The following is a 57,671-nucleotide window of genomic DNA, read 5'->3' as shown; positions in this document are numbered from 1 at the left end:
ATGCGGCGGGCCCGCGAATCACCGGGGGCAGGCGGGTTACTCGTCGTCCTCGTCGTCCAGCCGGGCCAGCCAGGTGGCCAGGCGTTCCACCGGTACCTCGAAATCGGGGTTCAGGTCGACGAACGTACGCAGCTGCTCGGCGAGCCACTCGAAGGTGACCTCTTGCTCGCCGCGCCGCTTCTCCAGTTCTTCGATGCCTCGGTCGGTGAAGTACATGGATGACGCTCCGTCGGTCGGTGCAGGGGTAGGGCCGGTCCTGGGCGGGAAGAACCCTCATTCGCGGACGTGACCGCGAGGGGAGAGGGCGCCGCCTGTTCCGGCTGGGGAGCCGGGGGAGGACAGGAAAATCATAGGCAGCCGCCGGGTGCGGCACGCGTCGGGGGACGAGCGGGGGAGAGGACGGGGGAGTCCGATGAACGGGGAGTCGAGGGAGTCGACGCGGGTAGCGCGGATCGAGCTGCCGGACGGTACGCCGGTGTGGGCCCGGATCTCGGGGGCGGAGGAGCTGTCGTACACCGACACCGGGTTCCACGACCGGGTGGAGGCGAGCGTGGAGAGCCTGCACTCGCTGATCACCGGGGTCGCGCGGTCGCTGTCCGGCCCGCTGAGCACGGTGCGGCCGGACGAGGTCAGTGTGGAGTTCGGCATCGAGCTGACCGCGAAGGCCGGAAAGGTGGTCGGCCTCCTCGCGGACGGCGAGGCCAAGGCGGCCCTCACGGTCACCCTGACCTGGAACGGAGGCCCACCGGAGCCGGGTCCCGTACCGGGGGCGGGTCCCGTGCCGGGGGCCGCGCCGGACACGGGTGGACCGGGAGCGGGGCCCTCGCCGGGCGGGCTTGGACCGGGCGGTTCCGGGCCAGGCGGGCCCGGACCGGGCGCACCGCTGCCGGGTCCGGCCGCCCCCGCTCTCCGGGCGGACCCGCACCCCGTACCGGCTACGGCGGACCCGAACCCCGTACCGGGCGCACTGGGCCTGGCCCCTGTACCGGGCGCACTGGGCCCGGCCCCCGTACCGGGCGCGCCGGGCGCGGGCCCCCAACCGGGCCCGGCAAACCCGAACCCTCGACCCGGCGCACCGGCCCCGCCCCCCACACCGGGTCAGCCCGACCCCACCCCCCGCCCGCCCGCCGGACGGCACCCCCTGCCCCGCCCCCGCCCCACCCCAACCCCCCGACCCGAAGCGTTGCTCGGCGTGTGGGGGCATCCGGGATGAGCGTGGGGTACGGCGGGGGCGCACCCGAGGGGGACGGTGCTGCGGGGCTTGCGCTGCGTGACCTCGTTCTGGCGGCGACCGTACGCATTCATCACCCGGGGGCCGGGTATGCCCACGACGAGCCCGACGGCTTCCTCGGCAGCGGCTTCTTCGTCGCGCCGAACTGGGTTCTGACCTGCGCACACGTGGTTCACGCCGGGGAGGGGGGCGAGGTCACCGTGGTGTACCGCACCAGCCCCTACGACGACCCGCGCGCCGTGCCCGGACGCGTGGCCGCGATGCTCCCGGAGCAGACCGGGCGCCCGGTGCCGGGCAGTTGGCCCGCGCCCGACCTCGCCCTCGTCCGGCTGCGCGAGCCCGTCGGCCACACCTGTGTGTACCTGTCCGAGCGGCCCAACCCGCACTTCGGCGGGACCCGGGTGTTCTACGCGGGCTGGACCGCGCCCCGCGGCAGGCTGCAGATCCTGGACGGCCAGCTCACCGTGCAGGGCACCATCAGCGCCTGGTCCCCCGAGGAACAGGTCCGGCTCGGCCAGAACGACCTGCCCTCCGGCGTCTCCGGCGGCCCGGTGGTCGATCCCGTACGCGGTGAGGTCGTCGGCGTGCTCAAGTCCCGCGCGGATCACGGGGGCGGCGGCACCTCCATCGGCGTCGAGCGGCTGCGCACGCTGCGGCTCCCCGCCGACGGCGACGACGTCTACCAGTCCGTCGTCCACGCCCACGACCGCTACCACCGGGACCGCCAGCGGGACGCCGACTCGCCCGACCCCACCTGGACCGACATCCAGGGCGAGCTGGGCGCCCGCCCCGGCCGCACCCTCAGCCCGCAGCAGCGGGGCGAACTGCTCGGGCTGCTCGCCGACCTGCCCCCGCCCGCCAGCACCCGCGCACTGCTCGACCTCCTCCGCTCGCTGCCCGACTTCCGTGTGCCGTCCCTCGTGCCCGCCCCGCGCGGCTGGCGGGACGGGCTCGGACTGCTCTACGAACACGCCCGCCAGGACGGCGCCCTGAAGCTGGTGCTCGAGTACGCGATGGGCGTGCTGTCCGCCGCACGCCCGCCCGCCCCCAGCGCGCTCGCCGCCGAACGCGCCCTGTGGGAGTGGGTGCGGCACGCGGCGGCCGGGCTGGACAGCGGCTACCGGCACACCCTCGCCCGGCGGCGCGCCGAGCTGCTCGGCCGTGCCCAAGTGACGCACCGGCAGGCGGGGTTCGACGCGGGCATCCCCGCGCCCGAGCACAAGCTGCCCGCCCCCCTCGCCCCCGCCGTGCTGCTGGTGGTGCTGCGCCGGGGCTGGGAGCCGGACCACTGCGACTGGTCGGTCTCCGTGGGCGGCGGCCCCGACCAGGAGCCGACCCGGCTGTACGAGGGCGAACGCGCCCCGCTGGACGGCCTCGCGGACCAGGTCGCCGCACCCCTGACCGAGGCGTTCCGGCACGCCGACGAACCCGGCCGCCCCGCCACCCTGTACGCGGCCCTGCCCCATCTGCACCTGGGCCTGCCCGTGGACGAATGGCGGCTCGGACCCGACGCCGTCCCCCTCGGCGCCGAACGGCCGGTCCTGGTCCGCTGCTCGGACCGCGACCAACTCCCCGAGGAGGAGCGGCACACCCGCTCCGCGCCCTGGGAGACGTACGACGAGGACCCGGACACCGAGCGCCGGGACCGCTGGCGCAGGCTGCGACTGCGGCAGGCGCAGGCCGAGGTGCTGGACTGCGACGACGGCGTGCGCAGACCCGTACCGGACGCGGCGGTGCTGCGTGGGCTCGCGCCGCACGCCGTGCCGGTGCTGTGCCGCTCCGGCGACCCGCGCCTCCCGGACGACCCCGCCGCGCTCGGCCGGGTGCTGCGGGCCGGGTTCGGGGTGGTGCTGTGGCGACGGCGGCCGGGCGCGGTGTGCGGGGAGTTCCACCGGGGCGTGAAGACCGTCGTGGACGACGGCGACGGCGCCCTGTTCCTGCCCGACGCGGTGCACGCGCTGCGCCGACGGCTCGGCGCCGGGGACACCGAGTCCTATTGGGCGCACGGGACGGCGCTGCTCTACGACGATCCGCACCTCCCCCTGCCCGGCACCGGAGACCTGCTGGAGGCCCCGTGATCCGGGGCCCCGGTTCCTCCCTGATCCCCTTACCAGCCGTCCGGCGGCTCGCTACCGTGAAGACGCCCCACGGCCGCCCCCGGCGACGAGCGACGAGCGACGACGAGGACCGGACATGACCGAATCCAGTGAGTGGCTCATCTACAGAGGTGCCGGGGAACCCCACGACGGGATGAGCCGGCTGCCCCCGCCGCCGCCCTGGCGGGACTTCTCCGGACGCGGCGCGGACACCGCCGACGACCCGGCCGAGGACGGCGACGGCTCCCGCGACCGCAGGCTGGGCGCGCACCGGCACCTGGCCGAGCTGCACCGGCCCGGCGCCGAGGAGCTGGAGATGATCAACGCGGCGCTCTATCTGCGCCGCCCGCTCCTCGTCACCGGCAGCCCCGGCGCGGGCAAGAGCACGCTCGCCCACTCGGTGGCGTACGAGCTGGGACTCGGCGAGGTGCTGCGCTGGTCCATCGTCAGCCGCTCGGCCCTCCAGGACGGGCTCTACCACTACGACGCCATCGCCCGGCTCCAGGACGTGCAGATCGCGGCGCAGGGCGGGTACGGCAGCGAGGCCGGAAGCCCCGGTTCCGTCGAGGCCATCGGCGGATACATCCGGCTCGGCCCGCTCGGCACCGCCCTGCTGCCCTCGGACACCCCGCGCGTGCTGCTCATCGACGAACTCGACAAGAGCGACATCGACCTGCCCAACGACCTGCTGAACGTGCTGGAGGAGGGTGAGTTCGAGATACCCGAGCTGCGCCGCCTCGCCGACCGGCTGCCCGACGGCGAGGCCGAGGTGCTCACCGCCGACGGCACCAAGGTGCGGGTGCGCGACGGCCGGGTGCGCTGCACCTCCTTCCCGTTCGTGGTCCTCACCAGCAACGGCGAACGGGACTTCCCGGCCCCGCTGATGCGCCGCTGCATCCACCTGGAGCTGGGCCGCCCCGACCACAACCGGCTCGCCACCTTCGTCCGCGCCCACCTCGGGGACGAGGCCGCGCGGGCCGGTGACGATCTGATCGCCCGCTTCCTGGAGCGCTCGGGCAGCGAACTCCTCGCCACCGACCAGCTGTTGAACGCGATCTATCTCACCGACGCGGCCGCCCCGCCGAGCCGTGAGCGCCTGGCCGACCTGCTCATCCAGCGACTAGACCGCCCGAGGTGAGGAGCCGATGCCCGACGCACCGGCACGACACGGCCCCGACACCCCCGACCCGCTCGCCGAACTCGTGCTCCACCTGCGCGGAGCCGGTCTCGAACCGGACACGGAGGGGCTGAGCGACGCCCTGTGGCTGGCCCGCTGGACGGGCGAACGGGAGCCGACCGGCGAGGTCGAGCGGGCCCGTGAGGTGCCACCGCCCCCGCCCGTCCCGCCACCCAAGCCTCAACTCCCGCCACCGCCAAGGGAGCCCGAGGTCCTGACCACCGGCCCCGACCGCAGCGTCCCCCTCTACCCGGCGCCCCGCGACGACCACCCCCGCGCCCGGACCACCACCCGGCTCACCGCACTCCCGGTCGGCGTCCCCGCCGCCCCCGCCCTGCCCTCCGCGCTCGAACTCCAGCGCGCCTTGAGGCCGTTGCAGGCGTACCGCAGTGCCGCGCCCCCGCTGCGCCGCGCGCTGGACGAGACGGCGACCGCCGAACTCAGCGCACAGGCGGGCGGATTGATCCTCCCCGTGTACCGCGAGGTGCGACGCGGGGACACCCGGCTCCAGCTGGTGCTGGACGCGGCGCCCTCGATGCGGGTGTGGGACCGGCTCTTCGCCGAACTCCAAGAGGTGTTCGCCCAGTTGGGTGCCTTCGGTGACATCCGGATCGCCCATCTGCACACCGGGCCGGACGGCGAGGCCACGGTCAGCGCGAGTGCCGATCCGCGCGGGGCGCCCCAGCACACCGTCGACCGGCTCAGCGACCCCACCGGACGCCGGATCACCCTCCTGGTCAGCGACTGCGCGGGCCCGCTGTGGCGCTCCGGCCGCGCGCACCGGCTGCTGCACCGGCTGGCCCGGCTCGCCCCCGTCGCGGTGCTCCAGCCGCTCCCGCAGCGCCTGTGGAGCCGCACCCGGCTGCCGGTCACCTACGGCGAACTGACCCGGGGCGACACCCCCGGCGGCACCGCGCTGCGCGTGCGCACCCCGGACGGCGCGCCCCTCGTACCCCCGCCGGGCGTGCTGCCCGTGCCGGTGCTGCCGCCCGAACCGGTGGCGCTCGGGGCGTGGGCGCGGCTGCTCGCCGGGGCCGGTGCCGGGCCGGTGCCCGGCGCGGTGGGCTGGGTGCGCGCCGACCAGCCGCCCGCGCCGCGGGCCCGCGCCGGGCGCGGACCGACCCCGGTGGAGCGGGTCAGCCGGTTCCGTTCCACCGCGTCACCGGCCGCCGGACGCCTCGCCGTCTATCTGGCCGCCGCCCCGCTCTGCCTGCCCGTGATGCGCCTCGTGCAGCGCACCATGCTGCCCGGCTCCGGCCCCGCCGAACTCGCCGAGGTGCTGCTCGGCGGCCTCGTCCGGCGCGCGGGGGAGGACCACGGGCCGGACGCGGGGCAGTGGTACGAGATGGAGCCGGAGGTACGGGAGGCGCTGCTGTCCACCCTGGGCCGGGACGAGGCCCTGCTCGTCCTCAAGCACTGCTCCGAGTACATCGAGCAGCGCTTCGGCAAGGGCGGCGCCAACTTCCCGGCCCTCGCCCTCGCCCAGCTCGGCGGCACCGGCCAACCGGGGCGCGGGGACGAAAGCCCGGTCGAAACCCGGCTGTTCGGCGCGTACCCCGGGGACGGCGGCGACGCCACCCTCGTCCCCCAGCCCTTCGCCGAGGTCGCCGCGCGGGTGCTGGAGCGCTTCATGCCGCTGCCGGAACAGTTCCGGCTCTACGGCACCCGCCCCGGCACCGCCGCCGGACCCCGGCCCGCGCACCCGGCCGTGGTCCGCGCCCGCACCCTGCTCGCCCGGTTCGACGCCGACGGCATGGTGCAGGACGTGATCGACGCCGTACAACTGCTGCGCGGGGCCACCGAGAACGAGCGGCCCGCCGGGGACGACCCCGCGCTGTGGGCCGAGTACGCGCACGCCGTGCTGCGGCTGTGGGAGGTGCAGGGCGGCTCGGCGCTGCTGGCCGAGGCGGAGGCCGCAGCCGAGCGGGCCGTGGCCCACCCGCACGCCCAGCGGGAGCGGGCCGCGCTGGCCCGGGTGCTGCGTGCGGCCGCCACCGACCGCAGACGGCGCGGCGACCGGCCCGCCGCGCTGGACCTGCTGCGCCGCGCCGACCGGGAGTACGCCGTGGCCTGCGCCGCCCCCGATCTGGAGCCCGCGCAGGCGCTGCGGCTGACCCTGGAGCGGGTCGGCGCGCTGGAGACGCAGTGGCGGCTCGGCGGGGACAGCGCGCTGCTCCAGGGCGCGGTCGGCATGCTGGAGGCGTTCGCCGACATCTGGCCCGACCGCGGACACCGCCCGCCCGAACTGCCCCTCGCCCACGGCAGACTCCTGCTCCGCCTGGCCGACGCCACCAACGACCCCGTACAGGCGCGGGGTTACGCGGCCCAGGCAGCGGGCTCGCTGCGCGACGCGCTGGCGGCCGGGGAGGACGGGGGGCGTGAACCCGTCCTCGTCCGGCTGGACCTGGTCGACGCCCTGCTCCGCTCCGGCGGCGACCTCACCGAGGCCCAGGAACGCGTCGACGCCGCGCTCGCCGTCACCACCGGACGAGCCCTGCGCGCCCAACTCCACGTCCGAGCGGGCCGGATCGGGGTCGCCCGGTACGCCGAGACGGGCGACCCGCGCGAACTCCGCGACGCCGCGGAGGCGTTCGCCCGTGCCGCCGCCGACACCTCCAGGGAGGCCGCCGGTTACCCCGGTGTGCTCGCCGAGTGGGGCGAGGTGCTGCTGCGCCGGGCCGACGCCGAGAGCGGGGAGCGGGCCTGGGAGGCCCTCGCGCACGCGATCCGGGTCCTGCGGGACTGCCGCCGCGAGACCCACACCGGCAGCCCGCACACCGCGCACCGCCTGCTGATGCTGGGCCGCGCCCTGATCCGGCGCTACCGGCTGCGCGGCGACCGGGTGGACCTGCGCGAGGCGGAGCATCTCTTCGGGCTCGCGGCCGCCGAGGCGGACGAACCCCTGCCCGCCGCGCGCTGCTTCCTGGAGCTGGGACAGGCACAGTACGAGGCGTACCGGAGCCTGGCCCGGCCGACCCGGCTGGACGACGCCGTGGACGCCTTCCGGGCGGCGGCCGAGTCGGCGCGGGAGGCCGAGACGGCGGCCGAGTCCGACCGCGACCGCCGGATCGCCGTCGAACTGTGCGCGCAGGCGCACCACTGGCGGGGTATGTCCTATGAGGCGGCGTCCCGGCCGCGCGCGGCCCGCGAGGCGTACCGCGCGGCCCGCGCCGAGTGGGCGCGCCTGCCCGAGGACAGCCTCGGCACCGGCGCCCCGACGGCCGAGGACACCACCGACCGGCTGGCCGGACTCGGCTGACCGGCACCGCACGGACGAGCACCACACGGACGACCACCACGGGAGGCAGCGATGACGAGCGCGGGCGACGAGACGGCCGTACCGGAGCACGGCGAGCCGCTGCCGGACCTGCTCACCCTGGACCTGGAGGAACTGCGCACCATGGACCACCCCGTCCTGCGCGAGGTCCTGGACACCCTCACCGAACGCGCCACCCGCCCCACCGAGATGCTCTGGGGCTTCAACAACTGCCTCTGAGCCGTTCGCTACTGGTCACCCGACGGCGGAAACCGGCAAGTTCCGCCGCCTTGCGTTTGGGTCCGGGCCGCGGCCGGGCATCGCCCGCACACACGGGCGAACGAGCCGCGCCCGCATCACGGGTACGGGGGTGCTGGATGTCCGGGACGACCGCCGCCCCGACGCGGGCGACACCGCGCCCCTTCCGCCAGTTCATCGTCAAGGCGCACGGCCGCTGCAACCTCGCCTGCCGCTACTGCTACCTCTACGAGGGCCCCGACCACACCTGGCGCGCCCGCCCCGCCGCCGCCCCCGCCGAGGTGCTGGACCGCACCGCCGACCGCATCGGACGGCACGCCCGCGACCACGCCCTGACCGCGCTCTCCCTCGTCCTGCACGGCGGCGAACCCCTGCTGGCCGGGGCCGACACCCTGGCCGCGTTCACCGACACCGTGCGCGCCCGGGTGCCGGAGGGCTGCGCCGTCCACGCCACCGTGCAGACCAACGCCACCCTGCTCACCCACGACCGGGTGGCCGTCCTCGCCCGGCACGGCATCCGGGTCGGCATCAGCCTCGACGGCGGCAGCGCCGCGCTCAACCACCGCCGCGTCGACCACGCCGGACGCCCCTCCTGGCCCGCCGCCGCGCGCGGCGCCCGCCTGGTCGCCGACCGCTTCCCCGAGGCGTACGCGGGCGTCCTCACCGTCGTCGACCCCACCACCGACCCCGTCGGGACCTACGAGTCCCTGCTCACGCTCGGCCCGCCCGCGCTCGACCTGCTGCTGCCGCACGGCAACTGGTCGGCCCCGCCCCCGCACGAGGGCGCGTACGGCGACTGGCTGTGCCGCGTCTTCGACCGCTGGTGGTCGGCCGGGCGGCGCGAGACCCGGGTCCGGCTCTTCGAGGAGTGCCTCGCCCTGCTGCTCGGCCTGCCCGCCGCCACCGAGTCGTTGGGGCTCGCCCCCTTCGACGCCGTCGTCATCGAGACCGACGGTTCCATCGAACAGGTCGACTCGCTGAAATCGGCGTACGACGGCGCCGCCGAGACCGGGCTCGACGTGTTCCGGCACGACTTCGACCAGGCCCTCGCCCACCCCGGTGTCGCCGCCCGGCAGGCCGGGCTCGCGGGGCTCGCCGGGCGGTGCCGGGCCTGCCCGCTGGTCAGGGTGTGCGGGGGCGGCCACTACGCCCACCGCTACCGCGCCGGACACGGCTTCCAGAACCCGTCGGTGTACTGCGCCGACCTCCAGCGCTTCATCCGGCACGTGGCCGCGCGGCTCGCCGAGGAAGGAGGCACCCCGTGACGGTTCCCGAGCCCCTGGACCGCGCCCTCGCCGAACTCAGCCGCACCGAGGGCGGCCCCGAGACCCTCGCCCTCCTCGTCCGCGACCAGGACACTCGGCGCATGCTGCTGCTGCGCGCCGTCCTCGACGCCGCCGAGGCGGCCGACCCCGCCCACTGCCCGCCCGCCGTCAAGCGGCGGCTGCGCGAGGACTGGGCCCTGCTGACGGCGGCCGACCGCACCACCGACGGCCCCCACTCGCCCGCCCGGACCCGGCTCACCTACCCCTTCACCGGCCCCTGGGCCCGCCGCTGCCTGACCGCGCTCACCACACCCGACGGCACCCGCGAACTCCCACTGGAACTCGCCTACTTCAGCGCCCTCGCCGCAGCCGCCGCCGCCCGCGCGGGCCTGCCCTTCAGCACCGGACTCACCGCCCGCGACGGCCTGCTCTGCCTGCCCTCCCTCGGCGTGCTCCGCACCGGCCGGACCGGCTCCGCCGAGATCGAGGTACGGCACAAGAACGGCCGCCTGACCCTGCGCAGACGCGGCGCCTCCGACGTCCACATCCGCCTCGAGCAGGGCATCGGCGCCTGGTCCGGCGCCCCCGCCTGGACCCCCGCCCACGCCCTGCCCGGCCTACTGCCCGGCGCCGCGCCCGTCCCGCTGGACGACCTCGACCCGTACCGCACCCCGCCCCGCGACCCCGGACGGTTCGCGTTCAGCGGGCCCAGCGGACCCGACCACGCCGAACGCAAACGCTGGCTGCAGGCATGGTCCGGCACCGCGCAGGCGCTGCGCACCGGCGGCGAACAGCGGCTCACCGAGACCACCGCCCTGCTGCGCTGCCTCGTACCCCTCGCGCCCCCGCCCGGCTCCGACGGCCGGGGCAGCTCCAGCGGCACCCGGCGCGAGGCGTTCGGCGCGCTGCTCAGCACCACCCCCGCCACCCCGACCGCGCTCGCCGCGACCCTCGTCCACGAGATGCAGCACACCAAACTCGCCGCCCTCGGCGAGCTGGTGGAACTCCACCGGGCCGGACCCGAGGCCCGCTACTTCGCCCCCTGGCGCCCCGACCCCCGCCCCTACGACGGACTGCTGCACGGCACCTACGCGCACCTCGCGCTGGCCGGCCACTTCCAGCGCACCGCCCTCGCCGAACCCGCCCGCCGCGAGGCCGCCTGGGCCGAACACGCCCGCTACCACGCCCAGGTCGCCGCCGCCCTGCCCGCGCTCGTCGCCTCACCCGATCTCACCCCGGCCGGACGCCGGTTCGTCGACGGCATGGCCGCCGCCCACGAACGGCTCTCCGCCCGCCCCGCACCCCGGGGGCACACGGCGCGCGCGCAGGCGTACGTCAAGGCGGTGCGCACCCTGTGGACGCAGCGACAGCCCCCCACGCCGCCGATCCCGAACAGGTGAAATGCCGACTTCGCACCCCCGGCTGCGCGAAGATCGGCGCAGCGCGCCGCTCGTTCCGGCGGTCGCCGGGCTCTCCCCAGAGCCGCGCCGAGGTTCTAGGATTTCCTGTCTACGTGCTGGAGGCCGCCGCATGTCTGAAGCTCGTACGCCGGTCGGGTCGACGGCGCCGAACGGGAACGGCGCCGCGAGGCAGACCGTCACGATCAGCTTCGCCGGGTTCAACCGGGCCTGGGCCGCCTGGATCGGGGACCGGCTGGAGCGGCGCGGCCTCAGAGTGGTCTATCTGCGCTGGGACGCACCCCCGGACCAGTCGCTCACCGACCTGCTGCGCGACCTCACCCTCGCCGAGGGCCGCACCCTGATCGTGGTCAGCGAGTGGTACTTCCAGCTCGGCCCGCGCACCCACGACGAGTGGAACGCGGCCCTGCGCGAGGTGGTCGGCGCCGATCCGGGCCGGTTCGCCGCCGTCTCCGTCACCAACGCCTCCGTGCCCTCCGCCGTCGCCGCCCTCGCCCCCGTGGACCTCACCAACATGGGCGCCGACGAGGCCGAACGCCGCCTGATGGACCGCCTCGACCTGCCCCCCGGCACCCGCCCGGACGACGACCCGGCCCGCCCCGCACCCCGCTTCCCGGCCGCCATGCCCGACGTGTGGGGCGGTGTGCCGCGCCGCAACACCCGCTTCACCGGCCGCGAACCGCTGCTCAACGACGCCTACCACCTGCTCCAGGGCAGCGAGCCCGGCGCGGGCGTCCTCACCCTGCACGGCATGTCCGGCGTCGGCAAGACCCAGCTGGCCGCCGAGTACGTCTACCGCTTCGGCTCCGAATACGACGTGGTGTGGTGGGTCAACGCCGAGAAACGCGTCAGCTACCGCCGCCTCCTCGCCGAACTCGCCCCCAAACTCGGCCTGTCCACCGGCGCCGAGTACGGCGAGCGGCTGCGCGCGGTCCGGGACGCGCTGCGCCGGGGCACCCCGTACTCCCGCTGGCTGCTCGTGCTGGACGGCGCCGACGAACCCGACCAGATCTGGGACCTCGTCCCCACCGGCCCCGGCCACGTCCTCATCACCTCCCGCAACCCCGAGTGGAGCGAGCACAACAGCAAGCTCCTCGAAGTCCCCGTCTACGGCCGCGACGAGTCGGTCGCCTTCATCCGGCGCCGCGCGCCCCGGCTCACCGAACCCGACGCCGACCAGCTCGCCCAGGCCCTGGAGGACCTGCCGCTGCTGCTCGACCAGACCGCGGGCTGGCTCAACGACTCCGACCTGTCGGTGGATGAGTACATCGCCCTGCTGGACGGCGGTATCGACCAGGACGTGGTCAAGGTGTCCGCGGACTTCCCGCTCGCCTTCCAGACCGCCTGGTCGATACTGCTGAACAAGCTCCGCGAGACCGTCCCCGAATCCGTCGACCTGCTCCGGCTGTGCACCTTCTTCGCCCCCGGCTTCATCCCGGTCCGGCTGCTGAAGGACATGAGCCACGACGACCTGCCCGAACAGCTCGCCGGACTGCTGGACGACCCGCTGCTGTGGAACAAGGCCGTCAACCAGCTCCGCCAGTACTCCGTGGTCCGGCTGGAGTCGCACGAGGCCATGCTGGACGAGGTCGTGGCCTCCGGCGAGTCGGTGTACCTGCACCGGATGGTCCACCAGATCGTGCACAAGGACATGCCCGAGGCCGACCGGAAAGAGTTCATCGAGGTGGTCCGCCGCGCCCTGGCCGAAGCCGACCCCGGCCGTCCCACCGACACCCGTAACTGGGACGCCTACGCCGAGATCGTCCCGCATCTCAAGTACGCCGACGTGCTGCGCAGCAGGGACCGCAAGGTGCAGGGGCTGGTGCTCAACTGCCTGCGGTACATGCTGTTCGCGGGGGAGTACACCGCGGGCGTCAACCTCGGCGGCCGCGCCCTGCGCTCCTGGCGCGCCCTGCTCGGCGAGTCCCACCCCCGGGTGTGGGAGGTCACCTACCACTACGCCAACCTGCTCCGCTCGGCCGGCCGCTTCCAGGAGACCGAGGCCATCGACCGGGCCGCCCGCGAACAACTCCGCGCCGAACGCGGCGAACACGACCTCGACCATCTGCGGATGGCCGGCGGACTCGCCGCCGACCTGCGCGAACTCGGCCAGTACGACGACGCCCTCGAACTCGACCAGTGGCTCTACCCCACCTACCGCGAGCTGTTCGGCGAGCACGACTCCCGCACCCTCAACGCCCAGAACAACCTCGGCTTCACCTTGCGCCTCCTCGGCCGCTACGACCAGGCCCGCGGCTTCGACACCCGCACCCTGGAGGCCCGCCGCCAACTGCTCAAGGGCCGCCACCCCTGGACCCTGTTCTCCGAGGTCTCCTACGCCGTCGACCTGCGCCTGCTGGGCCGGTACGCCGAGGCCGAGTCCATCCAGGCGAAGAACGTCCGCGAGTACCGCATCGTCATGGGCCCGGACAACCAGAACACCCTGCGCGCCGAGCACAACCTCGCCCTGTGCAAGCTGCGCGGCGGCGACCGGACGGCGGCGGGCGAGCTGCTCACCCGCGTCCTGGAAGGGCTGGAGCGCAAGCTCGGCGACACCCACACGCACACCCTGGCCGCCGCCGTCAGCCAGAGCTGCTTCGCCCGCGAGCACGGCGACATCGACCAGGCCCGCGAGGCCAGCGAATCCGTCCTCGCCCGCTACGAACTGCTGCTGCCCGAGGGCCACCCCTTCATCATCGGCGCCCGCGCCAACCACGCGCTGGTGCTGCGCAGCGTCGGCGAACGCGACCATGCCCATGTGCTGATCGAGCAGAGCCTCGCCGACATGTCCGCCGCGCTCGGCGAGACCCACCCCTACGCCCTGGGCTGCGCCGTCAACGCGGCCGCGCTGCGCAACCTCGTCGGGGACACCGAGTCTGCCGCGGACCTCAGCCAGATCACCATCCTGCGCGCCACCGACACCCTGGGCCGCACCCACCCCCTCACCCTGACCGCCCGCGTCGCCTACGCGGCCGACCTGCGCGCCCTGCGCGACCGCCAGCAGGCGGAGAAGGTCGAACAGGAGGCCCTGGCCGACCTCGCCGCCACCCTCGGCCCCCAGCACGTCCACACCATCTCCGCCCGCTCCCGCAACCGCCCGTACTGGGACTTCGAGCCCCAGGCCAGCTGACGGCACGGAAAAGGCCCGGCCCCCGGATCAGCTCCGGGGGCCGGGCCCTTCAGCGTCGCTCAGTGAGCGGAGGTCAGGCTTCGAAGACCTCGTTCACCAGCTGCTCCTGCTCCGCCTGGTGGCGCTTCGCGGAGCCCACCGCCGGGGAGGAGCCGTGCGCGCGCGAGATGCGGCGCAGGCGCTCGCCCGCCGGGACGTCGGCACCGACGGCCAGGTCCAGGTGGTCGATCAGGTTGAGCGCGATGAACGGCCACGCACCCTGGTTCGCCGGCTCCTCCTGCACCCACAGGTATTTCTCGGCGTTCGGGTACTTGTTGACCTCGGCCTGGACCTCGGCGCCGGGCAGCGGGTACAGCCGCTCGATGCGGATGATCGCCGTGTCCGTGGCGCCGCGCTTCTGCCGCCCGGCCTCCAGGTCGTAGTACACCTTGCCCGAGCAGAACACGACCTTGCGGACGGCCGCCGGGTCCACCGTGCTGTCGCCGATGACCGGACGGAACTCGCCGGAGGTGAACTCCTCCGCCGACGACGCCGCGGCCTTCAGACGCAGCATCGACTTCGGGGTGAAGACGACCAGCGGCTTGTGGTCCGGGTTGTGGACCTGCCAGCGCAGCAGGTGGAAGTAGTTCGCAGGCGAGGTCGGCATGGCGACCGTCATGTTGTTCTGCGCGCAGAGCTGCAGGAACCGCTCCGGGCGGGCCGAGGAGTGGTCCGGGCCCTGGCCCTCGTAACCGTGCGGCAGCAGCAGGACCACACCGGAGGTCTGGTTCCACTTCTGCTCGGCCGAGGAGATGAACTCGTCCACGACCGTCTGCGCGCCGTTGACGAAGTCGCCGAACTGCGCCTCCCACATCACCAGCGCGTCCGGGCGGGCCAGCGAGTAGCCGTACTCGAAGCCCATCGCCGCGTACTCGGAGAGCAGGGAGTTGTAGACGTTCAGCCGCGCCTGGTCCTCGGAGAGGTACTGCAGCGGGGTGTACTCCTCGCCGGTCTCCCGGTCGATGAGCACCGCGTGGCGCTGGCCGAAGGTGCCGCGCTGGGAGTCCTGGCCCGCGAGACGGACCGGGGTGCCCTCCAGCAGCAGCGAACCGATGGCCAGGGTCTCGCCCATGCCCCAGTCGATCGTGCCGTCCTCCACCATCGCCGCCCGGCGCTGGAGCTGCGGCTGCAGCCGCGGGTGGACGGTGATGTTGTCCGGGACGTTGACCTGGGACTCGGCGATCCGCTTGACGACCTCCGCGGAGATCGCGGTCGGGACCGCCGTCGGGAAGCCGTCCTTCGGCGCCGGGGACTCGCCCTGCGCGGGCTGCGAGGTGACCTCGCGGACCTCGGTGAAGACCTTCTCCAGCTGGCCCTGGTAGTCCTGGAGCGCCTGCTCGGCCTCCTCCAGCGTGATGTCGCCCCGGCCGATCAGGGACTCGGTGTACAGCTTGCGCACCGAGCGCTTCTTGTCGATCAGGTCGTACATCAGCGGCTGGGTGAAGGCCGGGTTGTCCGACTCGTTGTGACCGCGGCGGCGGTAGCAGATGAGGTCGATCACCACGTCCTTGTTGAACGCCTGACGGAACTCGAAGGCGAGCCGCGCGACGCGGACCACGGCCTCCGGGTCGTCGCCGTTCACGTGGAAGATCGGGGCCTCGATCATGCGGGCCACGTCGGTGGCGTACATCGAGGAGCGCGAGGACTCCGGGGCGGCGGTGAAGCCGACCTGGTTGTTGATGACGATGTGGACCGTGCCGCCGGTGCGGTAGCCGCGCAGCTGCGACATGTTCAGGGTCTCGGCCACCACGCCCTGGCCCGCGAAGGCCGCGTCGCCGTGGATCGCCACCGGCAGCACGGTGAAGTCCGTGCCGCCCTTGTTGATGATGTCCTGCTTGGCGCGGGCGACGCCCTCCAGGACCGGGTCGACCGCCTCCAGGTGCGAGGGGTTCGCGACCAGCGAGACCGCGATCTGCTCGCCGTCCAGGCCGGTGAAGGTGCCCTTGGCGCCCAGGTGGTACTTCACGTCGCCGGAGCCGTGCATCGACTTCGGGTCGAGGTTGCCCTCGAACTCCCGGAAGATCTGCGCGTACGACTTGCCGACGATGTTGGCGAGGATGTTCAGGCGGCCGCGGTGGGCCATGCCGATGACGACCTCGTCCAGGCGCGACTCGGCGGCGGAGTCGATGACCGCGTCGAGCAGCGGGATGACGGACTCGCCGCCCTCCAGGGAGAACCGCTTCTGGCCGACGTACTTCGTCTGCAGGAACGTCTCGAACGCCTCGGCGGCGTTCAGGCGGCGCAGGATGCGCAGCTGCTCCTCACGCTCCGGCTTGGAGTGCGGGCGCTCGACGCGGTCCTGGATCCACTTGCGCTGCTTGGGGTCCTGGATGTGCATGAACTCGATGCCGATGGTGCGGCAGTACGAGTCGCGCAGCACGCCCAGGATGTCGCGCAGCTTCATCAGGGACTTGCCCGCGAAGCCGCCGACGGCGAACTCGCGCTCCAGGTCCCACAGGGTGAGCCCGTGCTCGGTGATGTCGAGGTCGGGGTGCTTGCGCTGCTGGTACTCCAGCGGGTCGGTGTCGGCCATGACGTGGCCGCGGACCCGGTAGGAGTGGATCAGCTCGAAGACGCGGGCGGCCTTGGTGACGTCGTCGTCGTGGGACGCGTCGATGTCCTTGAGCCAGCGGACCGGCTCGTAGGGGATGCGCAGCGCCTCGAAGATGTCGTCGTAGAAGCCGTTCTCGCCGAGGAGAAGGTTGGCGACCTGGCGCAGGAACTCGCCGGAGGCGGCGCCCTGGATGACCCGGTGGTCGTAGGTCGACGTGAGCGTCATGACCTTGGAGACGCCGAGCTTGTTCAGGGTGTCCTGGCTGGTGCCCTGGAACTCCGCCGGGTAGTCCATGGAGCCGACGCCCATGATCACCGACTGGCCGGGCATCAGGCGCGGCACGGAGTGCACGGTGCCGAGGCCGCCGGGGTTGGTCAGGGAGACCGTGACACCGGTGAAGTCGTCCATCGTGAGCTTGCCCTCGCGGGCACGGCGGACGATGTCCTCGTAGGCCTGCCAGAACTCGAAGAAGTTCAGCGTCTCGGCCTTCTTGATGGCCGCGACGACCAGCTGGCGGTCGCCGTTGGGCTTCACCAGGTCGATGGCCAGACCGAGGTTGACGTGCGGCGGCTTGACCAGGGTCGGCTTGCCGTCCTTCTCGCCGAACGAGTAGTTCATCGGCGGCATGGCCTTGATGGCCTGCACCATGGCGAACCCGATGAGGTGCGTGAAGGAGATCTTCCCGCCGCGGGCCCGCTTGAGGTGGTTGTTGATGACGATGCGGTTGTCGAACAGCAGCTTCACCGGGACCGCGCGGACCGAGGTGGCGGTCGGCAGTTCCAGCGAGGCGTTCATGTTCTTGACCACGGCCGCGGACGGACCGCGCAGCGTCACGTACTCGGGGCCCTCGGGGGCCTCGGTGGCGGGCGCGGCGGCGGCCTTCGGCTTCGCGGCGGGCTGGGCCGCCTTCGCCGGGGCCTGGGCGGCCGGGGCCTGGGCGGCCGGAGCCGCCTTCGCCGCGGGCGCCTGGGCCGGAGCCTGGGCGGGCGTGGGCGTGGCGGCGGGCTTGGCAGCCGGGGCCTGGGCCTGGGCGGGCGCGGCCGGAGCCTGCGCGGCCTGGGCCGGGGGAGCGGTGGGGGTGGTGCCCGCGGCCCCCGCGGCCGCGGTACCCGCCGGAGCCGGGGCGGCGGGCGCTCCCGGCTTGTAATCGGCGAAGAAGTCCCACCAGGCACGGTCTACCGAATTCGGGTCCTGGAGGTACTGCTGATAGATCTCATCGACGAGCCACTCGTTCGGGCCGAACGCCGCGGCGGCGTTCTTCCCGGCTTGGTCGTCGGTGGAGACGTTCGAGTTACTGGGGGACTGTGGCGACACGGCGGCAACCGCCCTCTTCCGCTTCACAAGGTGATGGACAGCGGGAATAAAGGCTACGCCTCCCTGAGCGGGTAGGTCAGGTCGGGCCCGTTCATCGTCGTGTAAGTCACATCGGGAACCGCGTTTCGGGCTGTGAAATGGCGGGAAACAAGCGGGGTTCCGGATGCGGGAGAGGATGCGCGGGCACGCCACGTCGGGGCCCTGAGCGTCCTCGCTCGGCGCATCGCGCTGGCCCGTGCCTGATCACAGGTGCCCGGCTGGGCGGACGTTTGTGATCTTGATCATCCGACTGAACCCCATGGGGGCGCGGAGCGTCAACTCGACGCCGGAACGGCTCCCGGAAGGGTGACGATGATCCGGCATCCGCGCTCGGATTCGGCCACACCGATCCGGCCGCCGTGCAGATCCACCGCCCAGCGGGCGATGGCCAGCCCCAGACCGGTGCCGCCGTCGCTGCCCGGACCGTGCGGGCGGGTCACCTGGCCCCGGTTGAACCGCTCGAACACGCGGTGCCACTCGGACCGGGGGATGCCCGGACCCTCGTCCAGCACCTCCAGCTCCAGCGACTCCGGACGCGGCCCGCGCCGGGCCCGTACCGTCACCCGGCCGTGCGGCGGGCTGTGCTTGACCGCGTTGTCTATGAGGTTCGCCACGACCTGGTGGATGCGCTCGGGATCGGCGTGCGCGGTCAGCTCCGGCGGGGACACGTCCAGGTGCAGATGCACATCGGTACGGGTGTGGCTGCCGGAGCCGGAGGCGAGTCCGGCGCGCGCCGAGGCGACCATGTTGGCCTCCTTGAGCACCCCGGACAGATACGGCCACACCTCGAAGCGGCGGGCCTTCAGCGGGACCACGCCGTTGTCGAGGCGGGAGAGGTCGAGCAGGGTCTCCACCAGCCGCCCCAGCCGGTCGGTCTGGCGCAGCGCGGTGCGCATGGTCTCCGGGTCGGCCTCGGTGACGCCGTCGACGATGTTCTCCAGCACCGCGCGCAGCCCCGCGATGGGGGTGCGCAGCTCGTGCGAGACGTTCGCCACCAGCTCCTTGCGCTGGAGGTCCTGGGCCTCCAGCTCGTCCGCCATGACGTTGATCGTGACGGCCAGGTCGCCGAGTTCGTCGCGGCGGCCCTCGCTCACCCGGCGGGTGTAGTCGCCGTGCGAGATGGAGCGGGCCACCGCGTTCATCTCGTCCAGCGGCGCGGTGAGCGAGTGGGCCACGAACTGGGTGATCAGCAGCGTGGCGATCATCGAGAAGACCGTGATGAAGCGCAGTTCGGTCTTGGTGTGCACCGCGATCATGGAGAGACCGGTGGTGATCAGCACCGAGATGACGACCAGCGCGCCCAGCTTGGTCTTGATCGAGAACGGGCGTACGCCGCCCCAGGGTCCGCCCCCGGCGCGTCGGCGCCCCGCTTCCCGTCCGAGACTCACGGCGTCGGCGTCTCCAGCGCGTAACCGACCCCGTGCACCGTGCGGATGCGTTCGGCGCCGATCTTCCGGCGCAGCGCCTTGATGTGGCTGTCCACGGTCCGGGTGCCGGAGGCGTCCGCCCAGTCCCACACCTCGGCCAGCAGCTGCTCCCGGGAGAGCACCGCGCGCGGGGTGTTGGCCAGGCACACCAGCAGGTCGAACTCGGTGGGCGTCAGGTGCACGTCGTCGGACTTCACCCGCACCCGGCGCTGCGCGTGGTCGATCTCCAGCTCGCCGAGCCGGAGTATCCCGGAGCGGGGCGTGGTCGCGGCGAGCGCGGCGCGCTCCATGCGGCGCAGCAGGACGTGCACGCGCGCGGCCAGCTCCCGCATGGAGAACGGCTTGGTCATGTAGTCGTCGGCGCCGACCCCGAGACCCACCAGCATGTCGGTCTCGTCGTCGCGCGCGGTGAGCATCATCACCGGCACCGGGCGGGACGCCTGCACGCGGCGGCAGACCTCCAGGCCGTCGAAGCCGGGCAGCATGATGTCGAGGATCAGCAGGTCCGGCTGCCATGCCTCGGCCGTGTCGACCGCCGACGGACCGTCACTGGCCGTCTGTACGAGGAATCCCTCGGCACGGAGCCGGGCCGCGACGGCGTCGACGATCGTGGGGTCGTCCTCGACGACCAGGACCCGGCGCTGCGCGCCCTGAGACGTCGTCGCCGCGCTGGTCTGGGAGGTGTGTGTCTGCTCCATCGCCCGCCCCTGTTGCTTTCCGGAATCCGTGGGGTGATCCCATGACTGCGATTGACGCTTGAATGATCCGCGTCACGCCGCACATTACGGGGACACGCCTGGCCATCGCTATCCAGGTCGGACGGCGAGATGGACCACGTCGGGAACGCCACGGGCAACGGGGACCTCTTCGGTACGCACCTGCCGGAAACCGGCATTCCGCAAGGTTCCTTCAAATTCCGGAGAGGGCCGCGCGGACCAGGTCGCCAGTACCCCGCCAGGTCTCAACACCCTTGCGCACGCGGCGAGTCCGTCCGGTGTGTAGAGGCTGTCGTTGCCCTCTGTGACCGTCCAGCCGGGGCCGTTGTCGATGTCGAGGCACAGCGCGTCGAACGTGTCCGATGTCTCATTGACGTAAGTGACGAGATCCGCCTCCACGACGCGCGTGCGCGGGTCGGCCAGGGCGTCGGCGGAGATCCCGGCCAGCGGGCCCGCGCGGTGCCAGTCGATCACGGCGGGCTCGCGCTCGACCACGGTGATCCGCCCCCAGTGGGGATCGGCGGCCGTGTGCGCCAGGGAGAAGCCCACGCCGAGCCCGCCGATCAGCACCTCCGGCGCCGGGCGGTCGTCCAGCGCGTCCCGCGCCGCGTCCACGAGCAGCCGCTCCGAGCGGCCGTCGGAGGTGTCCATCAGGAAGCACCCGTTGGCGATGATCTGCAGCAGCTCCCCGCTCCGGCGCAGCACCACTTCCCCGTACGGCCCCTCGCGCCGGTCCAGAACCACGGGGCTGTCGTCCGTCGCAGTCATGCCGACATCCTGCCCCGCTCGCCCCGGAAGTCTTCGTTCGCCGAGAGCGAACGGTGTTCGAGGAACATTCAACGGCTCACGGGCATTGAGTCAGTGTTACTCAAGTTGACTGCTGAAGGGGAGATCATGGCTGCTGAGTCGGGTGAGCCCATGGAGGTCACGCTCGTTCTGCCCGTGCTGCCGCTCGACGACGAGGTCGTGCTGCCCGGCATGGTCGTTCCGCTGGATCTGAGCGACGCCGAGGTCCGGGCCGCCGTGGAGGCCGCCCAGGCCGCCGCGCGTACGGAGTCCGGCAAGCCGAAGGTGCTGCTGGTCCCGCGCATCGACGGCACCTACGCGAAGACCGGTGTGCTCGGCACCGTCGAGCAGGTCGGCAGACTCGCCGACGGCGACCCCGGCGCCCTGGTGAAGGGGCGCGACCGGGTGCGCATCGGCGCGGGCACCACCGGCCCCGGCGCCGCCCTGTGGGTCGAGGGAGCCAAGGTCGCGGAGACCGTGCCCGAGCCGCTGCCCGGCCAGGTGACCGACCTGGTCAAGGAGTACAAGGCGCTGGCCACCACCTGGCTGCGCAAGCGCGGCGCCTGGCAGGTCGTGGACCGGGTCCAGGCCATCGACGACGTCTCCGCGCTCGCCGACAACTCCGGTTACTCGCCGTTCCTCACCACCGACCAGAAGACCGCGCTGTTGGAGACCACCGACCCGGTGGCCCGGCTCAGGCTCGCCGCCCAGCAGCTCCGCGACCACCTCGCCGAGCAGGACGTGGCCGAGACCATCGCCAAGGACGTCCAGGAGGGCGTCGACAAGCAGCAGCGCGAGTTCCTGCTGCGGCGCCAGCTGGAAGCGGTCCGCAAGGAACTGCGCGAGCTGCACGGCGACGGCCCGGACGCGGCCGAGGAGTCCGACGACTACCGCGCCCGCGTGGAGGCCGCCGACCTGCCCGGGCACGTCCGCGAGGCCGCGCTCAAGGAAGTGGAGAAGCTGGAGCGCTCCTCCGACCAGTCGCCCGAGGGTTCCTGGATCAGGACCTGGCTGGACACCGTCCTGGAGCTGCCGTGGAACGAGCGGACCGAGGACGCGTACGACATCCAGGGCGCCAAGGAGATCCTGGACGCCGAGCACGCCGGTCTGGACGACGTGAAGGCGCGCATCACCGAGTACCTCGCGGTGCGCAAGCGGCGCGACGAGCGCGGGCTCGGTGTGATCGGCGGGCGGCGCGGCGGTGCCGTGCTGGCGCTGGTCGGACCGCCCGGCGTCGGCAAGACGAGCCTCGGTGAATCGGTGGCGCACGCGATGGGGCGGAAGTTCGTCCGGGTCGCGCTCGGCGGTGTCCGGGACGAGGCGGAGATCCGGGGCCACCGGCGCACCTACGTCGGCGCGCTGCCCGGCCGTATCGTCCGCGCGGTCAAGGAGGCCGGGTCGATGAACCCGGTCGTGCTGCTCGACGAGATCGACAAGGTCGGCTCGGACTACCGGGGCGACCCGGCCGCCGCCCTGCTCGAAGTGCTGGACCCGGCGCAGAACCACACCTTCCGCGACCACTACCTGGAGGTCGAACTCGACCTCTCCGACGTGGTCTTCCTCGCCACCGCCAACGTCCTGGAGGCGATCCCGGAGGCACTGGCCGACCGGATGGAGATCGTCCGGCTCGACGGCTACACCGAGGACGAGAAGGTCGTCATCGCCCGCGACCATCTGCTCCCGCGCCAGCTGGAGCGCGCCGGTCTCACCGGCGACGAGGTCACGCTGGAGGAAGGCGCGCTGCGCAAGCTGGCGGGGGAGTACACCCGTGAGGCGGGCGTGCGCACCCTGGAGCGGACCGTGGCCCGGCTGCTGCGCAAGGTCGCGGCCCAGCACGAACTGGGCGAGCGGGAGCTGCCGTTCACCGTCCGCGAGGAGGATCTGCGCGGCCTGGTCGGGCGTCCGCACCACGTTCCCGAGTCCGCGCAGGACCCGGCCGAGCGCCGTACCGCCGTACCCGGTGTGGCGACCGGGCTCGCGGTCACCGGGGCGGGCGGCGACGTGCTGTACGTCGAGGCGTCGCTCGCCGACCCGGAGACGGGCGCGGCGGGGCTGACCCTCACCGGTCAGCTCGGTGACGTGATGAAGGAGTCGGCGCAGATCGCGCTGAGCTTCCTGCGCGGTCACGGCGCGGAGCTGGAGCTGCCGGTGGCCGACCTGAAGGACCGGGGTGCGCACATCCACTTCCCGGCGGGCGCGGTCCCCAAGGACGGGCCGAGCGCGGGCGTCACCATGACCACCGCACTGGCCTCCCTGCTCTCCGGCCGGCTGGTCCGCACGGACGTGGCGATGACCGGCGAGGTCTCGCTGACCGGGCGGGTGCTGCCGATCGGCGGGGTGAAGCAGAAGCTGCTCGCCGCGCACCGCGCCGGGGTGACCACCGTGATCATCCCCAAGCGCAACGAGGCCGACCTGGACGACGTCCCGGCCGAGGTGCTGGAGAAGCTCGACGTGCACGCGGTGACCGATGTCCGCCAGGTGCTGGAGCTGGCCCTCGCGCCCGCCACCACCGTGGCGGAGGTCCCGGCCGCGGCCTGAAGTACGGCGAAGGCCCGAGTCCCCTCCCTGCGAGGGGACTCGGGCCTTTCGCGCGTCTCTAACCGTTGGCCAGCGCCTGCACCCGGTCCAGGGCGCCGTTGAACCTGTCGTGGTCGCCGACGGTCGGGCCGGAGGAGGTGTACTGCCACATCGTCTGCACGCCCCAGCCCGCGGGCAGCGTGCCCGGCGCGGTGGCGTACCGGGCGATCCACAGCGGGTTGACCGCGCCGAAGGCGGCGGTGTTGCCGGTGCACTGGGTCCACCAGCTCGTCGCCGTGTAGATCACCGCGTCCCGCCCGGTGCGCGCCCGGTAGGTGTTCAGGAAGTCCGCGATCCAGTTGGTCATCGCGGCCCCGGCCATGCCGTAGCAGGCGTCGCCGTACGGGTTCCACTCGATGTCCAGCACGCCGGGCAGCGTCCGCCCGTCCCGCGACCAGCCGCCGCCGTGGTCCACGAAGTAGTTGGCCTGCACCGCGCCGCTCGTGGTGTCCGGGGTGGCGAAGTGGTACGCGCCCCGGATCATGCCCACGTTGTAGGAGCCGTTGTACTGCTGGGCGAAGGACGGGTTGGTGTAGTAGGTGCCCTCCGTGGCCTTCGTGTAGGCCCAGCGCACGCCGCTGTTCCACAGCGTGGCCCAGTCGACGTCGCCCTGGTGGCCGGAGACGTCGACGCCCTCGGTCTGGGCGGCCCGGGTGCCCGCCGGGGCACCGGAGCGGCCGTCGTGGGAGAGGACCCCCATGCCGAGGTAGGCGTCGCCGCGGTGGGGCGCGGCATGGGCGGGAGCGGTACCGATGACCAGCGAGAACGCACCGAGCAGGGCCGTGACCAGGACGGCGAGCGTGCGCGGGCGGGCGGGGCCGGGTCTGTGCACGGGCATGGCGTGGCCTTCCGGGAGAAAGGTGGGGGACCAGAAATGACCGACGAGCCTGTTGCGCGGGGCCGCCGAGAGGGGCCCGTCCAAGAAGCTACGCACGTAGATACGGGGGTGGGAAGGGGGTCCGGATGCCGCCGTTGGTCTACGCCTGCGAAATACTGACGGAGCTGCGGCGATGACGGGGTCCGGCAGAAAATTTCAGAAGCGAAACCGGGCAGGGGTACTGAGGTGCACGAGGACGGGAACAACGGTACGGGCGGCGGCGCCGCACCCGTGGCGCCGCGCTGTGTCGACCAGGAATTCCTGGCGCTGGAGCGCGAACTGACGGTGCTGCTGCGGCGGGCGCGGGCCAACCAGGGCGAGATGGCCCGCGAGGTCCACCCCGACCTGGAACCGGCCGCGTACGGCCTGCTCATCCGACTCGACGAGCAGGGCGCCCAGCGGGCCACCGACCTGGCCGCCTACATCGGCGTCGGCAAGGCCACCATGTCCCGCCAGTTGCGCGCCCTGGAGGACCTCGGCCTGATCGCCCGCGAGCCCGATCCGGCCGACGGCCGCGCCTGGCTGGTCACCCTCACCGACGAGGGCCGGGGCCGGGTCGGCCAGGTCAGAGAGGCCCGCCGCGCCCGCTACGTCACCAAGCTCGCCCATTGGGACCGCCGTGAGGTTGCCGAACTCGCGCGTCTGCTGCACCAGTTGAACGACATCGCGGAGAAGTAGCCGCTCCCCGGCGGTCCTTCACAGCTCCACGTGGACGGCCGTCGCGTCGTCGTGCGTCTTGCTGCGGCCCAGGAACGCCCGCTCCTCCCGGTCCGCCAGCTCCAGTTCCCGCACCCGGTCCACCAGGGCGCGGGTGCCCTCCTTGGCGACCAGGTCGAACAGGGCCGTCCAGTCGCCCTCGCGGAACTTCTCCGTCCAGCGGGCCGCGCCGTCCGTCAGCGCCACCAGCGAGCGCACCTCGGCGCGCGGCACCGTGCCGGTCACCGCGTACCGGACCACCGAGGGGTCGGCGGCGGCCGTGAAGAAGCCGCCCTCCTTGTTCCGCAGCTCGGCGTCCACCACTTCCGCGCTCGCCAGCGCCCCGCGCGGCAGCCTGGCCAGCCGGTCGTCCAGCACCGGGGTCACCGTGCCGTCCGGGGCGCGCAGCAGCAGCGCGGAGTCCGAGAGCACCAGGTACTCGACCGTCTGTGCCGACCAGCGCACCAGCACCACCGTCGCCTGGGGCGTGCGCGGGTGAGAAAGGTCACAGGTGATCAGATGGGCCTCGGATGTTTGGCTGATCGCCCGACCGAGAATCTCCGCCAGCGTCAGATCTCGGTGGGAAACGGTCAGTTCGGTCAGCTTGCCGCCCAGCCGGGCCGTGAACCAGGGCACCGGGTGCGAGCAGCCCGGCGCGTACGGGGGCGGTGTCACTCCGTCCAGCAAGATCACGCAACCGCCCTGACCGCAGGCGGGTAGTCCGACGCCCGCGAAGTCCTCGTTGGGCCGGTCGGCGGTGCCGGGTTCCGAGACGAGATCAGTGCGCATCCCGCCAGTCTGCACGAGTCCTTCACGAAGCGGGGCAACGGCCGGAGTACGCGCTCCCTTTGGCGCGACAGTGCAGCTCAGACGCCGGAATTGGCGGCAAATGAGATGGTCCGGGAATGCGTGGCGGCGAATACTGCCAAAGCCTGTCCCGCGCGTCCAACCGGCCCGCCGCACAAGGGTGCCCGGCGCGCCGTCACGACTTGCCCGCCAACTCCCCTCCGATGTTCACTCCTTCGGGTGGCGGGTCAGGTGATGCGCGGCCACTGCCCACCGGCGCTGGGAGGGTCGGGAACCACGAATCGGGTGTACGCACCACTTGGCACCGAGACGACGGGGCGCCGCCCGGCCCTTCCGTAGACGAGTTCAGGATTGCGAGCACCGGTGCAGAAGAAGCGGCCTCGGCGCACAGGCAGGCAGACGGCCCCCCAGGGGACCGAACAGACCCCCGTGGGCGCTGGACGTCCCACCCATGTGCGCAACCGGCTGATCGTCGCCGTGGCCGTGGTGGCCGCCGCCATAGCCGCGGCAGGCGCCCCCGCCCTGCTCACCGCCTCCGGGGACCTCCATGAGTCCCAGGAACTGGTGACCCGGGCGGAGGAGACCCAGGACGCCCTCGCGCTCGCCCACTCACTGGCCGACGAACGCGACGAGGTCACCTCCTACGTCGCCGCCGGACGCCCGAAGACCAAGGCGCCCTCCGAGCAGCGCGGCACCCGCGTCGACCGCCAGGTCGAGGACCTGCGCGCGGACACCGACCTGCCGTCCCGGCTGCGTACCGCGCTGGACGGCATCGCCACCGTCCGCCGCACCGCCCTGACCGGCACGTCCGACGCGCTGCGCACCCACCAGGCGTACTCGGCCACCATCACCGAACTGCACCGGCTCGCCGAGGAACTGGCCGAGCGGACGCCCCCGCGCGCCGGGTCCGGCGCCTACGCGCTCGCCGAACTGGACTCCGCCGTCCAGCAGTCCGCCGCCGCGCGCGGCCTGCTGCTGGCCGCGCTCAGCGTCCCCTCCACGCCCAGCACCACGATCAGCCCGGTCACCGGCCTGCCCGTCACCACCAGCGACAGCAGCAAGGACGACACCGCCCGCCGGGACGCGCTCACCGCCGCCGCCCAGCGGGCCCGGCTGCGCGCCGACGCCTCTCTCGCCACCTTCCGCGAGACCGCGCCCAAGGACGCCGTCACCTCCTACGACTCCACGGTCACCGGCCCGGAGGTCAACTCCGCCGAGAAGTACCTGGCCTTCCTCACCGGCCAGCCCACCTTCGGCGACCGGCAGCTCACCGTCAGCGCCAAGAACGCGGGCGCCGCGCTCTCCGCCCGCGTCGACCTGATGCGCGGCGCCGAGTCCGCTCTCTACGAGCGCCAGGGGCAGAACCTCGCCGCCCTGCGGGACGACGACGTCACCGGTCTGGAGATCCGGATCGCGGTGCTCGGCGCCCTGATGCTGGTCGCCGTCGGCATCGCCACCGCCATGGCCCGCACCCTGACCCGCCCGCTCTCCGTGCTGCGCCGGGGCTCGGCCCGCCTGGCCGGTGCCGAGGACCCCGCCGGGCAGGAGCCGATCGCCTTCACCGGCCGCAACGACGAGTTCGCCCAGGTCGTCCGCTCCGTGAACGCCCTGCACGCCCACGCCGTCACCCTGCACGAGCGGGTCGCCACCCTGGAGGCCGACCGCAAGCACCTGGTCGGCCAGCGGCAGAAGATGGCCGACGCCCGTGAGGCGCTGCGTGCCGAACTCACCGACTCCAGCGCCCAGTTGGAGCGGCTGCGGGAGAGCATCGGCGGCACCTTCGTCAACCTCGCGCTGCGCACCCTCGGCCTGGTCGAGCGCCAGCTCTCCGTGATCGAGGGGCTGGAGGAGCGCGAGCAGGACCCGGAGCGCCTGGCCACCCTGTTCAAGCTGGACCACTTCGCCACGGTCATGCGGCGCCACAGCGAGAACCTCCTGGTCCTCTCCGGCACCGAGCACATCCAGCCCGCGCACGGCCCGGTCCCGCTGGTCGACGTGGTCCGCGCGGCCGTCAGCGAGATCGAGCGGTACGAGCGCGTCCGGATCGCCGCCCTGCCGCCGCACGCCCATGTGGCCGGGTTCGCCGCCGACGACCTCTCCCACCTGCTGGCCGAACTCATGGAGAACGCCAGCTCGTTCTCCCCGCCCGACCTGCCCGTCGAGGTCTCCGCCTGGCTCCTGGAGTCCGGCGAGGTCATGCTGTCGGTGCAGGACGAGGGCATCGGCATGGCCGCCGAGCGCATGGAGCGGCTCAACGGCCGCCTCGCCGACTTCGACCCGGAGTCGCCGTACGAGCAGGAGGGCGAGGACGGTCTCGGCCTCGGCCTGTACGTCGTCGCCCGGCTCGCCCACCGGCACGGCATCCGGGTGCAGCTGCGCGAGCAGAAGCAGGGCGGGGTCGCCGCCGTCGTCGTGCTGCCGCGGTCGCTGCTCACCGAGACCCCGGTCGGCGCGGTCCCGCACCACGCCACCCGCACCGCGGGCACCCAGAGCTTCTCGCTGCCCGGCGCCGACGCCGAGGCCAATTCCAACGTGCTGCGCGGCCGTCCCAAGGGCACCGACCCGCTCGTCGCCCTCGCCGAGAAGGCCGTGGCCGACAACGAGATCGCCGAGCAGGGCGCCCTCGCCGAGCAGGCGGACGCGGACGCCGGTGAAGCGGTGATCCCGAGGCAGGCCACCCGCGAGCTGCCGCCCGAGACGGCGCCCGAGGTGCTGCCGGAGCCGCTGCCCGAGGCCCTGCCCGAGTCGGCCCCCGAGACCACGATGGAGCTGCTGCTCCCGTCGGCCGCCCCCGCCGACCGGACCGCACCCGTCACCCCCGCGCCCGTCGTCCCAGCGCCCCTCACTCCCGAATCCGCCACTCCCCTCCCCGCCGAGGCCACGCACGACCGTGCCCCGGACGAGACGGAGGAGAAGCTGACGAGCAAGGGTCTGCCCAAGCGCACCCCGAAGATCACCGTGCCCGAGGCCCCGGTCCGCCCGCGCGCCACCGGTGTGGACGCCGAGGCCCTGCGCCGCAGGCTCGGCGGCTTCCGCAAGGGGGCGCAGGCCGGTTACCGGGACGTCGAAGCGGAGATCGCCGAGCACACGGCGCAGAACCAGCGGCCCACCAGCAGTGCACACGTCGAAGAATCCACGGGGGGCCACGCCGAGGAGGCAAGCAGTTGACCACGCCCAGTACCTACGGACTGAGCAGTGAAGCCCGCAACCTGCATTGGCTGCTGACCAACCTGGTCGAGGAAGTACCCGGTATCCAGTCGGTCGCGGTCGTCTCCTCCGACGGCCTCCTCCTGCTGTCGTCCGACCCGAGCCGCGCCGAGGCGGAGCGGCAGAACCGGCCGGTGACCAAAGGTCCCCGCGGCTCCGCCGCCGACCTGGCCACCATCGTCTCCGGCATCGGCAGCCTCACCGTGGGCGCCGCCAAGCTGATGGACTCCGGCTCGGTCAAGCACACCATGGTCGCCATGGACGAGGGCAGCCTCTTCGTCATGTCGATCAGCGACGGCTCGCTGCTCGGCGTGCACGGCTCCGCCGAGTGCGACATGAGCGTGATCGCGTACCACATGGCGCTCTTCGTCGGCCGGGCCGGACATGTGCTGACCCCGGAACTCCGCAGCGAACTGCGGAAATCCATGGAGTCCGAACCGAGCGGGAGCAGCCGATGAGCGCCATCGCCAGGAAGAAGACGCAGCTCCCCACGCGCGGCGGCGACCGCAAGGCCGCCCGCGTGCGCCCCTACTCGCTCACCGGCGGCCGCACCCGCTTCGGTCACGTCCTCCTGGTGGAGACGTTCGTGGCCAGCACCGCGGCGCTCGACGCCCCGGAGGAGCGCAAGGAACTGGCGAACGGGGCCGCGCCGCGCGTGATGCCGGAGATGGTCGCCATCGTCGAACTGTGCCGCCGTATGCGCACGGTGGCCGAGATCGCCGCGCTGCTGAGAATGCCGCTCGGCGTGGTCCGGGTGCTCCTCAGTGACCTCGCGGACCAGGGAAAGATCCGTGTTTACGGCACCGGAACCGGTCACGGCACCGGCCGTCCGGACCGCGCGCTGCTGGAAAGGGTGCTGAGTGGACTCCGCCGTCTCTGACGCGACTGCCTCCGTCGGGAACGTTCCCCCCGTCGACGGCGTGGCCGAGCCCGTCGAGGAACTGAAGTCCTGGCAGCAGGACCGCAGCCGGGCCCCCGTCGCCACGAAGATCGTGGTGGCGGGCGGGTTCGGCGTCGGCAAGACCACGCTGGTCACCGCGGTCTCGGAGATCACCCCGCTCCAGACCGAGGCGCTGATGACCCAGGCGAGCGAGGAGACCGACGACCTCACCGCCACGCCGGGCAAGACCTCCACGACCGTGGCCATGGACTTCGGCCGCATCACGCTCGACGACGACCTGGTGCTCTACCTGTTCGGCACGCCGGGCCAGCAGCGGTTCTGGTTCATGTGGGACGACCTGGTGCGCGGCGCGATAGGCGCCGTGGTCCTGGCCGACACCCGGCGGCTCAAGGACTGCTTCCCGGCGCTGGACTACTTCGAGAGCTGCGGCCTGCCGTACGTGGTCGCGGTCAACCACTTCGACGGCACCGAGATGTTCGGGCCCGAGGACGTGCGGGAGGCGCTGACCATACCCGCCCACATCCCTGTCATGATCATGGATGCGCGGCGCCGGATCTCAGCGATCGAGACCCTCCTGGCCCTGGTGGGCCACGCGCTCGACGTAACCCCCGAGTAGTCCCCAGCCCCCGTAGGAGACACCCCCGCATGCGGAAGATACTCGTCGTCGGAGCCGGTCAGTCCGGTCTCCAGCTCGCCCTCGGCCTCCAGTCGCACGGCTACGAGGTCACCCTGATGTCCAACCGGACGGCGGACGAGATCCGCTCCGGCCGGGTCATGTCGACCCAGTGCATGTTCGACACCGCCCTCCAGCACGAGCGTGACCTCCAGCTGAACTTCTGGGAGTCCCAGGCCCCGAAGATCGAGGGGCTCGGCGTCTCGGTCGCCGCCCCCGGCTCCTTCGACCCCGGCCCCTCGCAGCGGGCCATCGACTGGGTCGGCAAGCTGGACGGCTACGCCCAGTCGGTGGACCAGCGGGTCAAGATGGCCGGCTGGATGGAGACCTTCGCCCAGCGCGGCGGCCAGCTGGTCATCCACGGCGCGGCCGTCGGCGACCTCGACTACTTCTCCCGCACCTACGACCTCGTGCTGGTCTCGGCGGGCAAGGGCGAGCTGGTGTCGATGTTCGGCCGCGACCCGGAGCGCTCCCCGTACACCGAGCCGCAGCGCGCGCTCGCGGTGGCGTACGTGCACGGGCTCGGCCCGCGTCCGGAGCACCCGGAGTTCGACGCGGTCCGCTGCAACCTGGTGCCCGGTGTCGGCGAGATGTTCGTGATGCCGACCCTGACCACCTCCGGCCGCGCCGACATCCTGTTCTGGGAGGGCATACCCGGTGGCCCGCTCGACGTGTTCAACGGCGTCAAGGACCCCACCGAGCACCTCTCCCTGACCCTGGAACTCATGGAGAAGTTCCTGCCCTGGGAGTACGCGCGCGCCACCAAGGTCGAACTGACCGACGCCGGGGGCACCCTGGCGGGCCGCTACGCGCCGACCGTGCGCAACCCGATCGGGCGGCTGCCCGGCGGCGGCCTGGTCCTCGGTGTGGCCGACGTGGTCGTGGCCAACGACCCGATCACCGGCCAGGGCTCCAACTCGGCGTCCAAGTGCGCCGCCGCCTACCTCGACTCCATCCTGGAGCGCGGCGACCAGCCGTTCGACGAGGAGTGGATGAAGGCCACCTTCGACCGCTACTGGGCCACCGCCCAGCACGTCACCAAGTGGACCAACGCCATGCTGGCCCCGCCGCCGGAGCACATCCTCAACCTGATCGGCGCCGCGGGCCAGCTCCAGCCGGTCGCCGATCGCTTCGCCAACGGCTTCGACAACCCGGCCGACTTCGAGAACTTCTTCTACGACCCCGCGAAGACGGAGGCGTACGTCGGCTCGGTGGCGGCGGGCGCCTGACGCACCGCCGCAGAGGCACTGACGACCCCGGCCCCGTGCCCGCCTGTCACAGGCGGCGCGGGGCCGCGTCGGGTCGTACGGCGCCCAGGACCGGGTTGGCCGCCAGGGGAGAGATCTTGATCTTCTCGCCGGTGCGCGGGGCCTGCACCACCTTGCCGCCGCCGAGGTAGAGGGCGACATGGGTGGCCTCGGGGAAGTAGATGACCAGGTCGCCGGGGCGCAGGGAGTTCAGCGGGACGTGCGGGAGCCGGGCCCACTGCTCCTGGCTGGTGCGGGGGATCGGGGTGCCCGCGCGGGCCCAGGCGCGGGAGGTCAGGCCCGAGCAGTCGAAGGAGGCGGGGCCGGTCGCGCCCCACAGGTAGGGCTTGCCGATCTGGTCCAGGGCGTAGCGGACCGCCTTGCCGCCCTCCGCGGAGGCGGGCCGGTCGTCGTCCCCGAGGGTGCCCGACGCGATGAGGCGCCGCTGCGCCTCGGTCACGCCGTCCTGCTCCAGCCGGGACAGCTCGGTCTGCTGCTCGGGGGTGAGGGAGGCGAGCAGCCGCTCCACCTCGGCCAGGCGCTTCGTCACGTCGTCGCGCTGCTTCTTCTGCTTCCCGGCCAGGGTGAGCTGGGTGTCCAGGGCCTTGCGGGCCGACCTGGCCAGGGCGTCCGCGCGGTGCTCGGCGCCGGTCAGCCGGTCCACGGTGGCGGCGCGTTCACCGGCGACGCGGCCGATGACATGGCCCTCGTCGAGCGCCTGCTGCGGGTCGCGGGCGAGGAGGACGCGGACGTAGACGGAGAAGTTCGAGCTGTTCTGGTACTGCTCGCGGGCGAGCCGTCCGGCGTCGCTCCGGCTGCCGCGCAACGCCTGGCGCGCGCTCGCCAGTTCACCGTCCAGCCGCTTGACCTCGGCCCGCTGCGCGGTCAGCTTCTCCGCGGTGGCGTTGTAGGTCTCGGTGGCCTGTTCGGTCTGCTGGTACAGCCGCTGAAGGTCCGTCAGCAGCTGGGCCACCGGCCGCTGCGGCTGGGGCGCGGCCACCGCGGGCAGCGGCGCGAAGGCGACCTGGGCCGCCATCGCGGCCGTACAGGCCAGGCGCAGCAGGGCTACTGACACGACATCACCTCCGGTGCGAGGGGCGGCGGCCGTCCCGCCTGCCTCCCTACCCGGAGCTTGTGCCTCGTTTCGCGGGGTCCGCGCGCCGAACGTGCGCGGACCGGCGCAACCCTGTCACCCGGTCGGGTCGTCCGGCTTGCCGTGCGGCGTGTTGTCCGGCGTGTTGTCCCGCCTCGGCTTCGACCAGGGCCAGCGGAGCCGGTCGGCGTCGCCGAGGCCCTCGGGATCGTGCACGTACTTCCACCCGCGCACCAGCCCCAGCCTCCGGGTGTGCCCGCGCGGGGTGCGCCGGTAGACCAGCACGGTGGGCGGGCCGCCGGCCGCGTCGGGGACCGGGATGCGGTACGTCTTCGGGGGGTGGCCGGTCGGGCCGAGCAGCACGGGCAGCACCCGGCCGTCCATCGGTCCGCCCTCGAAGGGGGTGTCCTGACTCTTCACGCCCTCAGTGTCGGTCATCCCCGCCGAGCGCGGCGACGACGGCCGCCGTCTGCGGGTCGCACCCGGCGGTCACCACCAGGACGGCGGTGAACTGCTCGACCAGCCAGTCCCGCAGCTCGTCCCGGGGCGGCTGCTTCTCCTCGTCCAGCCAGATCAGCGACGACGCCTCGACCGCCGCGATCCACATCCGTACCGTCATCCGCAGTCGGGGCCCCGGGTCGGCCACCCCGAGGTGGCGGTAGAGGTGCTCGGCGGCGGCCCGGCGCACCCCGTCCACGATGGCCGTGGTCCGGGAGGTCTCCACCACGCTGCCGCCCTGGAGCAGCGCGCTGAACCCGGTGTCGTGCTCGTCCACGAAGGCCAGATAGCGGTCGAGGACCCGCCCCAGCCGGGGCACCGTCGGCCCCTCGCGGGGCTCGTCGAAGCAGAGCCGGAGCGCCTCGGCGGCCGACTTCAGCGCGGCCTCGTAGAGCTGCTGCTTGCCGCCGGGGAAGTAGCGGTAGACCAGCGGGCGGGAGACCCCGGCCGCCTCCGCCACGTCGTCCAGGGAGACCTCCTCGGGCGCGCGGTGCGCGAAGAGGGACAGCGCCGAGTCCAGCAGCTGGCTGCGGCGCTGCTCCACACTGAGGCGTCGGTAGGCGGGGGTGGCGGCCTGCGGGGTCATGCCTGGCAGCGTAATCGTTCCCCGTCCGGCCGCCCCCTCCGGCGTTACGCCAGCAGCCCCGACGCCTTCCACAGCCGCCGTCCGGCGCCGCGCAGGACGCCGATCTCGTCCAGGAAGTCGGTGAGCCTGCTCGCGCCGGTCTGCATCACCTCGCGCCGGTGCCCGCTGGCCTTCACCTGGGCGAGCGCCTCGCGCTTGTCGAGCCCGACGTTGGTGTACACCTCCGGGTTGATGAAGGCGATGGAGAAGACCCGCGCGAACTCGCCGGAGGTGACGCGGGTGAACTCCCGCGACCACTTCGGCGCCGTCACCATCTGGCGGCGCAGCTCCTCACGCGCGTACCGGACGTGCCGGGCCTCCTCCACCACGTGGATGCGGGTGACGCCCCGGATCAAGGGCTGCACCCGCTCGTCGGGGAAGGTGAGCCGCTGCATCCAGTCCAGCACCTCCTCGCCGAGCAGGGTGGCGGTGAAGGAGCCGGGCGTGGTGGAGATGGTCTTGAACAGCCGCCCGAGGTTCTGGTGGGCCCGGCTCACCGGGTACCAGGGGGTGCCGCCGCGGGTGACCACGCGGGCGAACATCTTGGAGTGGCGGCACTCGTCCTCGATCTCGGTGAGCGCGTACCGCACATGGGCGCTGGTGGCGGGCTTGTCGTAGATGTGCCGGACCAGCAGCTGCATGAGGATCAGCTCGAACCAGATGCCCAGCGAGGCCAGCGCGGCCGCCTCGTGCCGGGACAGGTCGATGCGCTGCTCCTCGCTCATCCGGTGCCACAGCGGGGTGCCGTAGAGCGACACCAGCTCCGGGGGCCAGAACCACTTGCCCTCCTCGAAGGGGGCGTCCCAGTCCAGCTCCTTGTCCGGGTCGAAGGAGTGCTTGGCGGAGGAGACGAGCAGTCGCTCGGCCACCTGCTCGCGGTCCTTGAGCGCGCCCAGCGCGTCGCGCAGCCCGTCGAGCGTTTCCTCTTCCGTCAGGGTCGTCATGGCCTGCAGTCACCTCGTCCAGCCGGGGTACGTCGTCGTCCGCCTCTTATAAGACTGCGTGTCAGCAAGGGCGTCAATCCCTCGCGCACGACTTTTCCCGACGACGGGTCACCTCCGGCTCAGGACCCCAGCACCGCCCGCATCACCTCCCGGGCGATCGGCGCCGCGTCCCCGCCCCCGCTGATCTCCCCCCGGTCCGCCGAGGCATCCTCCACCACCACCGCGACCGCCACCCCCGGCTCCGGGGTGCCGTCCGCCTGCGCCCAGGACACGAACCAGGCGTACGGCAGCCCGGTGTTGCCGACCCCGTGCTGCGCGGTGCCCGTCTTGCCGCCGACCGTGGCACCCCGGATCGCCGCGTTGCCGCCGGTGCCCCGCTCCACCGCGTCCCGCATCAGCTCCTTCAGCTGCCACGCCGTCGACGGCCGCATCACCTGCTTCAGCGGATGCGCGCCGCCGCCCGCGACCGTCTCGCCCCCGGACCGGGTGGTCCGCTCCACCAGATACGGCGTCCGCGCCTGCCCGCCGTTCGCCACCGCCGCCGACACCATCGCCATCTGCAGTGGGGTGGCCCGGGTGTTGTACTGCCCGATCGAGGACAGCCCCAGCTGCGCCTTGTCCACCACCGTGTCGAAGGTGGACTCCGCCACCGCGAACGGCACCCGGAGCCCGGTGTCGTTGAAGCCGAAGGCCGTCGCCGTCGCCGCCATGTCCTTGAGGTCCACGTCCACGCCCAGCTTGGCGAACACCGTGTTGCACGACCACGCGAACGCCTCCCGCAGCGAGGCGTTCCGGCAGCCGTCGGCCTCGTTGGTCAGCCGGGTCGTGGTGCCCGGCAGCCGGTACGGGTCGGGGGAGTCGGTCGGCGCGTCCAGGTCCGTGATCACCCCGGCGTCCAGCGCGGCCGCCGCCGTGACCACCTTGAACGTCGACCCCGGCGGATACGTCTGCCGCACCGCCCGGTTCAGCATCGGCTTGTCCGGATCGGCGTTCAGCCGCTCCCACGCCGCCGACGTGCCCGTACCGTTCCCCGACAGCAGCGCCGGGTCGTACGACGGGGTCGACACCAGCGCCAGCACCTTGCCCGTGGCCGGTTCGATCGCGGCCACCGCCCCCTTGCGCCCGCCGAGCCCCTGGAACGCGGCCCGCTGGGCCTTGGCGTTCAGCGTGGTGACGACGTTCCCGCCGGGTGCGTCGGCCGTGTCGTGCCATACCGGGAACCCCGACAGCAGCGGATCGGTGCCGGACAGCAGCCCGTCCTCCGCGTGCTCCAGGAAGGTGGAGCCGAACCGCTGCGAGGCGAAGCCGGTCACCGGGGCGTACAACGGGCCGTCCAGGTAGGTGCGTTCGTAGCGCAGCTGCTCGCCGGTGTCGCGGGAGCCGGTCACCGGCGCCGAGCCGACCAGGATGTTCCCGCGCGGCTGCTGGTAACGGGCGATGGCCGAGCGGCGGTTGGCCGGGTTGTCGCCGTACGCGCCCGCCTCCACCACCTGCACCCGGGCCGCGTTGACCAGCAGGGCCAGCAGCAGGAGGCCGCAGAAGCCGAGCGCGTGCCGGATGTACGGGGCCATGGGGAGGTTGGCCGGGGTGTCGCCGGGTCCGCTCACGGGGCCTCCTCGCCGTCGTACTGGCTGCGCGCCGAGTCGCTCACCCGGATCAGCAGGGCCACGATCGCCCAGTTGGTGACCACCGAGGAGCCGCCCTGGGCGAGGAACGGCATCGCCATGCCGGTCAGCGGGATCAGCCCGGTCACCCCGCCCGCGATCACGAACACCTGGAGCGCCAGGATCGACGCCAGCCCCACCACCAGCAGCCGCCCGAACGGCTCCCGCAGGGCGAGGGCGGTCCGAAAACCCCGCTCCACCAGCAGGGCGTACAGCAGGAAGATGGCCGCCAGCCCGGCGAGGCCCAGCTCCTCACCGGCCGTCGCCAGGACGAAGTCCGACTTGGTGGCGAAGCCGATCAGCGTGGAGTGGCCGAGCCCCAGCCCGGTGCCGGTCATCCCGCCCGCCGCGAACGCGAACAGCGACTGCGCCAGCTGGTTGGGGCCCTGACCGGCGTCGATGGTGCCGAACGGGTGCAGCCAGTCCTCGATCCGGCCGTGCACATGCGGCTCCAGATGTCCCACCGCCACCGCGCCGAGCACCGCCAGCACCAGCCCGACCGCGATCCAGCCGGTCCGGCCGGTCGCCACGTACAGCAGCACCACGAACAGCCCGAAGAACAGCAGCGAGGTGCCGAGGTCCCGCTCCAGCACCAGCACCCCGACGCTCAGCAGCCAGATCGTCACGATCGGCCCGAGCACCCGCCCGGTCGGGAACTGGAAGCGCCAGATCCGGCGCCCGGTGTACGCGAGCGCGCTGCGGTTCGCGGCCAGGTACGCGGCGAAGAACACCGCGAGCAGCACCTTCGCGAACTCGCCCGGCTGGATGGAGAACCCGGCGACCCTGATCCAGATCCGGGCGCCGTTGACCGCCGGGAACAGGATCGGCAGCAGCAACAGCACCAGCGCCGCCGCCACGCACACGTACGCGTACCGCTGGAGCACCCGGTGGTCGCGCAGCACCAGCACCACCACGATGAACAGCCCGACCCCGAGCGTCGACCACACCAGCTGCGCCGGGGCCGCCCGGTCGGCCGGGGTCTGGAGGTCCAGGCGGTAGATCAGCACCAGCCCGAGGCCGTTCAGCAGCACCGCGATGGGCAGCGGCAGCGGATCGGCGTACGGCGCCCGCAACCGCACCGCGAGATGCGCGAGCAGCGCGAGACCGCCGAGCCCGGCCCCGTACCCCGCCGCGCCGGGCGGTACGGAGCCGGTGCGGGCCAGGCCGACCGCGCAGTAGCCGTACACCGACAGCAGCACGGCCAGCACGATCAGGGCCAGCTCCACCCCGCGCCGCCGGGGCAGCCGGGGGCTCGGGGCGGCGGTGCGGGAGGCGGACGGCGCGGTCCCGGCCTGGATCATCGGCGCGTGTTCCGCTGGCGTTCCGTCAGCACCAGCGCGGGACGGGCCCGACGTTCCCGATGTACCGGGCCGAGGCCCACGCCCAGGTGCCGTCGGTGAGCAGGTACCACAGGGGGTTGCCGCCCACCCGGTCGCCGTTCACCTTGCAGTAGATCGACACGTGCTCGCCCTGCGCCGCGAACCGGATGCGGCGGGTGCCGCGGTCCGGGCGGTCGCGCAGCCAGATGCCGCCCTTGGCGGTCACCACACCGTCGTACCGGCGCGGGTCGCGGTCGCCCCGGCCGCCCGCGTGCCCGTCGGGGCCGCCCGCGCCGTCCGGCTGCTGAGCGTCCTGCCGCTGAGCGGACGGCGCACCTCCGGCCGGGCCGTCCGCGGCCCCGGCGGGCACGGCCCCGCCGAGCAGCACGCCCGTCACGGCCGCCAGAGCCAGGCCGTGGAAGAGGACGGAACGCAGGGACATGGAAGACCTCCGAAAGCGGGCGGAACTGACTAACCGCCACATTAGGAGCCCCAGGGTGCGGCGGCGCGCCGCAGTGGGCCATCGGGGAGGGGGTGCTTGCTCCCTCAGGGGGCTGTGATCACGGCAGCGGTGCCGCCCGCTCCGGGTCCAGCAGGCCCGCGAGGAGATCCCCGTACCGCTCCACCCGGGGCGCGATGTCCCCGGCCAGGAACGTCAGCTCGGCCGGGTCGCGGCAGCGCTCCACCTCGTCCCAGGTGACCGGCGTGGAGACGGTCGGGGCGCTGCGGGCGCGCACGGTGTAGGGGGCGGCGGTGGTCTTGCGGGCGGCGTTCTGGCTCCAGTCGACGAAAACCTTGCCGGGGCGGAGGCTCCGGGTCATCCGGTGCAGCACCAGCCCCGGCATCGCCCGCTCCGCCTCCACCGCGAGCGCCTTGGCGTAGTCGCTCGCCTCCGCCGAGGACCCGCCCCGCACCGCCGCCAGCAGATGCAGCCCCTTGGACCCGGCGGTCTTGGCGTACGCCTCGATCCCGTCCGCCGCGAGCCGCTCCCGCAGCCACAGGGCGACCTCGCAGCAGTGCACGACCGTCGCGGGCGCGCCGGGGTCGAGGTCGAAGACCAGTCGGTCGGCCTCGTCCGGGGTCCGGACCAGCCACTGGTGGGTGTGGAACTCGGTCACCAGGTTCGCCGCCCACATCAGGCTCGGCAGGTCCTGGACCACCACCATCCGGGCCGCGCCCGCCGAACGGGGGACCTCGGCGGTCGTGACCCAGTCGGGCGTACCCGGCGGCACGTTCTTGGTGAAGAACACCTGTCCGTCGGGCCCGTCCGGATAGCGCAGGAAGGACACCGCCCGGTCCCGCAGATGCGGCAGCAGCACCTCTGCGGCGGTGGCGTAGTAGTGCAGCAGCTCGCCCTTGGTGAAGCCGGTCTCCGGGTACAGCACCTTCTCCAGATTGCTGAGCGAGACCCGCCGCCCCGCCACCTCCGTCACTGGCGTCATAGGATGACAATCCCAGAAACGGGACGAACGGGACAGATCGACACCGTACGGAAGGGACCCGGCACGTGCGATCCATATGGAACGGCGCCATCTCCTTCGGCCTCGTCAGCATCCCCATCAAGCTGGTCAACGCCACCGAGAGCCACGCGGTCTCCTTCCGCCAGGTCCACAGCGAGGACAACGGCCGCATCCGCTACCGCAAGGTCTGCGAACTGGAGGACCGCGAGGTCACCCAGTCCGAGATCGGCAAGGCGTACGAGGGTGCCGACGGCGAGATGATCCCGATCACCGAGGACGACCTCTCCCATCTCCCGCTGCCCACCGCCCGCACGATCGAGATCGTCGCCTTCGTCCCGGCCGAGCGCATCGACCCGCTCCAGATGGACGCCGCGTACTACATCGCCGCCGCCGGAGCCCCCGCCGCCAAGCCGTACACCCTGCTGCGCGAGGCCCTCAAGCGCAGCCACAAGGTCGCCATCGCCAAGTTCGCGCTGCGCGGCCGGGAGCGGCTCGGCATGCTGCGCGTGGTCGGCGACGTCATCGTCCTGCACGGCCTGCTCTGGCCCGACGAGGTACGCGCCCCCGAGGGCGTCGCCCCGGACGTGGACGTCACCGTCCGCGACCAGGAGCTGGACCTCGCCGACGCCCTGATGGACACCCTCGGCGAGGTCGACCTCGACGACCTCCACGACGAGTACCGCGAGGCGCTGGAGGAGGTCATCGCCGCCAAGGCCGCGGGGGAGACCCCGCCCGAGACCCCGGCCCCGGCCGACGGCGGCAAGGTCCTCGACCTGATGGCCGCCCTGGAGAAGAGCGTCCGCGAGGCCCGCGAGGCCCGCGGCGGGGAGGGCGAGGCGGAGGTACGGAACCTCCACGGGCGGGGGACGCCGAAGGAGACGGGCGCGAAGAAGTCGACGGCCACGACGGGGAAGGCTGCCAAGAAGACGGCGAGCGCGCGGAAGTCGACGTCCAAGGCGGGGGAGTCCAAGCAGGGGAAGCAGCCGGCGAAGTCCACGTCCAAGGCGGCCACGAAGAAGTCCACGGCGAAGAAGGCGCCCGCGAAGAAGCAGACGGCGAAGAAGGCGGCGTCGGGGAAGCGGTCGGCGTGACCCGGTGGCCGCGCGATCGGCGCCCACGCATGTCATCGGGGTCGCCGCCCGCGCACGCCCTCCCGTCCCGTACCTCGGATTCACCTCCCCGAACGGCGCGCCCTCAGGCACGATGAACATGTGACATACGTGGTGACCGTGGCGATGGCCCCGCCCCAGGGGGCCCCGGAACTCGACGCACTGCGCCGGGAGGGAGTGGTCTTCCTGCTGCGCAAGGGCTTCGACTCGCTAGAGGCGGTCGAGGGCCCGGACGGCATGGAGGTCGATCTGCTGGACGACGTCATCGCCGCCCACCCCGGCGGGGCCCTGCTGAAGCTGTTCGTGGACGCCCCGGCGCTGGAGTTCGCGGAGGACGCGGCGCGGGAGGTGGTGACGGAGCTGATGGAACGCACCGAGCCGCTCGCCGACTGGCGCCTGACCCGCTGCGCGGTGGAACTGAACTCCGAACTCATCCAGGAGAGCCTGGACGCGGCCGACGGCCCCGACGCCCCGCCGTCCGACCCGGCCGAACGCGCCCGACGCCACGCGGCGGGCACCGTCCCCGCACCCCCGGACACCCCGGGCCACTCCGAGAGCCGGGCGATGCGCACGAGGCTGCGCGAACTGGCCCCGACGCTCACGGCGTTCACCCTGGAGGCGTTCGGCCACGACGAGTCGTCGCCGGAGTGCGAGGTCGGCAGAGAGGCCGCGGAGATAGCGGCGGGCGCCGTGGTCTACGCGATCGACCTCCTGGTGGACGAACTCTTCACCGACCTGGCCGCCCTGGAGGACGACGGCCCCACGGTCGCCCGGAGCAACGCCACGTTCATGATCCTGGACGACCTGCCCCCGCACCTGGCGGACGCCTACACGGTCCTGTTCACCCGCCGCCTCACGGTCACCGCGATCACCCTGACGGGCCGCCTCACCCGCCCCCCGTTCGACCACCCCACCTGCCTCGCCGAGGAACTCCTCCTGCGGTCCCTGCTGAACCAGGCCGAGGTCACGGCCGACCTCTACAGCCTCCTGTCGGACGAAGTCACCCAGGCCCTGGAAACCTTCGCCACCACCCTCCACCCCCCGGTCTCCCCCGAAGCCACCGTCCCCGACGACCCGGACACCTGGTTCACCCCATACACCCCCCTCTCCCCGGTCCACCCATACGCGGCGAACGAGAACGAGGAGACGGTGGCGGAGCTGCCGGAGTGAGCGTGCGGTAGGGGCAGTTCAGCCGACCAGCCCCTCGACCCCGCCCGCAGAAGGCGAATCCGGTAGTACGCGACCACCCGAGCCAAGTCATCGACCGCCAGCTCGGCTTCATCGTTGTCGACCAACGCGACGACCGACCTCAACGCCGAGGCGGCCCCCTTCTCCCTCCCCCGCACCCGAACGGCGATGTCGCGGACGACGGACCGCAGCAGATCCTCGGTCGAGTCCGCGGGCCGCATATGGTCAAGCACCGTCCTTACGGTGAGGTGAGAATGCGGCTAGCGCATGCAGCTCCTCGCTCATCTGCCGCTCGATCTGGGGGTGGTCGCGGTGTTCTTCTGCCGCGCCTTCGTATTCAGAGGCCAACTCTCGGCGCCCCCGTCCCCGCCGGGGGCGAGACGCTGCTCGGTGCGGAACCCACCCTGCGCCCCCACCCCCATCGCAGAGCGGGTTCCGGGACGGCTGGGTTGGTGAGGCCGACGCACCAACTTCGGCGGAGGCGGCCGCGGCTACGTCTTTCACTGCCCCCCTTGTAGCGAGGCTGCCTTCCTCTGGCAGCGATGAAGCCCGCTTCGCCGTCACGGCGCAGGGGGTCGATCCGCCGATCTTGCGGCTCGGGAGTGGGGTGGACCTTGCTGTGCGGCTTGCTTCGCTGCCAGATTCCGGGCGTGAGCTTCGCGTCTCAGCCGACGTTCGTAGTCGGCGATCTGCCGGGCCACGGGGGCGCAGGTGGCTACGCGGATCAACCGCTCGTTCTCACGATCCACCAGGAATGGACCATTGCCTCCCAGCGCAGGCCGCTGTCCGCTCCGACCGTCCCGCGCCACGCCCCAGTAGAAGATCCACCCGAACGGCAAGGTCTCCACGCGGAGGATCTGAAGGTCGTATCCGAAGGGACGCCCCATGTCGTCGATCTCGGCAAGCACCAGTCGGCGCGCGTCCTCCTCGGTCAGCATCGCCTCATGGTGACATGACTCTTCCACAGGACGGATGACTCTCATTCCCTGTCTGAGCTGGAGTCCGGTGAGTTGACGGGACCGATCTGTGACGACCCGCCCGCCCCGCCAGCTCCCACGCCTCCACCGCAGAGGTGATGCACTGCCAGTCCCCGCCTAGGGTCGGTGCCGACCGGCGTCACGTCGTCACGTCGGCACGTGCACCCGCTCCCTGTTCTGGAGCCTCGCTGCTACCCGTCCTGCCAGTTGGAGACGGCTCTGGCAGCCGACATCTCTATCTCTTGCTCGATGTGTCCCCAGAGGGCGATGGGAACAAGCAGGGAAGCGGGCGGCGATCATGCGCGAGTACTCGAGTCATCAAGGGCCCCTATGTCGTTGACCAGTGTTCTCACAGCGGATGCGCGGCCGAGGTACCTTCAGCGACCGTAAAGAGCAGGTTCTCGGCCAAGGCCGCATGGTTTAGGCCAACTTTGCAGGCAACTTGATTGACCGCTGATATTGCCTAGGGGGAGCCGCTTAAATAGGTCCGTGGCTGCCGAAGAATTCGATCAGTGCAGCTCATGGCTCTGCCAATTTGCGCGAGGGCCGCCGGGAGCTCCGATTTATTCTCTTTGGGCTGCCCAAAAACAGCAAAATTATCGTCAAATTCGGCGTTTGTCCTGGTCAGAGGCCAGACCCATGCTCATCGTCATGGAACACGTCGCAATCAGTGGTGCCCTGGCCATCTTCGGCTTCCTGGGCCTTTTGATCACCCTCACGGCCGCTCTACTGCGCCAGCTTCCCGAGTTGTTCTCGGCCTGGCGTGCGGCCCTTGGAGCTCTGCGGAACACTCAACGAGAAGGCAGGACCGATGACCGCCAGTCATCGTAAGTGATCAGGCCGAGCGGCTACCCCTGATCGGCTTGTCGGCTGCCAGGCCGAGTTGATGCGCCTGATCGAGGTACCGGCCATCCTCGCCGGGTCCGTCGTTGGCCACTGCAGTCTGATCAGCGTTCTGGCACGGACGCCTGGCGGCGGTTCGGGTCTCATCGTATCCAGACGCTCACCTGCGACGATGCCTCAAGGTCCGGTTCACGCCTCGCCCGCGAGCCCCTGACATACGCCCGCTCCGGACGGCACACTCCCGCTCATACGCCAAGACCCCATCCTCAGCGTTTCCGCTGTTGACGGGGTCTTCGGGCACCAAATCCAAGGTGCCCCCGGCAGGATTCGAACCTGCGCACACGGCTCCGGAGGCCGTTGCTCTATCCCCTGAGCTACGGGGGCGTGTCGGGCGTTGCGCTGGGCGCTTTGCGGCGACGGGTAGAACCCTAGCAGGTCTTCGGGGGTGATCAGGAACGGGTTTGTCCAGGCGGGGTCGGGCCTGTGGAGGCGCGGCCACGCGGACCCGCTGCCATCCGTCAGCCGGAATCCCGGCTCCACCCGTCAGGGCGAGAAGTCGGGAAAACCGGGACGCCACCCCCCGCACCGACCTACTCTCGAGTTGTGTCAGGCGCGCCCCGCCGGGTGCTTGTTGTGGACGACAGCAAGGGGATCCGGCAGCTGATCAAGGTCAACCTCGAGCTGGAAGGGCTCGAGGTGGTGACCGCGGTCGATGGTGCCGAGTGTCTTGATGTGGTGCACCACGTGCGTCCGGACGTCATCACGCTCGACGTCGTCATGCCCCGGCTCGACGGGCTGAGTACCGCCGCCCGCCTCCGCGCCGACCCCCGCACCCGCGACCTCCCGCTCGCCATCATCAGCGCGTGCACCCAGTACGAGGTGGAGAGCGGGCTCGACGCCGGTGTCGACGCCTTCCTGCCCAAGCCCTTCGAGCCCGACGAACTCGTCCGCCTGGTCAAGGGGCTCCTGGAGCGCAGCGACCGCCGCGACGGCGTCTGCTCCGGCGGCTAGCCACCCGCACCGGCCAGCCACCCGTCCCCGTCCGCCCCTCCCGCCTCCCCTAGGCTTGTCCCGTGACCCCCGTCGAGCTGTCCCGTGCCGTCCTGGACGCGGTGCGCCGTGCCGTGGACGCCGGGGAGCTGAGCGTGGAGCTGCCAGACCGGGTCACCGTGACCGAGCCCGGCCCCGGCGGCTGCGGTGACTACGCCACCAACGTCGCCCTCCGCCTCGCCCGCCCCGCCGCCCAGCCCCCACTGCGCGTCGCCGACATCCTGCGGGCCCGCCTCCTCGGTGCCGACCAAGTAAAGGACGTCGTCGTCACCGGGCCCGGGTTCCTCAACATCAGCCTCCGCGCCCGCGACGACCTGCTCACCGGGCTCGTCCGGGAGATCCGCGAGCGCGGCACGGCGTACGGGCACGGTGACGCCCTCGCCGGGCGGACCGTCGTGCTGCGGGTGCCGTACGAGGTGCGTGCCGAGGTCGTCGCCGACGCCGTCGCGCGGATCGTCGCCACCCAGGGCGGGCGGGTGGAGATCGAGCACGGTGAGCCCGTCACGCTGCGCCCCGTACCCGCGCCCGAGGACCCCGCGCCGCTCGGCCCCGACGCCGCCCGCTGGGCCCTGCTGCATCCCGCCGCGCACGACCGGCCCCGGATCACCGCCGAGCACCTCGTGCAGCGCGAGACCAACCCCCTCTTCCGGGTCCGCTACGCCCACGCCCGCGTACGCGCCCTCGCCCGCAACGCCCACGACCTGGGCTTCAGCGCGGAACCGGGTGCCCCCCAGCTCGCCGCCCACCCCCTCCAGACCCCCCTCGCCGACCACCCCCGCGTCCTCCTCGCCGCCGCCACCCAGCACGCCCCCGACCGTCTCGCCCGGCATCTCCTCGCCGTCGCCGACGCGCTGCTTCCGCTCCTCGCGGAGGTGCTCCCCGTCGGGGAGGAGAAACCCACGGCCGCCCATCGTGCCCGGCTGGCGCTTGCCGAAGCCGCCGGGGCGGTGCTCGCCGGTGGCCTGTCCCTGCTCGGCATCGACGCACCCGAACACCTCTGAGATCCGAGAACAGAGAGCCACGTCATGAGCCGTTCCGCCCACCCCGCCGGGCCCCGTCACGCCGATGTCCTGACCGAGGGGCACTACTCCGCCCCGCCCGCCGACCTCAATGCCCTCGACCCCAAGGTCTGGGCCCGGAGCGTGAGCCGGGACGAGAACGGTGTCCTCACCGTGGGCGGCCGCACCGTGACCGCGCTCGCCGAGGAGTTCGGCACCCCCGCCTACATCCTCGACGAGTCCGACTTCCGGGCCCGCGCCCGCGCCTGGCGCACCGCGTTCGGCACCGAGGCCGACGTGTTCTACGCGGGCAAGGCGTTCCTCTCCCGTGCCGTCGTGCGCTGGCTGGACGAGGAGGGGCTCAACCTCGACGTCTGCTCCGGCGGCGAACTGGCCACCGCGCTGTCCGCCGGGATGGACCCCGAGCGCATCGCCTTCCACGGCAACAACAAGTCCGTCGAGGAGATCACCCGCGCCGTCGAGGCGGGCGTCGGCCGGATCGTGCTCGACTCCTTCCAGGAGATCGCCCGCGTCGCGCACATCGCGCAGGGTCTCGGCAAGCGGCAGAAGGCGCAGATCCGCATCACCGTCGGCGTCGAGGCGCACACCCACGAGTTCATCGCCACCGCCCACGAGGACCAGAAGTTCGGCATCCCGCTCGCGGGCGGCCAGGCCGCGGAGGCCGTACGCCGTGCCCTCACCCTCGACGGGCTCGAACTCATCGGCATCCACAGCCACATCGGCTCGCAGATCTTCGACATGTCCGGCTTCGAGGTCGCCGCGCACCGCGTCGTCGGCCTGCTGAAGGACGTCCGGGACGAGCACGGCGTCGAGCTGCCCGAGATCGACCTCGGCGGCGGCCTCGGCATCGCCTACACCAGCTCCGACGACCCCCGCGAGCCGCACGAGATCGCCAAGGCGCTCACCGAGATCGTCACCCGCGAGTGCGAGGCGGCCCGGCTGCGCGTCCCCCGTGTCTCCGTCGAGCCCGGCCGCGCCATCGTCGGCCCGACCGCGTTCACGCTGTACGAGGTCGGGACCGTGAAGCCGCTCGACGGACTGCGGACCTACGTCTCCGTCGACGGCGGGATGTCGGACAACATCCGCACCGCGCTGTACGACGCGGAGTACAGCGTCGCCCTCGTCTCGCGGGCCAGTGACGCCGAGCCCATGCTCGCGCGCGTCGTCGGCAAGCACTGCGAGAGCGGGGACATCGTGGTCAAGGACGCGTTCCTGCCCGCCGACCTGGCGCCGGGCGACCTGATCGCCGTACCCGCCACGGGCGCCTACTGCCGGTCCATGGCCAGCAACTACAACCACGTCCTGCGCCCGCCGGTCGTCGCGGTCGGCGACGGCGAGGCGCGGGTGATCGTCCGGCGTGAGACGGAGGAGGACCTGCTCCGGCTCGACGTCGGCTGAGGCCCGCCAGGGCCGCCCGGGGCCCCGTTCCGGGAACACGAAACAGATGTCTCACGATCCGGACGAAAGGCGGAAAGCGCCATCCGGTGAGTGAGACTGGTCGGACCGTAGACGGTGAGAGGAAACGAGGTCGGATGATGCGTACGCGTCCGCTGAAGGTGGCGCTGCTTGGCTGTGGAGTGGTCGGCTCCGAGGTGGCGCGCATCATGACGACGCACGCCGACGACCTCGCCGCCCGCATCGGCGCCCCGGTCGAACTGGCCGGGGTCGCCGTACGGCGGCCCTCGAAGGTGCGGGACGGCATCGACCCGGCGCTGGTCACCACCGACGCGACCGCCCTGGTCAAGCGGGGTGACATCGACGTGGTGGTGGAGGTCATCGGCGGCATCGAGCCCGCCCGCGGCCTCATCACCACCGCGCTGGAGCACGGCGCGTCCGTCGTCTCGGCCAACAAGGCCCTGCTCGCCCAGGACGGCGCCGCGCTGCACGCCGCCGCCGAGGAGCACGGCCGGGACCTCTACTACGAGGCCGCCGTCGCCGGTGCCATCCCGCTGATCCGCCCGCTGCGCGAGTCCCTCGCCGGGGACAAGGTCAACCGCGTGCTCGGCATCGTCAACGGCACCACCAACTTCATCCTCGACAAGATGGACTCCACCGGCGCCGGCTACCAGGAGGCCCTGGACGAGGCCACCGCGCTCGGGTACGCCGAGGCCGACCCCACCGCCGACGTCGAGGGCTTCGACGCCGCCGCCAAGGCCGCCATCCTGGCCGGGATCGCCTTCCACACCCGCGTCCGCCTCGACGACGTGCACCGCGAGGGCATGACCGAGGTCACCGCGGCCGACTTCCGCTCGGCGCGCGAGATGGGCTGCACCATCAAGCTGCTCGCCATCTGCGAGCGGGCCAGGGACGGCGCCTCGGTCACCGCCCGCGTGCACCCCGCGATGATCCCGCTGAGCCACCCGCTGGCCTCGGTGCGCGGCGCGTACAACGCGGTGTTCGTGGAGTCCGACGCGGCCGGGCAGCTGATGTTCTACGGCCCCGGCGCCGGCGGCGCGCCCACCGCCTCCGCGGTCCTCGGCGACCTCGTCGCCGTCTGCCGCAACCGCCTGGGCGGCGCGACGGGGCCCGGTGAATCGGCGTACGCGGCGCTGCCCGTCTCCCCGATGGGGGACGTCGTCACGCGGTACCACATCAGCCTCGACGTCGCCGACAAACCGGGTGTCCTCGCCCAGGTCGCCACGGTCTTCGCGGAGCACGGGGTGTCCATCGATACGGTCAGGCAGCAGGGGAAGGACGGCGAGGCGTCCCTCGTCGTCGTCACGCACCGGGCCTCCGACGCGTCCCTCACCGGGACCGTGGAGGCGCTGCGCAAGCTCGACACCGTGCGGGGTGTCGCCAGCATCATGCGGGTTGAAGGGGAGTAAGCGGCAATGACCCACCAGTGGCGCGGAATCATCGAGGAGTACCGGGACAGGCTGCCGGTCACCGACAGCACGCCGGTCGTGACGCTCCGCGAGGGCGGCACGCCTCTCGTGCCCGCGCAGGTGCTCTCCGAGCGCACGGGCTGCGCGGTCCACCTCAAGGTGGAGGGGGCCAACCCCACCGGCTCCTTCAAGGACCGGGGCATGACCATGGCCATCACGCGGGCCAAGGAGGAGGGCGCCAAGGCGGTCATCTGCGCCTCCACCGGCAACACCTCCGCCTCGGCCGCCGCCTACGCGGTGCGCGCGGGCATGGTCTGCGCCGTGCTCGTCCCGCAGGGCAAGATCGCGCTGGGCAAGATGGGCCAGGCCCTCGTGCACGGCGCGAAGATCCTCCAGGTCGACGGCAACTTCGACGACTGTCTCGACCTCGCGCGCGGACTGAGCGACAACTACCCGGTGGCGCTGGTCAATTCGGTCAACCCGGTGCGCATCGAGGGCCAGAAGACGGCCGCGTTCGAGATCGTGGACATGCTGGGCGACGCCCCCGACATCCATGTCCTCCCGGTCGGCAACGCGGGCAACATCACGGCCTACTGGAAGGGCTATCGGGAGTACGCCGCCGACGGCCCGGCCACCCGCACCCCGCGCATGTGGGGCTATCAGGCGTCCGGCAGCGCGCCCATCGTGCGCGGCGAGATCGTCAAGGACCCGTCCACCGTCGCCACCGCCATCCGGATCGGCAACCCCGCCTCCTGGCAGTACGCCCTGGCCGCGCGGGACGAATCCGGCGGGCACATCGACGAGGTGACGGACCGTGAGATCCTGCGCGCCTACCGGCTGTTGGCCGCGCAGGAGGGCGTCTTCGTGGAGCCCGCCTCCGCCGCCTCGGTCGCCGGACTGCTCAAGGCCGCCGAGCAGGGCAAGGTCGACCCCGGCCAGACCATCGTCTGCACCGTCACCGGCAACGGCCTGAAGGACCCCGACTGGGCCGTGGCCGGCGCACCGCCGCCGGTCACCGTGCCGGTCGACTCGGCCATCGCCGCCGAGCGGCTCGGCCTCGCCTGACCGAAGGGTGCACAGGGGGCTTGCGACACGCATCGTGCGCCTCCTGTGCGCCCTATGTCGCGGCAGAACCTTCCTTCGATAAGCTGGGGGGAACCCGCCCACCGCACCTGCCCACGCGTGTGGCACGGGGCCGCGCCGTCTCCGGCGGCCCGACGGGTCTTCGTACGTCATCGAGTGTCCGCACCGGATGCCCCTCGCGGGCCATTCGGCAGTCACGTCCGTCACGCAGCTCAAGGAGAGTCTTCGAGCGATGGCCGGTCCCGCCTTCCGCGCCGCCGCCGTCCGGGTGCGCACCCCCGCCACCAGCGCCAACCTCGGTCCGGGCTTCGACGCCTTCGGCCTGGCGCTGGGGCTGTACGACGACGTGGTCGTCCGGGTCGCCGACTCCGGTCTGCACATCGACATCGCGGGCGAGGGCGGTGAGACGCTCCCGCGCGACGAGCGCCATCTGCTCGTCCGCGCCCTGCGCACCGCCTTCGACCTGCTGGGCGGGCAGCCGCGCGGGCTGGAGATCGTCTGCGCCAACCGCATCCCGCACGGCCGCGGCCTCGGCTCCTCCTCCGCCGCCATCTGCGCGGGCATCGTCGCCGCGCGCGCGGTGACCATAGGCGGCGAGGCCCGCCTCGACGACACCGCGCTGCTGGAGCTGGCCACCGAGATCGAGGGCCACCCGGACAACGTCGCGGCCTGTCTGCTGGGCGGGTTCACCCTTTCCTGGCTGGAGTCCGGCGCCGCCCGCGCCCTCAGGATGGAGCCCGACCGTTCCATCGTTCCGGTGGTTTTCGTGCCCGGGAAGCCCGTACTCACCGAGACCGCGCGCGGACTGCTCCCGCGCACCGTCCCGCATGTCGACGCCGCCGCCAACGCGGGCCGTGCCGCACTGCTCGTCGAGGCCCTGACCCGGCGTCCCGAACTGCTGCTGCCCGCCACCGAGGACCGGCTGCACCAGGAGTACCGCGCCCCCGCCATGCCGGACAGCGCGGCACTGGTGGAACGGCTGCGCGCGGACGGCGTACCCGCCGTCATCTCCGGTGCCGGACCCACCGTCATGGCGCTGACCGACGAGGCCACCGCCGACAAGGTGGAGGCCCTCGCGGGCGGCGACTGGGCGGCCAACCGGCTGAGCCTCGACACCCAGGGGGCGAGCGTGCTGCCGCTGGCGCCCTGACACCCGGTCGCCGGATTTGGAGAGGGGGAATGTTTGTTGCATCCGGTAGTGTTAATCTCAAGTCTGCACCCGACCCCACCATGGCGAGGTGCTTCGTGTCCCCGTCAGGGACAGACATTCTTCCGGGAGCCTCCCAAGCCACTCCGTGTTCCGTGCGCCGTACCTGGGCAGTACGTCGTGTGGGGGCACTGAGCGAGTCGTCGGGCACGCTCCGGAATCGGCGCCGCCGCGCCACGTGACACCGGGTGTCACGGCTCGCGGGGAGCGCCATCACCAGAAATTCTCTTCCGCCGCTTCAAGGCGGACCACCGCCCCGGCTCGGTACCTGCCACAGAACCGATGCCGGACAGCACAACCGGTCGCCGAGCCAGACAGGCCGACGTCCGCTCCAGGGAAGGACCCTTCGTGAGCGACACCACCGATCTGATGGGCGCGCGTGTCGAGGAGACCGCTGCCGCGCCCGCCACGGACTCCGCGCCTGCCACCGGTGCCGGCTCCCGGCGGCGCCGCGGTACCGGCCTCGACGGCATGGTGCTGGCCGAGCTCCAGCAGGTCGCCTCGGGCCTCGGCATCAGGGGCACCGCGCGGATGCGCAAGAGCCAGCTGATCGAGGTCATCAAGGAGGCCCAGGCCGGGGGAAGCGCCCCCAAGGCCGAGGCCGCCGAGGAGACCAAGCCCAAGCGCCGCGCCACCTCCAAGGCCCGTACGGGTGAGACCGCCGGCGAGGCGAAGACGGAGAAGTCCGCGCAGCCGGCCGCCGACGAGGCCGCCGCGCAGCAGATCGACATCCCCGGCCAGCCCGCCGCCGAGCGCGGGGCGGACGACGCCCCCGGCGAGCGCCGCCGCCGTCGTGCCACCGCCGACGCGGGCACCCCGGCCGCCGCCGAGACCTCTACCGAGGCCAAGGGCGAGAAGAGCGAGCCGAAGGGCGACGCCCAGCAGCAGTCGCAGGCCGAGAACAAGGGCGACGACGGCGAGGGTCGTGGCCGCCGCGACCGCCGTGACCGCGACCGTGACCGGGGCGGCCGGGACCGCGACCGCCGGGGCAAGGGCGACGACCAGCAGGGCGGCGGTCGTCAGGACCGCCAGGACCGTCAGCAGGGCCAGCAGCAGGGCGGCGGTGGCCGTCAGGACCGCCAGGACCGCCAGCAGAGCCAGCAGGACGACGACGACTTCGAGGGCGGCCGCCGTGGCCGTCGCGGCCGCTACCGCGACCGCCGTGGCCGCCGTGGCCGTGACGACATCGCCGAGCCGCAGGTCAACGAGGACGACGTCCTGATCCCCGTCGCGGGCATCCTGGACATCCTCGACAGCTACGCGTTCATCCGCACCTCCGGCTACCTGCCGGGCCCGAACGACGTGTACGTCTCCCTCGCCCAGGTCCGCAAGAACGGTCTGCGCAAGGGCGACCACACCACCGGCGCGGTCCGCCAGCCGAAGGAGGGCGAGCGCCGCGAGAAGTTCAACGCGCTGGTCCGCCTCGACTCCGTCAACGGCATGGCGCCCGAACACGGCCGCGGGCGGCCGGAGTTCAACAAGCTGACGCCGCTGTACCCGCAGGACCGGCTCCGCCTGGAGTCCGAGTCCTCCGTGCTGACGACCCGCATCATCGACCTCGTGTCGCCGATCGGCAAGGGCCAGCGCGGTCTGATCGTGGCCCCGCCGAAGACCGGCAAGACCATGATCATGCAGGCGATCGCCAACGCGATCACGCACAACAACCCCGAGTGCCACCTGATGGTCGTCCTGGTCGACGAGCGTCCGGAAGAGGTCACCGACATGCAGCGGTCGGTCAAGGGCGAGGTCATCTCCTCGACCTTCGACCGCCCGGCCGAGGACCACACCACGGTCGCCGAGCTGGCCATCGAGCGCGCCAAGCGTCTGGTGGAGCTGGGTCACGACGTCGTCGTGCTGCTCGACTCGATCACCCGTCTGGGCCGTGCGTACAACCTCGCCGCCCCGGCGTCGGGCCGCATCCTCTCCGGTGGTGTCGACTCCACGGCGCTCTACCCGCCCAAGCGCTTCTTCGGTGCCGCGCGCAACATCGAGGACGGCGGCTCGCTGACCATCCTCGCCACCGCGCTCGTCGACACCGGGTCCCGCATGGACGAGGTGATCTTCGAGGAGTTCAAGGGCACCGGCAACATGGAGCTCAAGCTCGACCGGAAGCTCGCCGACAAGCGCATCTTCCCGGCGGTGGACGTCGACGCGTCCGGCACCCGCAAGGAAGAGATCCTGCTCGGCAGCGAGGAACTGGCCATCACCTGGAAGCTGCGTCGCGTGCTGCACGCGCTCGACCAGCAGCAGGCGATCGAGCTGCTGCTCGACAAGATGAAGCAGACCAAGTCGAACATCGAGTTCCTGACCCAGATCCAGAAGACCACGCCGGCCCCCGGCAACAACGACTGAGCCCCGCTCCGTCACCCCTCGGGATCTGAGGGCCGCCCCCGCCGCACACGCGTCGGGGGCGGCTCTTTTGCGTGCGCGGCGCTCCCGCGAGACCTTTGCCACAGGTGTGACGTTCGGTACCGACTTGCCTCGGTACGGCCCCTTACGAGAAAGCGCAGGTGAACGGCGAGACGACCCGGCGATGTGATCACGTACGGTGATCAATTTCGTCCCGGACGGCGCGGCGCGCTGTGCGAGCCTGTCCCGAGTTTCCCTGTCCGACCAGGTGGAGCGACGATGGAGTGGTGATGACCGCTCCCGACCCTGAACGCAGGGGGTAATCGAACGGACGAGACCTAGGAGCGCAGTGTCCACCGAGAGCACGCCGGAGCCCGGCATACCGGAGACCGGAGACGGCCCCCGCCGCCGCGGCAAGGGGCGCCGCCGCAAGCCCCGCAGCACGGGCCGCAAGGCCCTGCTCGCCACGGCCTGGACGGCCGCGGGCGTGGTCGTGCTGGCCGGTGCGGGCGCCGGGTACGTCTACTTCAAGCTGAACGGCAACCTGCACAGCATCGACATCAACCAGATGCTCGGCCACGACCGGCCCCCCAAGGCCGACAACGGCTCCCAGAACATCCTGGTCCTCGGCTCCGACACCCGCTCCGGCGCCAACCGGAAGCTCGGCGGCGGCGCGGCCGACAGCGGGGCCCGCTCCGACACCGCGATGATCGTCCACCTCTACAAGGGGCACAAGAAGGCGTCCGTGGTCTCCGTCCCGCGCGACACCCTCATCGACCGCCCCGCCTGCGCCGACACCCAGGGCCACACGTACCCGGCGGCCCAGGACGTCATGTTCAACTCGGCCTACGCCACCGGCGGGGCGCCCTGCGCGGTGCGGACCGTCGAGTCGCTCACCGGTCTGCGGATGGACCACTACCTGGAGGTCGACTTCTCGGGCTTCGAGCGCCTCGTCGACGACCTCGGCGGCGTACGCGTCACCACCACGCGCCCCATCAAGGACCCGGACAGCCACCTCGACCTGACGGCCGGCACCCACACCCTCGACGGCACGCAGGCGCTCGGCCTGGTCCGCACCCGGCACGGTGTCGGCGACGGCTCCGACCTCGGCCGCATCCAGCTCCAGCAGGCGTTCGTCAAGGCCCTGATCGCCCAGACCAAGCAGGTCGGCGTGCTGAGCAACCCCAAGAAGCTCTACGACCTCGCCGACACCGCGACCAGGACCGTCACCACGGACTCCGACCTCGGCTCGGTCAACTCCCTCGCGGACTTCGCGGGCGGCCTCAAGGGCATCAGCGCCTCCGGGATGCACATGGTCACCATGCCGGTCCAGTACGACCCCGCCGACCCCAACCGGGTGCTGCTGGAGCGGTCCAAGGCCCGGCAGATCTGGACGGCCCTGAAGAACGACCGGCCGATCCCCGAGTCGGCGACCACGGGCAGCGCCACCGGCGGCGCCAAGGGCGTCGTCACCCCCTGACGCCTGAAGCCCGACGCCTGGAGCCGCCCCCGGGAATAGAAGACGCTCACCCCCGGTTTTGGGGGATGGCGCCAGTCCTGGCAGACTGGTACGTCGGCTCCGGTTCACGCGCCCGCATCCCGCGGCCGCGACCCGGCGCCCTCCCGAACCTAGGAGACACCTTGAAGCGCGACATCCACCCCGAGTACGTCGAGACGCAGGTCAGCTGCACCTGTGGCGCCTCGTTCACCACGCGGAGCACCATCGACTCCGGCACCATCCGTGCCGAGGTCTGCTCCGAGTGCCACCCGTTCTACACGGGCAAGCAGAAGATCCTCGACACCGGTGGCCGTGTGGCCCGCTTCGAGGCCCGCTTCGGCAAGGCTTCCGGCTCCAAGAAGTAGCGAGCCCCCGAACCGCCGGTCCACGGTCGCGCCCCGCGAGGGGCGCGCCCACGGACCGGCGTTTTTGGTCGCCCGCCAGCCCTTCACCCGCAGTACAGGAGCCGAAAGATGTTCGAGGCCGTCGAGGAACTCGTCGCCGAGCACGCCGATCTGGAGCGCAAGCTCGCCGACCCGTCGGTCCACGCCGACCAGGCGAACGCTCGCAAGCTGAACAAGCGCTACGCCGAGCTGACCCCGATCGTCGGCACCTACCGCTCCTGGAAGCAGACCGGGGACGACATCGAGACCGCCCGCGAGCTGGCGGCCGACGACCCCGACTTCGCCGCCGAGGTCAAGGACCTGGAGAAGCAGCGCGAGGAGCTGACCGACAAGCTCCGCCTGCTGCTGGTCCCGCGCGATCCGAGCGACGACAAGGACGTCATCCTGGAGATCAAGGCCGGTGCGGGCGGCGACGAGTCCGCCCTGTTCGCCGGTGACCTCCTGCGCATGTACCTGCGCTACGCCGAGCGGGTCGGCTGGAAGACCGAGATCATCGACGCCACCGAGTCCGAGCTGGGCGGCTACAAGGACGTCCAGGTCGCGGTGAAGACCAAGGGCGGCCAGGGCGCCACCGAGCCCGGCCAGGGCGTGTGGGCCCGGCTGAAGTACGAGGGCGGGGTGCACCGCGTGCAGCGGGTGCCCGCCACCGAGTCCCAGGGCCGCATCCACACCTCCGCCGCGGGCGTGCTCGTCACCCCCGAGGCCGAGGAGGTCGACGTCGAGATCAACGCGAACGACCTGCGGATCGACGTCTACCGCTCCTCCGGCCCCGGCGGCCAGTCGGTCAACACCACCGACTCCGCCGTGCGCATCACCCACCTGCCCACCGGTGTGGTCGCGTCCTGCCAGAACGAGAAGAGCCAGCTCCAGAACAAGGAGCAGGCGATGCGCATCCTGCGGTCCCGGCTGCTGGCCGCCGCCCAGGAGAAGGCCGAGGCCGAGGCCGCGGACGTCCGCCGCAGCCAGGTCCGCACGGTCGACCGCTCCGAGAAGATCCGTACGTACAACTTCCCGGAGAACCGCATCTCCGACCACCGCGTGGGCTTCAAGGCGTACAACTTGGACCAGGTGCTGGACGGCGAGCTGAGCGCGCTGATCCAGGCGTGCGTCGACGCCGACTCGGCGGCGAAGCTCGCGAGCGCGTAAGAGCGTGTAGGAACACCCGGCAGGACCACGCACGAGGACCGGAGGAGAAGCGTGCAGCAAGACTTCGGGGGGCGACCCCCGAGCCCCCGCAGCGTGCTGCTCGCGGAGGTGGCCCAGGCCACCCAGCGGCTGGCCGACGCCGGAGTTCCCTCCCCGCGCACCGACGCCGAGGAGCTGGCCGCCTTCGTGCACGCCGTCAAGCGCGGCGCCCTGCACACCGTGAAGGACTCCGACTTCGACGCCCGGTACTGGGAGGTCATCGCCCGCCGCGAGCAGCGTGAGCCGCTCCAGCACATCACCGGGCGGGCCTACTTCCGCTATCTGGAACTCCAGGTCGGCCCCGGTGTCTTCGTGCCCCGGCCGGAGACCGAGTCCGTGGTCGGCTGGGCGATAGACGCGGTACGCGCCATGGACGTCGTCGAGCCCAGCATCGTCGACCTGTGCACCGGCTCCGGCGCCATCGCGCTGGCCCTCGCCCAGGAGGTGCCCCGCTCCCGGGTGCACGCGGTCGAGCTGTCCGAGGACGCCCTCCGGTGGACCCGGAAGAACGTCGAGGGCTCCCGGGTCGACCTGCGCCAGGGTGACGCCCTGTCCGCCTTCCCGGACCTGGACGGCCAGATCGACCTGGTCATCTCCAACCCGCCGTACATCCCGCTCACCGAATGGGAGTACGTCGCCCCCGAGGCCCGCGACTACGACCCCGAGCTGGCCCTGTTCTCCGGCGAGGACGGGCTCGACCTGATCCGGGGCATCGAGCGCACCGCGCACCGGCTGCTGCGCCCCGGCGGGGTCGTCGTCATCGAGCACGCCGACACCCAGGGCGGCCAGGTGCCGTGGATCTTCACCGAGGAGCGGGGCTGGGCCGACGCGGCCGACCACCCCGACCTCAACAACCGCCCCCGGTTCGCCACGGCCCGCAAGGCGACGCTGTGAGCAGCACCCGGAACCAGCACCACCACCAGAGTTACGTGTACGAGGAGGCCCGCTAGACATGGCACGGCGATACGACACCAATGACGCCACCGACCGCGTGACGGGCCTGCGCGAGGCAGCCGCCGCCGTACGCCGGGGCGAACTGGTGGTGCTGCCGACCGACACGGTCTACGGCATCGGCGCCGACGCGTTCTCCTCGGAAGCCGTCGCCGACCTGCTCGCCGCCAAGGGCCGGGGCCGCAACATGCCCACCCCCGTGCTCATCGGCTCCCCGAACACCCTGCACGGCCTCGTCACCGACTTCTCCGAGCTGGCCTGGGAGCTGGTCGACGCCTTCTGGCCCGGCGCGCTCACCCTGGTCGCCCGGCACCAGCCGTCCCTGCAGTGGGACCTCGGCGACACCCGCGGCACGGTCGCGGTGCGCATGCCGCTGCACCCGGTCGCCATCGAGCTGCTCACCGAGGTCGGCCCGATGGCCGTCTCCTCCGGCAACCTCACCGGCCACCCCGCGCCGGAGACCTGCGACGACGCCCAGCGCATGCTCGGCGACTCCGTCTCCGTCTACCTCGACGGCGGCCCCACCCCCGGCAACGTGCCCTCGTCCATCGTGGACGTCTCCGGCCCGGTGCCGGTGCTGCTGCGCCAGGGCGCGCTCTCCCCGGAGGAGCTGCGGAAGGTCGTACCCGACCTCGAGGTGGCGAATTGACGGCCCCCGGACCGCACGCCCGCGCCGTCCCGAGCGCCGT

At 72.4% G+C, this 57,671-nt stretch carries 44 protein-coding genes, 1 tRNA gene and 1 pseudogene; 29 read left to right on the top strand and 17 right to left on the bottom strand.

The window, feature by feature from the left end; all coding sequences use genetic code 11:
- Positions 1-36: 36 nt before the first annotated feature.
- Positions 37-216: a DUF6104 family protein gene (locus ACI2LY_RS10260; RefSeq protein WP_046418474.1), complete on the bottom strand. Its 180-nt coding sequence runs from the start codon at positions 214-216 to the stop codon at positions 37-39.
- 196 nt (positions 217-412) lie between these two features.
- Here ACI2LY_RS10260 and ACI2LY_RS10255 point away from each other — a divergent pair.
- The 8 genes and pseudogenes from ACI2LY_RS10255 to fxsT form a co-directional block, all read left to right on the top strand.
- Positions 413-880 (top strand): annotated as a pseudogene (locus tag ACI2LY_RS10255) (CU044_2847 family protein); the annotation flags it as partial.
- A gap of 329 nt (positions 881-1,209) precedes the next feature.
- Positions 1,210-3,309 carry a trypsin-like peptidase domain-containing protein gene (locus ACI2LY_RS10250; RefSeq protein ID WP_404706790.1) on the top strand — a complete coding sequence of 700 codons (2,100 nt, stop codon included), beginning with the start codon at positions 1,210-1,212 and terminating at the stop codon, positions 3,307-3,309.
- A gap of 115 nt (positions 3,310-3,424) precedes the next feature.
- Positions 3,425-4,465, top strand: a complete 1,041-nt coding sequence (locus ACI2LY_RS10245; protein ID WP_404706789.1) for an AAA family ATPase — start codon at positions 3,425-3,427, stop codon at positions 4,463-4,465.
- Positions 4,466-4,472: 7 nt separating this feature from the next.
- On the top strand, positions 4,473-7,763 hold the full coding sequence (locus ACI2LY_RS10240; protein WP_404706788.1) for an SAV_2336 N-terminal domain-related protein: 3,291 nt from the start codon (positions 4,473-4,475) through the stop codon (positions 7,761-7,763).
- Between the two features lie 51 nt (positions 7,764-7,814).
- The gene (gene fxsA / locus ACI2LY_RS10235) at positions 7,815-8,000 is read left to right on the top strand and encodes an FxSxx-COOH cyclophane-containing RiPP peptide (RefSeq protein WP_393596178.1); all 186 of its coding nucleotides are present in this window, start codon (positions 7,815-7,817) and stop codon (positions 7,998-8,000) included.
- 137 nt (positions 8,001-8,137) lie between these two features.
- Positions 8,138-9,283: an FxsB family cyclophane-forming radical SAM/SPASM peptide maturase gene (locus tag ACI2LY_RS10230; protein WP_404706787.1), complete on the top strand. Its 1,146-nt coding sequence runs from the start codon at positions 8,138-8,140 to the stop codon at positions 9,281-9,283.
- A complete protein-coding gene (locus ACI2LY_RS10225) occupies positions 9,280-10,683 on the top strand; it encodes an aKG-HExxH-type peptide beta-hydroxylase (protein ID WP_404706786.1) in 1,404 nt (467 codons plus the stop codon). Before ACI2LY_RS10230 ends, ACI2LY_RS10225 begins: the two co-directional genes overlap by 4 nt.
- A gap of 130 nt (positions 10,684-10,813) precedes the next feature.
- On the top strand, positions 10,814-13,831 hold the full coding sequence (gene fxsT / locus ACI2LY_RS10220) for an FxSxx-COOH system tetratricopeptide repeat protein (protein WP_404706785.1): 3,018 nt from the start codon (positions 10,814-10,816) through the stop codon (positions 13,829-13,831).
- A 73-nt stretch (positions 13,832-13,904) separates the two neighbouring features.
- Here the strand turns inward: fxsT and ACI2LY_RS10215 are convergent, their stop codons facing one another.
- The 4 genes from ACI2LY_RS10215 to ACI2LY_RS10200 form a co-directional block, all read right to left on the bottom strand.
- Positions 13,905-17,738, bottom strand: coding sequence for a multifunctional oxoglutarate decarboxylase/oxoglutarate dehydrogenase thiamine pyrophosphate-binding subunit/dihydrolipoyllysine-residue succinyltransferase subunit (locus ACI2LY_RS10215; protein WP_404706784.1), 3,834 nt, complete (start codon positions 17,736-17,738; stop codon positions 13,905-13,907).
- Between the two features lie 314 nt (positions 17,739-18,052).
- Complete coding sequence (locus tag ACI2LY_RS10210) at positions 18,053-19,165, bottom strand: ATP-binding protein (protein WP_401447117.1); 1,113 nt, start codon at positions 19,163-19,165, stop codon at positions 18,053-18,055.
- Entirely contained in the window at positions 19,162-19,902 is a 741-nt protein-coding gene (locus ACI2LY_RS10205; RefSeq protein ID WP_388995535.1) for a response regulator transcription factor, read from the bottom strand. Before ACI2LY_RS10205 ends, ACI2LY_RS10210 begins: the two co-directional genes overlap by 4 nt.
- 108 nt (positions 19,903-20,010) lie before the next feature.
- Complete coding sequence (locus ACI2LY_RS10200; protein ID WP_404706783.1) at positions 20,011-20,688, bottom strand: spermidine synthase; 678 nt, start codon at positions 20,686-20,688, stop codon at positions 20,011-20,013.
- 126 nt (positions 20,689-20,814) lie between these two features.
- Here ACI2LY_RS10200 and lon point away from each other — a divergent pair, with 126 nt between their 5' ends.
- On the top strand, positions 20,815-23,244 hold the full coding sequence (gene lon / locus ACI2LY_RS10195; protein ID WP_404706782.1) for an endopeptidase La: 2,430 nt from the start codon (positions 20,815-20,817) through the stop codon (positions 23,242-23,244).
- 58 nt (positions 23,245-23,302) lie between these two features.
- Here lon and ACI2LY_RS10190 read toward each other — a convergent pair whose 3' ends face one another.
- A complete protein-coding gene (locus ACI2LY_RS10190; protein ID WP_404706781.1) occupies positions 23,303-24,121 on the bottom strand; it encodes a lysozyme in 819 nt (272 codons plus the stop codon).
- 225 nt (positions 24,122-24,346) lie between these two features.
- Here ACI2LY_RS10190 and ACI2LY_RS10185 point away from each other — a divergent pair, with 225 nt between their 5' ends.
- A complete protein-coding gene (locus ACI2LY_RS10185) occupies positions 24,347-24,838 on the top strand; it encodes a MarR family winged helix-turn-helix transcriptional regulator (protein WP_404706780.1) in 492 nt (163 codons plus the stop codon).
- Positions 24,839-24,856: 18 nt separating this feature from the next.
- Here ACI2LY_RS10185 and ACI2LY_RS10180 read toward each other — a convergent pair whose 3' ends face one another.
- Positions 24,857-25,645, bottom strand: a complete 789-nt coding sequence (locus tag ACI2LY_RS10180; RefSeq protein WP_404706779.1) for a hypothetical protein — start codon at positions 25,643-25,645, stop codon at positions 24,857-24,859.
- 381 nt (positions 25,646-26,026) lie between these two features.
- Here ACI2LY_RS10180 and ACI2LY_RS10175 point away from each other — a divergent pair, with 381 nt between their 5' ends.
- From ACI2LY_RS10175 to ACI2LY_RS10155, 5 genes are read left to right on the top strand one after another with little or no spacing between them, the layout of a single operon-like run.
- Complete coding sequence (locus tag ACI2LY_RS10175) at positions 26,027-28,831, top strand: nitrate- and nitrite sensing domain-containing protein (RefSeq protein WP_404706778.1); 2,805 nt, start codon at positions 26,027-26,029, stop codon at positions 28,829-28,831.
- On the top strand, positions 28,828-29,328 hold the full coding sequence (locus tag ACI2LY_RS10170) for a roadblock/LC7 domain-containing protein (protein WP_388995513.1): 501 nt from the start codon (positions 28,828-28,830) through the stop codon (positions 29,326-29,328). Before ACI2LY_RS10175 ends, ACI2LY_RS10170 begins: the two co-directional genes overlap by 4 nt.
- On the top strand, positions 29,325-29,750 hold the full coding sequence (locus tag ACI2LY_RS10165; RefSeq protein ID WP_404706777.1) for a DUF742 domain-containing protein: 426 nt from the start codon (positions 29,325-29,327) through the stop codon (positions 29,748-29,750). The genes ACI2LY_RS10170 and ACI2LY_RS10165 overlap by 4 nt, the downstream gene beginning before the upstream one ends.
- Positions 29,731-30,387 (top strand): GTP-binding protein, encoded by a 657-nt coding sequence (locus ACI2LY_RS10160; protein WP_404706776.1) that lies wholly within the window; start codon positions 29,731-29,733, stop codon positions 30,385-30,387. The genes ACI2LY_RS10165 and ACI2LY_RS10160 overlap by 20 nt, the downstream gene beginning before the upstream one ends.
- Before the next feature lie 29 nt (positions 30,388-30,416).
- The gene (locus tag ACI2LY_RS10155) at positions 30,417-31,673 is read left to right on the top strand and encodes a styrene monooxygenase/indole monooxygenase family protein (protein ID WP_404706775.1); all 1,257 of its coding nucleotides are present in this window, start codon (positions 30,417-30,419) and stop codon (positions 31,671-31,673) included.
- A gap of 46 nt (positions 31,674-31,719) precedes the next feature.
- Here the strand turns inward: ACI2LY_RS10155 and ACI2LY_RS10150 are convergent, their stop codons facing one another.
- From ACI2LY_RS10150 to ligD, 8 genes are all read right to left on the bottom strand, one after another.
- Positions 31,720-32,766, bottom strand: a complete 1,047-nt coding sequence (locus ACI2LY_RS10150; protein WP_404706774.1) for an NlpC/P60 family protein — start codon at positions 32,764-32,766, stop codon at positions 31,720-31,722.
- A 114-nt stretch (positions 32,767-32,880) separates the two neighbouring features.
- Complete coding sequence (locus ACI2LY_RS10145; RefSeq protein ID WP_404706773.1) at positions 32,881-33,204, bottom strand: hypothetical protein; 324 nt, start codon at positions 33,202-33,204, stop codon at positions 32,881-32,883.
- Between the two features lie 4 nt (positions 33,205-33,208).
- Positions 33,209-33,868 (bottom strand): TetR/AcrR family transcriptional regulator, encoded by a 660-nt coding sequence (locus ACI2LY_RS10140; protein ID WP_404706772.1) that lies wholly within the window; start codon positions 33,866-33,868, stop codon positions 33,209-33,211.
- Between the two features lie 44 nt (positions 33,869-33,912).
- Positions 33,913-34,851 carry a diiron oxygenase gene (locus ACI2LY_RS10135; protein WP_404706771.1) on the bottom strand — a complete coding sequence of 313 codons (939 nt, stop codon included), beginning with the start codon at positions 34,849-34,851 and terminating at the stop codon, positions 33,913-33,915.
- Positions 34,852-34,970: 119 nt separating this feature from the next.
- A complete protein-coding gene (locus ACI2LY_RS10130; protein ID WP_404707302.1) occupies positions 34,971-36,422 on the bottom strand; it encodes a penicillin-binding transpeptidase domain-containing protein in 1,452 nt (483 codons plus the stop codon).
- A gap of 32 nt (positions 36,423-36,454) precedes the next feature.
- Positions 36,455-37,816 (bottom strand): FtsW/RodA/SpoVE family cell cycle protein, encoded by a 1,362-nt coding sequence (locus tag ACI2LY_RS10125; protein ID WP_404706770.1) that lies wholly within the window; start codon positions 37,814-37,816, stop codon positions 36,455-36,457.
- 25 nt (positions 37,817-37,841) lie between these two features.
- The gene (locus tag ACI2LY_RS10120; RefSeq protein ID WP_404706769.1) at positions 37,842-38,276 is read right to left on the bottom strand and encodes an SH3 domain-containing protein; all 435 of its coding nucleotides are present in this window, start codon (positions 38,274-38,276) and stop codon (positions 37,842-37,844) included.
- A 118-nt stretch (positions 38,277-38,394) separates the two neighbouring features.
- Positions 38,395-39,276, bottom strand: a complete 882-nt coding sequence (gene ligD, locus ACI2LY_RS10115; RefSeq protein ID WP_404706768.1) for a non-homologous end-joining DNA ligase — start codon at positions 39,274-39,276, stop codon at positions 38,395-38,397.
- A gap of 65 nt (positions 39,277-39,341) precedes the next feature.
- On the opposite strand from ligD, the gene ACI2LY_RS10110 reads away from it, so the two are divergent.
- Both ACI2LY_RS10110 and ACI2LY_RS10105 read left to right on the top strand, forming a co-directional pair.
- A complete protein-coding gene (locus ACI2LY_RS10110) occupies positions 39,342-40,385 on the top strand; it encodes a Ku protein (protein ID WP_404706767.1) in 1,044 nt (347 codons plus the stop codon).
- Between the two features lie 120 nt (positions 40,386-40,505).
- A complete protein-coding gene (locus ACI2LY_RS10105; RefSeq protein ID WP_404706766.1) occupies positions 40,506-41,573 on the top strand; it encodes a hypothetical protein in 1,068 nt (355 codons plus the stop codon).
- 578 nt (positions 41,574-42,151) lie between these two features.
- Here ACI2LY_RS10105 and ACI2LY_RS10100 read toward each other — a convergent pair.
- Positions 42,152-42,529 carry a hypothetical protein gene (locus ACI2LY_RS10100; RefSeq protein WP_404706765.1) on the bottom strand — a complete coding sequence of 126 codons (378 nt, stop codon included), beginning with the start codon at positions 42,527-42,529 and terminating at the stop codon, positions 42,152-42,154.
- A gap of 1,194 nt (positions 42,530-43,723) precedes the next feature.
- A tRNA-Arg gene (locus ACI2LY_RS10095) sits at positions 43,724-43,795 on the bottom strand.
- A 129-nt stretch (positions 43,796-43,924) separates the two neighbouring features.
- Between ACI2LY_RS10095 and ACI2LY_RS10090 the strand changes: the two genes are divergently transcribed.
- The 12 genes from ACI2LY_RS10090 to ACI2LY_RS10035 all read left to right on the top strand — a co-directional run bounded on the left by ACI2LY_RS10090 (position 43,925) and on the right by ACI2LY_RS10035 (position 57,631).
- The gene (locus tag ACI2LY_RS10090) at positions 43,925-44,422 is read left to right on the top strand and encodes a response regulator (RefSeq protein WP_404707301.1); all 498 of its coding nucleotides are present in this window, start codon (positions 43,925-43,927) and stop codon (positions 44,420-44,422) included.
- Positions 44,423-44,484: 62 nt separating this feature from the next.
- Complete coding sequence (gene nrtL, locus ACI2LY_RS10085; RefSeq protein ID WP_404706764.1) at positions 44,485-45,462, top strand: ArgS-related anticodon-binding protein NrtL; 978 nt, start codon at positions 44,485-44,487, stop codon at positions 45,460-45,462.
- A 24-nt stretch (positions 45,463-45,486) separates the two neighbouring features.
- On the top strand, positions 45,487-46,878 hold the full coding sequence (lysA, locus tag ACI2LY_RS10080) for a diaminopimelate decarboxylase (RefSeq protein ID WP_404706763.1): 1,392 nt from the start codon (positions 45,487-45,489) through the stop codon (positions 46,876-46,878).
- A 134-nt stretch (positions 46,879-47,012) separates the two neighbouring features.
- Positions 47,013-48,305 carry a homoserine dehydrogenase gene (locus ACI2LY_RS10075; protein WP_404706762.1) on the top strand — a complete coding sequence of 431 codons (1,293 nt, stop codon included), beginning with the start codon at positions 47,013-47,015 and terminating at the stop codon, positions 48,303-48,305.
- A gap of 6 nt (positions 48,306-48,311) precedes the next feature.
- A complete protein-coding gene (gene thrC / locus ACI2LY_RS10070) occupies positions 48,312-49,370 on the top strand; it encodes a threonine synthase (RefSeq protein ID WP_404706761.1) in 1,059 nt (352 codons plus the stop codon).
- Between the two features lie 250 nt (positions 49,371-49,620).
- Complete coding sequence (thrB, locus tag ACI2LY_RS10065) at positions 49,621-50,538, top strand: homoserine kinase (RefSeq protein WP_404706760.1); 918 nt, start codon at positions 49,621-49,623, stop codon at positions 50,536-50,538.
- Positions 50,539-50,943: 405 nt separating this feature from the next.
- Positions 50,944-52,947: a transcription termination factor Rho gene (gene rho, locus ACI2LY_RS10060; protein ID WP_404706759.1), complete on the top strand. Its 2,004-nt coding sequence runs from the start codon at positions 50,944-50,946 to the stop codon at positions 52,945-52,947.
- A 346-nt stretch (positions 52,948-53,293) separates the two neighbouring features.
- Positions 53,294-54,424, top strand: coding sequence for an LCP family protein (locus ACI2LY_RS10055; protein ID WP_404706758.1), 1,131 nt, complete (start codon positions 53,294-53,296; stop codon positions 54,422-54,424).
- Positions 54,425-54,585: 161 nt separating this feature from the next.
- Positions 54,586-54,807: a 50S ribosomal protein L31 gene (rpmE, locus tag ACI2LY_RS10050; protein ID WP_388995447.1), complete on the top strand. Its 222-nt coding sequence runs from the start codon at positions 54,586-54,588 to the stop codon at positions 54,805-54,807.
- A 108-nt stretch (positions 54,808-54,915) separates the two neighbouring features.
- The gene (prfA, locus tag ACI2LY_RS10045) at positions 54,916-55,992 is read left to right on the top strand and encodes a peptide chain release factor 1 (protein WP_404706757.1); all 1,077 of its coding nucleotides are present in this window, start codon (positions 54,916-54,918) and stop codon (positions 55,990-55,992) included.
- A gap of 93 nt (positions 55,993-56,085) precedes the next feature.
- Positions 56,086-56,925: a peptide chain release factor N(5)-glutamine methyltransferase gene (prmC, locus tag ACI2LY_RS10040; RefSeq protein WP_393596283.1), complete on the top strand. Its 840-nt coding sequence runs from the start codon at positions 56,086-56,088 to the stop codon at positions 56,923-56,925.
- 58 nt (positions 56,926-56,983) lie between these two features.
- Complete coding sequence (locus ACI2LY_RS10035; RefSeq protein WP_388995441.1) at positions 56,984-57,631, top strand: L-threonylcarbamoyladenylate synthase; 648 nt, start codon at positions 56,984-56,986, stop codon at positions 57,629-57,631.
- The last annotated feature ends 40 nt before the right edge of the window (positions 57,632-57,671 follow it).

The organism is Streptomyces sp. NPDC002176 (genome assembly GCF_044903645.1).
Taxonomy (GTDB): Bacteria; Actinomycetota; Actinomycetes; order Streptomycetales; family Streptomycetaceae; genus Streptomyces.
Note: the sequence above shows the minus strand (reverse complement) of the source record. Positions and strands in the feature narration are given on the sequence as shown.

Excerpts from the sequence above, each read along its gene's own strand:
- ACI2LY_RS10260 (WP_046418474.1), bottom strand. The coding sequence starts at position 216 with ATGTACTTCACCGACCGAGGCATCGAAGAACTGGAGAAGCGGCGCGGC.
- ACI2LY_RS10250 (WP_404706790.1), top strand. The coding sequence starts at position 1,210 with ATGAGCGTGGGGTACGGCGGGGGCGCACCCGAGGGGGACGGTGCTGCG.
- ACI2LY_RS10245 (WP_404706789.1), top strand. The coding sequence starts at position 3,425 with ATGACCGAATCCAGTGAGTGGCTCATCTACAGAGGTGCCGGGGAACCC.
- ACI2LY_RS10240 (WP_404706788.1), top strand. The coding sequence starts at position 4,473 with ATGCCCGACGCACCGGCACGACACGGCCCCGACACCCCCGACCCGCTC.
- fxsA (WP_393596178.1), top strand. The coding sequence starts at position 7,815 with ATGACGAGCGCGGGCGACGAGACGGCCGTACCGGAGCACGGCGAGCCG.
- ACI2LY_RS10230 (WP_404706787.1), top strand. The coding sequence starts at position 8,138 with ATGTCCGGGACGACCGCCGCCCCGACGCGGGCGACACCGCGCCCCTTC.
- fxsT (WP_404706785.1), top strand. The coding sequence starts at position 10,814 with ATGTCTGAAGCTCGTACGCCGGTCGGGTCGACGGCGCCGAACGGGAAC.
- ACI2LY_RS10205 (WP_388995535.1), bottom strand. The coding sequence starts at position 19,902 with ATGGAGCAGACACACACCTCCCAGACCAGCGCGGCGACGACGTCTCAG.
- ACI2LY_RS10200 (WP_404706783.1), bottom strand. The coding sequence starts at position 20,688 with ATGACTGCGACGGACGACAGCCCCGTGGTTCTGGACCGGCGCGAGGGG.
- lon (WP_404706782.1), top strand. The coding sequence starts at position 20,815 with ATGGCTGCTGAGTCGGGTGAGCCCATGGAGGTCACGCTCGTTCTGCCC.
- ACI2LY_RS10190 (WP_404706781.1), bottom strand. The coding sequence starts at position 24,121 with ATGCCCGTGCACAGACCCGGCCCCGCCCGCCCGCGCACGCTCGCCGTC.
- ACI2LY_RS10180 (WP_404706779.1), bottom strand. The coding sequence starts at position 25,645 with ATGCGCACTGATCTCGTCTCGGAACCCGGCACCGCCGACCGGCCCAAC.
- ACI2LY_RS10165 (WP_404706777.1), top strand. The coding sequence starts at position 29,325 with ATGAGCGCCATCGCCAGGAAGAAGACGCAGCTCCCCACGCGCGGCGGC.
- ACI2LY_RS10155 (WP_404706775.1), top strand. The coding sequence starts at position 30,417 with ATGCGGAAGATACTCGTCGTCGGAGCCGGTCAGTCCGGTCTCCAGCTC.
- ACI2LY_RS10140 (WP_404706772.1), bottom strand. The coding sequence starts at position 33,868 with ATGACCCCGCAGGCCGCCACCCCCGCCTACCGACGCCTCAGTGTGGAG.
- ACI2LY_RS10135 (WP_404706771.1), bottom strand. The coding sequence starts at position 34,851 with ATGACGACCCTGACGGAAGAGGAAACGCTCGACGGGCTGCGCGACGCG.
- ACI2LY_RS10130 (WP_404707302.1), bottom strand. The coding sequence starts at position 36,422 with ATGGCCCCGTACATCCGGCACGCGCTCGGCTTCTGCGGCCTCCTGCTG.
- ACI2LY_RS10125 (WP_404706770.1), bottom strand. The coding sequence starts at position 37,816 with ATGATCCAGGCCGGGACCGCGCCGTCCGCCTCCCGCACCGCCGCCCCG.
- ACI2LY_RS10120 (WP_404706769.1), bottom strand. The coding sequence starts at position 38,276 with ATGTCCCTGCGTTCCGTCCTCTTCCACGGCCTGGCTCTGGCGGCCGTG.
- ligD (WP_404706768.1), bottom strand. The coding sequence starts at position 39,276 with ATGACGCCAGTGACGGAGGTGGCGGGGCGGCGGGTCTCGCTCAGCAAT.
- ACI2LY_RS10100 (WP_404706765.1), bottom strand. The coding sequence starts at position 42,529 with ATGCTGACCGAGGAGGACGCGCGCCGACTGGTGCTTGCCGAGATCGAC.
- lysA (WP_404706763.1), top strand. The coding sequence starts at position 45,487 with ATGAGCCGTTCCGCCCACCCCGCCGGGCCCCGTCACGCCGATGTCCTG.
- ACI2LY_RS10075 (WP_404706762.1), top strand. The coding sequence starts at position 47,013 with ATGATGCGTACGCGTCCGCTGAAGGTGGCGCTGCTTGGCTGTGGAGTG.
- thrC (WP_404706761.1), top strand. The coding sequence starts at position 48,312 with ATGACCCACCAGTGGCGCGGAATCATCGAGGAGTACCGGGACAGGCTG.
- thrB (WP_404706760.1), top strand. The coding sequence starts at position 49,621 with ATGGCCGGTCCCGCCTTCCGCGCCGCCGCCGTCCGGGTGCGCACCCCC.
- prfA (WP_404706757.1), top strand. The coding sequence starts at position 54,916 with ATGTTCGAGGCCGTCGAGGAACTCGTCGCCGAGCACGCCGATCTGGAG.
- ACI2LY_RS10035 (WP_388995441.1), top strand. The coding sequence starts at position 56,984 with ATGGCACGGCGATACGACACCAATGACGCCACCGACCGCGTGACGGGC.